Origin of the sequence: Olsenella sp. SW781 (genome assembly GCF_012027725.1) — a bacterium.
Lineage (GTDB): Bacteria > Actinomycetota > Coriobacteriia > Coriobacteriales > Atopobiaceae > Thermophilibacter.
The window spans coordinates 1-53,734 of record NZ_SJOU01000004.1; the positions used below are offsets into that span (position 1 = coordinate 1).

The following is a 53,734-nucleotide window of genomic DNA, read 5'->3' on the forward strand; positions in this document are numbered from 1 at the left end:
CCACCGCGACCCCGGACGCAGCAGAACCTCGGCCGCGACAGATGTCTATAAGAGCCCGCCCATGGACATGTCCCACGCCACGGCCGTGCGCGCGCCGATGGTCGGCGTCTTCTACGCGGCGCCCTCGCCTGGCGCCGAGCCCTTCGTGCACGTGGGCTCCAAGGTCAAGAAGGGCGAGACCCTCTGCGTCATCGAGGCCATGAAGGTCATGAACGAGGTCACCGCCGAGGCCGACGGCGAGATCGTCGACATCTGCGTGAAGGACGGCGACCTCGTCGAGTACGGCTGCTGCCTCATGAAGATCTACTAGGTGGAAAAGGGACAGTCACTTTTGCACGGTCACGTTTCCACGTTGGGAGCTGAGAAGATGAACAAGGAAGAGCTCAAGGACCTGCTGCCCCATCGCGAGCCGATGCTCCTGCTCGACGAGGCGGAGGTCGTCGACGGCGAGGCCCACGGCAAGATCACCATCACCGGTGACGAGTTCTTCGTCCAGGGCCACTTCCCGGGCAACCCCATCGTCCCGGGCGTGATCCAGTGCGAGATGCTCGCGCAGAACTGCTGCGTTCTTCTCGCCGACGACCTTGCCGCCAAGGGCGCCACGCCCATGTATACGAGCCTCGACAAGGTTCGCTTCAAGCATCCCGTGCGTCCTGGTGACACGGTGGAGCTCACGTGCCGCATCACCAGGAGCCGCGGGCCCTTCCGCTTTGCCACGGGCGAGGCCCGCGTGAACGGCGAGCTCTGCTGCCAGGCGGAGATGTCCTTCGCGCTGATGTGACGGAGGCTCTTCCGTGCAAAGGGGACAGTCACTTTTGCACGGTGCTGGGCATTCGAAGAGAGCGGCGTGCAAAAGTGACTGTCCCCTTTGCACGGTGCGCCAGGAGGCGACGATGTTCGACAAGATCCTCATTGCGAACCGCGGCGAGATCGCGGTCCGCGTGATTCGCGCCTGCAAGGAGATGGGCGTCAAGACCGTTGCCGTGTACTCCACGGCCGATGCCGAGGCGCTGCACGTCGCCCTTGCCGACGAGGCCTATTGCATCGGCGGGCCGCGCCCGGCGGACAGCTACCTCAACGAGGACGCCATCCTCACGGTCGCCCTGCAGTCGGGCGCCAAGGCCATCCACCCCGGCTACGGGTTCTTCTCGGAGAACTCGCACTTCGCGCGCGAGTGCCAGAAGTGCGGCCTCGTGTTCATCGGCCCCGACCCGGACGTCATCGACCGCATGGGCGACAAGGACAACGCGCGCCGCACCGCCCGCGAGGCGGACGTGCCCATCGTTCCGGGCTGCGACCTGCTCAAGGACGCGGACGAGGCGGTCCGCGAGGCGGAGCGCATCGGCTGCCCCGTGCTCATCAAGGCGCGCTCGGGCGGCGGCGGCCGCGGCATCCGCAAGGTCGAGGAGCCAGCCGACGCCGGCAAGGCCTTCACCGAGGCCCATGCCGAGGCCGAGGCGGCCTTCGGCGACGGCGAGTGCTACATGGAGAAGTTCGTCTCCCCGGCCCACCACGTCGAGGTCCAGGTCCTCGCCGACGCCCACGGCAACGTGGTCTCCCTCGGCGAGCGCGAGTGCTCCGTCCAGCGCCGCAACCAGAAGCTCGTGGAGGAGAGCCCGGCGCCGTGCCTGGACGCCCACCCGGGCGTCCGCGAGCGCATGCACAAGGCCGCCCGCGACCTCACGCGCGCCGTGGGCTACGTGGGCGTGGGCACGATCGAGTTCCTCTTCGCCGACGACGGCAACTTCTACTTCATGGAGATGAACACGCGCCTGCAGGTCGAGCACCCGGTCACGGAGTTCGTGAGCGGCGTCGACCTCGTCAAGTGGCAGCTGCGCGTGGCGGCGGGGGCCGAGCTGCCCTTCTCGCAGGACGACATCTCCATTCAGGGGCACGCCATCGAGTGCCGCATCAACGCCGAGACGCCGGAGTTCCTCCCGTCCTGCGGCGACGTCACGATGCTGCATGTCCCCGGCGGCCCGCAGGTCCGCTTCGACTCCGCGCTCTACGTGGGGGCCGTGGTCCCGCCGTACTACGACTCGCTCCTCGGCAAGCTCATCGTCTGCTCGTCAACCCGCGAGGAGGCCATCCGCAAGATGCGCTCCGCCCTCGGCGAGCTCGTGGTCGACGGCGTGGCCGAGAACAGCGAGCTGCACCTCGACATTCTCGCCAACCCCGAGTTCGTCTCGGGGAACTACCACACCAACCTGATGGAGCATCTCTATGAGTAAGCGAGAGAAGAGCATCAACGCCCTCGAGGGGCCGATGACCGAGGTGTCGGCGGAGTTCCCCGAGCGCCACATCCTCGTCAAGTGCCCGGGCTGCCGGCGCGTGATCGATCAGGACAAGCTCGCCCAGAACCTTGACGTGTGCCCGCGCTGCGGGCGCCACCTGCGCGTCTCCGGCCGCAAGCGGATGCGCATGACCGTGGACGCCGGGAGCTTCCAGGAATGGGACCGCGACCTCGCCGCCACGGACTTCCTCGAGTTCCCCGGCTATGCCGAGAAGCTCGCGGACGCGCGCGAGAAGTCCCACGAGGCCGACGCCGTCGTGTGCGGGCGCGCCGAGATCGGCGGCCACGAGTGCGCGGTCTTCTTCATGAACGCCGAGTTCATGATGGGCTCGATGGGCTCGGTGGTGGGCGAGAAGATCTGTCGCACCTTCGAGCGTGCCACCGAGCTTGGGCTGCCCGTCGTGGGCTTCACCGTCTCCGGCGGCGCCCGCATGCAGGAGGGCACGACCTCGCTCATGCAGATGGCCAAGGTCTCGGCGGCCGTGCGCCGTCACGGCGAGGCGGGTCTGCTCTACCTGACCGTGCTCACCGACCCGACCACCGGCGGCGTCACCGCGAGCTTTGCCATGGAGGGCGACGTCATCCTCGCCGAGCCGGGCGCGCTTGTGGCCTTTGCCGGCCCGCGCGTGATCGAGCAGACCACCCACAAGCGCCTGCCCGCGGGCTTCCAGCGCTCCGAGTTCCTGCTCGAGCACGGCTTCTGCGACCTCATCGTGGAGCGCAAGGACATGGTGGCCACCCTGACCGAGCTCCTTGCCCTGCACGAGGGCGAGGCCCCCGCGGCCGGGGCCCCGCACACGCTCTCCCGCGAGGAGCCCCGCGGCAAGCGCGGCGCGCGCCCCAAGCGCGTGGAGGAGCCGACCTGCGCCTACGACATCGTCAAGCTCACCCGCTCCGCCGACCGCGCGACGGCGCTCGAGCTCCTGGAGCGTGGCCTCGACGGCTTCGTCGAGCTTCATGGCGACCGCCTCTTCGCCGACGACGCCGCCATCGTGGCGGGCATCGGCTGGAAGGGAGGCCGCGTGATGACCGTCATCGCCATCGAGCGCGGCAACTCAACCAAGGAGCGCGTGCGCCGCAACTTCGGCATGGCGCACCCCGAGGGCTACCGCAAGGCGCTGCGCCTCATGCGCCAGGCAGAGAAGTTCGGCCGGCCCGTGGTCTGCCTCGTCGACACCTCCGGGGCCTACTGCGGCATCGGCGCCGAGGAGCGCGGCCAGGGCGAGGCCATCGCCACCAACCTCGTTGCCATGAGCGGCCTTCGCACGCCCGTGGTGAGCGTCGTGGTGGGCGAGGGAGGATCGGGTGGGGCGCTCGCGCTCGCCGTCGCCGATCGCGTGCTCATGCTGAGGAGCGCCGCGTACTCGGTCGTGAGCCCCGAGGGCTGCGCCTCGATTCTCTGGAAGGACCCGAAGCGCGCCGACGATGCCGCCGCGGCGCTGCACATCACCGCCGAGGACCTCACCGAGCTCGGCCTCGTGGACGGCGTGGTCAACGACATCGGGCTCACGCACACCGAGATCGCCCACGACCTCGTGCGCGAGGTGGAGCTTGCCCTTGACGAGCTGGGCCAGCTCGACGCCGACCAGCTCGTGGGCCTTCGCTACGACAAGTTCCGCGCGATGGGAGGGGATAGGATATGCTCGCGCTCGTAACCGACTCCACCTGCGGCCTGACGCGTGTTGAGGCCGATGAGCTGGGCGTCATCGTGCTCCCCATGACCTACTCGGTCGACGGCGTCCGCTACTCGGAGGCGCCCGTCGGGGAGAACGGCGACTACGGCTCGCTCATCTCGGCCGGCTCCCGCGTCGAGACCGAGGCCGTCCACCCGTCTGCCTTCGAGCGCGTCTTCCGCGAGCGCCTCGCCGCGGGCGACGACGTCCTCTGCGTCACCATCTCGTCCCGCCTTTCCGGCACGTTCCGCAGCGCCGAGGAGGCCGCCGCCGCGGTCGACCCGAGCGGCGAGCGCGTGGCCGTCCTCGACTCCTGGAACACCGCGGGCGCGCTCGAGTTCCTCGTCCGCCGCGCGCACGCGCTCGCGGCCGCCGGCAGCTCGCTTGCCGAGGTCGTGGCCGGCCTTGCCGAGGCCCGGCGCGGCACCCGCATCGTCTTCAGCGTGCCCGACATGGGGGCGCTCTTCAGAAGCGGCAGGCTCGGCGCCATCCGCCGCGCCGTGGCCACCAAGCTCAACCGCTATCCCGTCATGGCCCTCCAGGAGGGCGGAATCGAGAAGTACGGCGACGGGCGCGGCGCGCGCGGCATGGCGGCCGCGATGGTGCGCCGCGTGCCAGAGGGAAGCCGTGAGCTCGTGGTGTCGCACTTCGGGCCGCGTGGCGTCGAGGCGCGCGAGGTGTTTCTCGCCGCGCGCTCCCGCTTCCCCGAGGCGCACGTGCGCGTGAAGGACGGCGGCCCGGTGCTCGCCAAGCATCTCGGCGTCGGCGCCGTGGGGCTCTCCTGGGCGTAGGCGTCCTCAGGGCCGGCGGGCGCGCTTCTCAGCGCGGAGGGCGCGCCCGCACTCATGAGTGCGGGCATCAAGTGCAGGCAAAAGTGCCGAGAAGGACCATCGAGTGCGTGGTTCTTCTCGGCATTTGTCGTTGAGTGCGGGCATCGAGTGCGGCGGAGGCCCGCACTCGTGAGCGCACGCATCGAGTGCGGTGGCATCCGCCCCGCCCCTCGGCGCGTGCCGGCCCCTGCCGTTCTTCTCGCCTGCGCGTGAACGTACGGTGAAGAATGGATACGCCCGGGACCGTGGCGTTTTGACAACAGCTGGTCATGCGCGTAATGTTCATCGTCGCGTCAATCCGGGGCAGAGGTGCTGCTCGGCCCTTGAATACGAGAAAAACGGCACGTCGATAGTATAGAAGGAGAGAGCTTTGCCTACTATCAACCAGCTGGTCCGCAAGGGCCGCATGAGCGTCAAGGCCAAGTCCAAGAACGCCGCCCTGCAGCACAACCCCCAGAAGCGTGGCGTCTGCACCCGCGTCTTCACCACCACCCCCAAGAAGCCGAACTCCGCCCTTCGTAAGGTCGCCCGTGTGCGCCTCGTGAACGGCATCGAGGTCACCGCCTACATCCCCGGCGAGGGCCACAACCTCCAGGAGCACTCGATCGTCCTCATCCGCGGCGGCCGTGTGCGTGACCTCCCCGGTGTCCGCTACAAGATCATCCGTGGCGCCTACGACTGCGCCGCCGTGCAGAACCGCCAGAAGGCGCGCTCCCGCTACGGCACCAAGCGCCCGAAGTAGTGAACAGCCGCACAATCGTCATCAGAACCGAGGAGATATAACATGCCGCGTCGTGCATCCAAGAACCACCGTCGCGAGGTCCAGCCGGACGCCGTGTACAACAACCGTCTCGTGACCCAGCTCATCAACAAGGTCCTTCTCGACGGCAAGAAGGCCACCGCCGAGCGCATCGTCTACGGTGCCTTTGACATCGTCGCCGAGAAGTCCGGCGAGGACGCCCTCTCCGTCTTCAAGAAGGCCATGGACAACATCCGCCCGACCCTCGAGGTCAAGCCCAAGCGCGTCGGCGGCGCCACCTACCAGGTGCCCATGGAGGTCAACTCCCGCCGTGCCACTACCCTCGCCATCCGCTGGATGGTCAACTTCTCCCGCGCCCGCAAGGAGAAGACCATGGCCGAGCGTCTCGCCAACGAGATCCTCGACGCCTCCAACGGCGTCGGCGCCTCTGTCAAGAAGCGCGAGGACCTCTTCAAGATGGCCGAGGCCAACCGCGCGTTCTCTCACTACCGCTTCTAAGCCGATCCGAGGGAGCTACTTATGGCAAAGGTTAAGTACAAGCTCGAGGACCTCCGCAACATCGGCATCATGGCCCACATCGATGCCGGCAAGACCACCACGACGGAGCGCATCCTCTACTACACGGGCAAGACCCACAAGATCGGCGAGGTTCACGACGGCGCCGCCACCATGGACTGGATGGTCCAGGAGCAGGAGCGCGGCGTGACCATCACCTCCGCGGCCACCACGTGCTTCTGGAAGGACCACGTCATCCAGATCATCGACACCCCGGGCCACGTTGACTTCACGTCCGAGGTCGAGCGCTGCCTGCGCGTCCTCGACGGTGCCGTTGCGGTCTTCGACGCCGTCGCCGGCGTCCAGCCGCAGTCCGAGACCGTCTGGCGTCAGGCCACCACGTACGGCGTCCCCCGCATCGCGTTCATCAACAAGTATGACCGCATCGGCGCCGACTTCTTCCACGCCATCGACACCATGAAGGACCGCCTGCACGCCAACGCCGTGGCGGCCCAGATCCCGATGGGTGCCGAGAACAACTTCTGGGGTCTCGTCGACCTGGTCACCATGACCGCGTGGGACTTCAAGGAGGACGCCAAGGGCATGATCTACCCCGAGCCCATGGACGCCATCCCCGACGAGTTCATGGACCTCGCGCAGGAGAAGCGCGAGGAGCTGCTCGACGCCGCCTCCAACTTCTCCGACGAGATCATGGAGGCCGTGCTCGAGGAGCAGGAGATCCCCGTCGACGACCTCAAGGCGGCTCTCCGCAAGGGCGTCATCGCCGGCGAGCTCAACCTCGTCTTCGTGGGCTCTGCCTACAAGAACAAGGGCATCCAGGAGCTCCTCGACGCCGTCGTGGACTACCTCCCGAGCCCGCTTGACGTCGCCGAGATCGACGGCACCAACCTCAAGGGCGAGCCCGAGGTCCGTCACGCCGACCCGAAGGAGCCCTTCGCGGCCCTCGCCTTCAAGATCATGACCGACCCGTACGTCGGCAAGCTCACCTACATCCGCGTGTACTCTGGTCAGGCGGAGGCGGGCTCTTACGTCTACAACTCGGTCAAGGACAACCGCGAGCGCCTCGGCCGCATCCTCGAGATGAACGCCAACGAGCGCGTCGACCGTGACGAGTGCTCCGCCGGCGACATCGTCGCCTGCGTCGGCCTCAAGAACACCACCACGGGCGAGACCCTCTGCGACGAGAAGCACCCCGTCATCCTCGAGTCCATCGAGTTCGCGACGCCGGTCATCTCCGTCGCCGTGGAGCCCAAGACCAAGGCCGAGCAGGACAAGATGTCCGTTGGCCTGGCCAAGCTCGCCGAGGAGGACCCGACCTTCCAGGTCCACACCGACCACGAGACCGGTCAGACCATCATCTCCGGCATGGGCGAGCTGCACCTCGAGATCATCGTCGACCGCCTGCGCCGTGAGTTCAAGGTCGACTGCAACGTCGGCAAGCCGCAGGTCGCCTACCGCGAGACCGCCGGCAAGGCCGTCACGCACGTCGAGGGCAAGTTCGTCCGCCAGTCCGGCGGTCGCGGCCAGTACGGCCACGCCGTCATCGACATGGAGCCCAATGAGCCGGGCAAGGGCTACGAGTTCGAGAACGCCATCGTCGGCGGCGTCATCCCGAAGGAGTACATCCCCTCCGTCGACAAGGGCATCCAGGAGGCGCTCGAGAGCGGCGTCATCGCCGGCTACCCGGTCGTCGACATCAAGGTCAAGCTCGTCGACGGCTCCTACCACGAGGTCGACTCCTCCGAGGCGGCCTTCAAGATCGCCGGCTCCATGGCCATCAAGGAGGCCCTGAAGAAGTCCAACCCCGTCCTTCTCGAGCCCGTCGAGCAGGTCGAGGTCGAGACGCCCGAGCAGTACATGGGCGACGTCATGGGCAACCTCTCCTCCCGCCGCGGCAAGATCGAGGGCATGGAGGATCGTCGCGACACCAAGGTCATCCGCGCCAAGGTGCCCCTGGGCGAGATGTTCGGCTACGCCACGGACCTTCGCTCCCAGACGCAGGGTCGCGCGAGCTACACCATGCAGTTCGACTCGTACGAGCCCGTGCCGAAGGCCGTCCGTGACGAGATCGTCGCCAAGAATGGCGGCAACGCTTCCTAGTTAACGACCACCGAGCCCTAGCTCATTGGAGGTACCACAGTGTCAAGCCAGAAGATCAGGATTCGCCTCAAGGGCTACGACCACGAGGTCGTTGATCAGTCCGCGAAGCTCATCGTCGACACCGCCCAGAAGACCGGTGCCCGCGTGTCCGGCCCCATCCCCCTGCCCACCGAGCGCAACCTCTACACGGTCATCCGCTCGCCGCACAAGGACAAGGACTCCCGCGAGCAGTTCGAGATGCGCACCCACAAGCGCCTCATCGACATCCTCGACCCCTCGCCGTCCACGGTTGACTCGCTCATGCGTCTCGACCTCCCGGCCGGTGTGGACATCGAGATTAAGCTCTAAGCAGTAACGCACGTCGGGGGCGCCCCCGGTCTTCCTACGAGAAGTGCTCTTCGAGGAACTTCTCTTCGGAAGACCGGGGGCGCCCTGCGTTACGGACATACTGAGCCGGTGGCAGCGTAGTCCCATGCTGTTGCCAACCTGTAATGTGGGGAAGCTACTATGGCGAGAAGGACGGTTGCTCTGAGAGGGGACTCGCCATGAACATCGTTTGTCTCGACCTTGAGGGCGTGCTCGTACCGGAGATCTGGATCGCGTTTGCGGAGGAGTCGGGCATCCCAGAGCTGCGACGCACCACGCGCGACGAGCCCGACTACGACAGACTCATGGCCTTCCGCATCAAGACGCTGCACGAGCACGGGCTGGGGCTGCCGCAGATCCAGGACGTCATCTCGCGCATCGACCCTCTGCCCGGGGCGCGCGATTTTCTCGACGCCCTGCGCGAGCGTACGCAGGCCGTGATCCTCTCCGACACGTTCGAGGAGTTCGCTCGCCCGCTCATGGCCAAGCTCGGCTGGCCCACGCTGCTCTGCAACTCGCTCGAGGTCTCCCCGGAGGGAGAGATTCTCCGTCACCGCATGCGCTGCGAGAACTCCAAGCTCACGACCGTCCGCGCGCTTCAGTCCTGCGGATACGAGACCATTGCCGCAGGCGACTCCTTCAACGACCTCGCCATGATTCGTGCGAGCAAGGCAGGCTTCCTCTTCCGCAGCACCCCCGCCATCCAGGAGGCCAATCCCGACCTCCCCGCATATGAGACCTATGACGAGCTGCTCGCCGGGATAGCGGCGGCGCTCGAGCGGTGATTGACGGGGCGCGACGCGCCCCGAGGCCCCAGGCGACGATTGTCGGTGATTTTTGACGTGACCCTTCTGTAGCTCAGGTATGCTGACCGGAAAAGCGCAGGTAAAAGCACCGCCTTTATCATGTGTGCCAACCGGTCCCCGCAGAAATCACCGACAATCGAATCGTCATGCGAAAGAGGACGTGCACGTCGCTTTGCGGGGTATCATATGCCCGGCGAAAGGGGGCAGGATGCCGACGCTCTACATCCTCCGGCACGGCCAGACCGAATACAACCTGCAGCATCGGGTCCAGGGGCACTGCGACTCCCCGCTCACGCCGCTCGGCGTCGAGCAGGCGCATGCGGCGGCTCGCTGGATTGCGGGTCAGGGGGTGCGCTTCGACCGCATGTGCACGTCTCCGCTCGGGCGTGCCGTGTCCACGCTCGAGGTGGTCCGCGAGGAGCTCATGGCGCGAGGCGAGAAGGACCTTCCTCCCGTCGAGCCTCTGGACGCCCTGATGGAGCGGAGCTACGGCCCCTTCGAGGGCGGCCCCGCCTCCGACGTGCCCGCGGAGCTGTGGGATCCCGGCGAGGCGCTCGTGCCCTTCGGCGGGGAGGGGAGCGTCGCGCTGCGCCGTCGCATCGTTGCGGCGATGACCGAGGTCGTGAGCGCCCCGGGCGTCGAGACGGCGCTCGCGGTCTGCCACGGCTCGGCGACGCTCCAGTTCAAGAAGGCGTGGGAACACCTTGCTCGCTGCCCTCAGGACGTGGCGCTCGGGAACTGCTGCGTGCTCGTCTACGAGTTCGACCGTCCTTCCGGGCAGTTCTTCTGCGAGCGCATCAAGAATCAGTCTCTCTAGCCATACGAGGCGCGCGGCCGTGCAAAGCGTGCAAAGGGGACCGTGCAAAGGGGACAGGCACTTTCGCACGGGTTCACCGTGCGAAAGTGCCTGTCCCCTTTGCACGGTCCCCTTTGCACGGCCGCACGCCGTTCGTGGGTGGATACGCCCGGCAGCGCGGAAAATCAAGCCCCAGCTCAGAGCCCACAAAACTTTTGCGGAGACATTGTGAATTCGTGTATGCCCGTGTAGACTAGACAGGCTGCGCTAATGGGGAGAGGTGTGCCTCGAACCGGGGTGCGGCAGATACAGGACGTGGTCCGCTGGGGAGGGGCAAAGGGTGCCCCACAGGTCCCATGACCACCGAAGGTTAGGAAAGAGCATGGTCAGCACGATCCTTGGCCGCAAGCTTGGGATGACGCAGATCTGGGACGAGAACGACAACGTCGTGCCCGTCACCGTCATCCAGGCTGGCCCCTGCACTGTCTCGCAGGTCAAGACGAAGGCGACCGACGGCTACGACGCCGTCCAGATCGGCTTCGGAGACATCTCCGCCAAGCACGTCAACAAGCCCATGGCCGGCCACTTCAAGGCCGCCGGCGTCGAGCCGATGCGCTACCTGCGCGAGGTCCGCGTCGAGAACGGCGAGGAGCACAAGACCGGCGACGTCGTCACCGTCGCTGACTTCGCCGAGGTCAAGGCTGTCGACGTCATCGGCACCTCCAAGGGCAAGGGCTTCCAGGGCACCATCAAGCGCTGGAACTTCTCCCGCGGCCCCATGACCCACGGCTCCCGCAACCAGCGCCGCCCGGGCTCCATCGGCCAGTGCGCCTACCCCGCGCGCGTCCGCAAGGGCCTGCACATGTACGGCCACATGGGCGACGAGCGCGTGACGGTCAAGAACCTCAAGCTCGTCCGCGTTGACGCCGAGCAGAACCTCATGCTCGTCAAGGGCGCTGTCCCCGGCGGCAAGAACGCTCTCGTCCAGGTCCGCATGGCCTAAGTGCCAGGAAATCTCTTAGGCTAACAAGGAGGACAGAATGTCCAAGTACGCAATCAAGAACGCCGAGGGGGCCCAGGTCGCTGAGGCCGAGCTCGCCGACGGCGTCTTCGGCATCGAGCCGAACATCCCCGTCATCCACCAGGTCGTGGTGTGCCAGGACAGCTGCGCCCGCCAGGGCACCCACTCCGTGAAGAACCGTCACGAGGTCTCCGGCGGCGGCGCCAAGCCCTACCGCCAGAAGGGCACCGGCCGTGCCCGCCAGGGCTCCACGCGCGCCGCGCAGTGGACCGGCGGCGGCGTCGTCTTCGGCCCCACCCCGCGCACCCACAACAAGCGCATCAACAGCAAGATGGTCAAGCTCGCCATGCGCTCCGTGCTCTCCGGTAAGGTCGCCGACAGCGAGCTCGTCCTCGTCGACGCCCTCTCCTTCGAGAAGCCGTCCACGAAGCAGGCCAAGGCCCTTCTCGCCAGCCTCGGCATCGAGGGCAAGCGCGTGACCGTCGTCGTCTCCGACGATGACGTCAACACCTACCTCTCGTTCCGCAACCTCCAGCAGGTCAACGTCATCGGCATGTCCGAGGCCACGACCCGCAACCTCATCGACAACGGCGCCCTCGTCATGACCGCCGACATCGCGAAGCAGTTCGAGGAGGTGCTCGCATAATGAACTCCGCCTACGACGTGATCATCCGCCCGATCGTCTCCGAGCGTTCCTTTGACCTCATGGAGCAGGGCAAGTACACCTTCGAGGTGGTCAAGGCCGCTCCCAAGGAGGAGATTGCCGCCGCCATCGAGAAGCTCTTCGGCGTCCACGTGGTGAAGGTCAACACCATGAACGTCTCCGGCAAGAAGAAGCGCGTCCGCTATCAGACCCCCGGCACCACGCGCTCCTGGAAGAAGGCCGTCGTGACCCTCGCCGCCGGCGAGACGATCGAGATCTTCGGCAGCCAGCAGGCCGCCGAGTAGGTCAGCACCCCGCCCGAGCCCCCAAGGGGGCCGGGCTTTTGTGCCCCGCGCGATGGATACGCGCGGAACCGTGGTAATCCGGTGTCGGCCGCCAATCCCTGAGCGGTCGGCCAACGGAAGAAGAAGGGAAAGAGTCAATGGCAGTCAAGCACCTCAAGCCCACGAGCGCGGGCCGTCGCTTCCAGACGGTCTCGGACTTCGCCGAGATCACCCGCAGCACGCCCGAGAAGTCGCTTCTCGAGCCCCTGCCCAAGAAGGCGGGCCGCAACAACAACGGTCGCATCACCACCCGTCACCAGGGCGGCGGCCACAAGCGTCAGTACCGCAAGATCGACTTCAAGCGCGTCAAGGACGACGTGCCGGCCAAGGTCGCCACGATCGAGTACGACCCCAACCGCTCCGCCCGCATCGCGCTGCTCCACTACGCTGACGGCGCCAAGGCCTACATCCTGTGCCCCGAGGGCCTGCACGTGGGCGACACCGTCCTGTCCGGCACCAAGGACGTGGACATCAAGCCCGGCAACTGCATGCCGCTCTCCGAGATCCCCGTCGGCACCCTCGTGCACGCCGTGGAGTTCCAGCCTGGCAAGGGCGCCGCTATGGCCCGCGCCGCCGGCACCTCCGTCCAGCTCATGGGCAAGGACAACGGCTATGCCGTCCTGCGCATGCCCTCCTCCGAGCTTCGCCGCGTCCTTCTCACCTGCCGCGCCACGATCGGTGAGGTCGGCAACGCCGAGCACTCCAACATCGTCGTCGGCAAGGCCGGCCGCAGCCGCTGGGCCGGCGTCCGCCCGACCGTCCGTGGTACCGTCATGAACCCGGTCGACCACCCGCACGGCGGCGGCGAGGGCAAGAACCACACCTCCGGCCGTCCGTCCGTGACGCCCTGGGGCAAGCCGACGAAGGGTTACAAGACGCGCGACCCGAAGAAGGCCTCCAACCGCCTGATCATCCGTCGCCGCAAGTCCAAGTAGTCGCAACACGAGTAGTAGGAGATAGAAAGCATGAGCAGAAGTCTCAAGAAGGGCCCGTTCGTGGAGACTCGCCTCCTCGCGCGTGTCGCCGCTCAGAACGAGGCCGGCACCAAGGAGGTCATCAAGACCTGGTCGCGCTCCTCGACCATCTTCCCCGAGATGGTCGGTCACACGATCGCCGTTCACGACGGCCGCAAGCACGTGCCCGTGTACGTCACCGAGTCCATGGTCGGGCACAAGCTGGGCGAGTTCGCCCCCACCCGCACGTTCCGTGGCCACAAGGAAAAGTAGGGGGTAGGGAAACAACATGCCTCAGAACACCAACACCAACGAGGTTCGCGCGACGGCCAAGTACGTCCGCGTCGCCCCTCGCAAGGCCCGCGCCGTCGTCTCGCTGATTCGCGACCTCCCCGTCGAGAAGGCCCTCGAGGTCCTGCAGTTCTCGACCCGCGCCGCCTCCGTGGACGTGGCCAAGGTCCTGCGCTCCGCGATTGCCAACGCCGAGAACAACAACGGCCTGCGCGGCGACAACCTCTACGTGAAGCTCGCCTACGTTGACGAGGGCCCCACCCTCAAGCGCATCCGTCCGCGCGCCAAGGGCTCTGCCTCTCGCATCAACAAGCGCATGAGCCACATCACCGTCGTCGTCGCTCCTCGAAAGGAGGCGTAGGGAAAGCATGGGTCACAAGGTTCAGCCGACTGGCTTCCGTCTCGGCATCACCGAGGAGTGGCGTTCCCGCTGGTACGCCGATAAGAACTACGCCGAGAACCTCGGCAACGATCTCGCCATCCGCTCCTACCTCGAGAAGCGCCTCGCCAAGGCCGCCCTCTCCCGCGTCGACATCGAGCGCGCCGGCGACAAGGTCAAGGTCACGATCTACACCGGCCGTCCCGGCATCGTGATCGGCAAGAAGGGCGCCGACATCGACGTCCTGCGCTCCGACCTCGAGAAGGTCGCGGGCGTCGGCAAGGGCATGGTCGCCGTTGACGTCATCGAGGTCAAGCGCCCCGAGCTCGACGCCAACCTCGTCGCCCAGTCCATCGCCGAGCAGCTCGAGGGCCGCGTCGCCTTCCGTCGCGCCATGCGCAAGGCCGTCCAGTCCGCCCGCAAGGCCGGCGCCAAGGGCATTCGTATCCAGTGCTCCGGCCGCCTCAACGGCGCCGAGATGGGCCGTCGCGAGTGGTACCGCGAGGGTCGCGTGCCCCTGCACACCCTGCGTGCCGTGATCGACTACGGCCAGTCCACCGCTCGCACCACCATGGGCGCCTGCGGAATCAAGGTTTGGATCTACTTCGGCGAGAAGCTCCCCGGCCAGGCCACGCCTCGCCCGGCGCTCGAGGGCTCCAGCCGTCCTCGCCGCGGTCGCAATGAGAGGAGGGGCCGTTAATGCTCGCACCTAAGCGCGTTCTTCACCGCAAGGTCCAGCGTGGCTCCATGAAGGGTCACGCCAAGGGCAACACCCAGCTGCACTTTGGCTCCTATGGCATCCAGGCCCTCGAGGCCCACTGGATCACCAACCGTCAGATCGAGGCCTGCCGTGTCGCCATGACCCGCTACATGAAGCGTGGCGGCAAGGTCTGGATCACGATCTTCCCGGACAAGCCCATCACCAAGAAGCCCGCCGAGACCCGCATGGGCTCGGGCAAGGGCAACCCCGAGGAGTGGGTGGCCGTCGTCAAGCCGGGCCGCATCATGTTCGAGATTGATGGCGTGTCCGACGAGGTGGCTCGCGAGGCTCTCCGTCTGGCCCAGCACAAGCTGCCGATCAAGACCAAGATCGTCGCCCGCACCGACCAGGACGGGGAGGAATAGGCAATGAAGTACACCGACATCAAGGCCATGAGCGACGACGAGCTCGCCAAGAAGCTGGAGGAGGGCCGCGCCGAGCTGTTCAACCTCCGCTTCCAGATGGCCACGAGCCAGCTTGACAACACGGCCCGCGTCAAGACCGTGAAGAAGGACATCGCGCGCGTCCTCACCGAGCAGCGCGCCCGCCAGATCGCGGCTGAGAAGTCCGCCGCGCAGAACTAGATCGCAGGAGAATGACTATGGCTGAGACCGAGAAGAGGAACGCGCGCAAGGTCGTCACCGGGACGGTCGTCTCCATCTCTGGCGACAAGTCCATCACGGTGAAGATCGACTACCGCAAGCGTCACCCCAAGTACGGCAAGATGATGACCATCTCCAAGAAGCTCCACGCTCACGACGAGAAGAACGAGTGCGGCGTCGGCGACACCGTCACCGTCATGGAGACTCGTCCGCTTTCCAAGACCAAGCGTTGGCGTCTCGTGGAGATCGTCGAGCGCGCCAAGTAAGTATCAGTGACGAGCCCTGCCCACGTGCGTCGCACGTAAGGACGCACCTCTGGGCGGGCACACGTTCGGAGGAACACCAATGATTCAGATGGAGACCATGCTCAACGTCGCTGACAACAGCGGCGCTCGACGCGTGAAGTGCGTCAAGGTCCTCGGTGGCTCCAAGCGTCGCTACGCCGGCCTGGCCGACGTCATCATCGGCGCCGTGCAGGAGGCTACCCCGGGCGGTTCCGTGAAGAAGGGCGACATCGTCCGCTGCGTCATCGTGCGCACGGTCAAGGAGACCCGTCGCAAGGACGGCAGCTACATCCGCTTCGACCAGAACGCCTGCGTCCTGGTCAACAAGGATGGCGAGCCCAAGGGCACCCGTATCTTCGGGCCCGTCGCCCGCGAGCTGCGCGACCACAAGTACATGAAGATCGTCTCGCTCGCGCCTGAGACGCTCTAGGGAGTGAGGACGAATGGCTAAGATGCATGTGAAGAAGGGCGACAAGGTCGTCGTCCTCTCCGGTAAGGACAAGGGCAAGGAGGGCGAGATCCTCCGCGCCAAGCCCGCCGAGGGCAAGGTCATCGTTGAGGGCGTCGCCATGGTCAAGAAGGCCGTGCGCCCCAACGCCCAGAACCAGCAGGGCGGCATCATCGAGCAGGAGGCCGCGATCGACGCCTCCAACGTCATGCTCATCTGCCCGAGCTGCGGCAAGCCCACGCGCGTCGGTCACGACGTGAACGACGAGGGCAAGAAGGTCCGCGTGTGCAAGAAGTGCGGCGCCAAGTTCTAAGGGACTGACGACGCTCTGCCCGGGAGGCCCCGGTTTTCCTCCGAGAAGTGCGCTTTGCGGAACTTCTCTCCGGAAAACCGGGGCCTCCTTGCATGCAGTTTCAGGCTCAGGTCCTTAGAACTTGGCGTCGCCCTGGTCTGTGCTCCGTCTGGGGGCGTGTACTCAGATGTGGATTTGAGTACTGACAGATACTCAGATTCGCATCTGAGCGACTGCTCGGCGGAACGGTCCTGCGGAAACGTGTCATCGCGTGCGGCGGGCCGCGGCCGCTGATACTCAAATCCGGATTTGAGCGCAGCGGCATGCTCAGTTCCGGAAATGAGCAACGCCCCATGCTCAAATCCGTATCTGAGCGCCTGGCGGAGGAGCCATATAGCCTGGCGCGCAACGACAACCTGCGGGGTTGCGCAGCCTGCGCGCCCGTGGCGCCGGCACGCGGACCCTCAAGCCCCCGCCCGCGCACTCAAATCCGGATTTGCGTGCCAGCCCGTGCTCAGATGCGGAATTGAGTGAGGGGTGATGCTCAAATCCGGAACTGAGCGACTGCTCGGCGGAACGGTCCTGCGGAAACGTGTTATCGCGCGCGACGGGCCGTGGCAGCTGATACTCAAATCCGGATTTGAGTAGGGGGTGGCACTCAGATGCGGAACTGAGCGAGGCCGATGCTCGGAAGCGCATCTGAGTAGCGAGAAGGACGTTCGAGAAGAACGGGCGAGAAGGACGTGCCGCCGAGCGGGGTGGCCGAGAGTGAATGTGCATAAACGGTGCGTCGTTCTTCTCGGTTTTCCTTTTGTGGAGAAAGGGCGTATTATGTTTCCTTGCGTCTCTGGGTAGGGAGGATTCTGTCCAGTGCGCATGACAAGGCTCCCGGCCCCGCCAAGGCAGGGAGGTACGAGGTTGGAAACCCCGTGCTGAGAACCCCAAGAGTTGAAGGAGTGGACATGGCAGACAAGTACGTACCGCGTCTCAAGGAGCAGTACTTCGCCACCGTGCGTGACGAGCTCCAGAAGCAGTTCGGCTACAAGAACGTGCACCAGATTCCGAAGATCGAGAAGATCGTCGTGAACATGGGCGTCGGCGAGGCCGCCACGGACGCCAAGGCCATCGACGGTGCTGTCGCTGACCTGCGCGCCATCACGGGCCAGCAGCCCCTCGTGACCCACGCCCGCAAGTCCATCGCGACCTTCCACCTGCGCGCCGGCATGCCGATCGGCGCCAAGGTCACCCTGCGCGGCGACCGCATGTGGGAGTTCTTCGATCGTCTCATCTCCATCGCCATCCCGCGCATCCGCGACTTCCGCGGCATCTCCCCGAAGAGCTTCGACGGCCGTGGCAACTTCTCCATGGGCGTCACCGAGCAGCTCATCTTCCCGGAGATCGACTTCGACAAGATCGACCACACCCGCGGCATGGACATCACCATCGTGACCACCGCCCAGACCGACGAGGAGGGCAAGGCGCTGCTCAAGGCCTTCCACTTCCCGTTCAAGGCTGAGTAGGTCAAATACCGACAAAGGCGTCCCGGCGCGGCCGGGGCGCCCGGATTGCAATGAAGGAGGATTTGTGGCTAAGACATCGATGATCGTCAAGGCTCAGCGCGAGCCGAAGTTCTCGACGCGCAAGCAGAACCGCTGCCAGCGTTGTGGGCGTCCCCACTCCGTCTATCGCAAGTTCGGCCTCTGCCGCGTCTGCTTCCGCGAGCTTGCGAGCAAGGGCGAGCTTCCCGGCGTCCGCAAGGCGAGCTGGTAGGACCCCGGGGCTCTGGCGTCCAGGCGCTTGCGCCACGGGTGCGAGCGAACCGGACACGCAGGTTCATCATTACCGAAGGAGAATGATCCATGAAGATCACTGATCCCATTTCTGACATGCTGACGCGCATCCGCAACGCGAACGCCGCCAACAAGGCCGAGGTCTCCATGCCCTCGACCAAGGTGCTCGTCGAGATTGCCCGCGTCATCAGCGAGGAGGGATACATCGCCGGGTACGAGGTCGAGGACACGGCCCCGCAGAAGACCCTCCACATCACGCTCAAGTACGGCGCCCGTCACGCGAAGGTCATCCGTGGCATCCGCCGCATCTCCAAGCCCGGCCTGCGCATCTACTCCACCGCGGAGAAGCTCCCGCGCGTGCTCGGCGGCCTCGGCACCGCCGTCATCTCCACCTCCAAGGGCATGATGTGCGACCGCGACGCCCGCAAGCAGGGCATCGGCGGCGAGGTCATCGCCTACATCTGGTAACTCACGGCAGGAATGAAAGGAGACAACCGTGTCTCGTATTGGTAAGCAGCCTGTCCAGGTTCCCGCCGGAGTCACTGTGACAGTCAACGGCAGCACCGTCACCGTCAAGGGCGGCAAGGGCGAGCTCACCCGTACCTTCTCCGATCTCGTCGAGATCAAGGAGGAGGGCGAGGAGCTTCTCGTCGTCCGCGTGGACGAGTCCACCGCCTCCAACGCCCAGCAGGGCCTCACCCGCACCCTTCTCCACAACATGGTGATCGGCGTCTCCGAGGGCTTCGAGAAGAAGCTCGAGCTCACCGGCGTCGGCTACCGTGCCGCGCTCAAGGGCAAGGATCTTGACCTCTCGCTCGGCTACTCCCACCCGGTGGTCTACCCGGCCCCCGAGAACATCACCTTCGAGGTGCCCGACAACACCCACATCAACGTGAAGGGCATCTCCAAGGAGCAGGTCGGCCAGGTGGCCGCCGAGATCCGCATGAAGCGCCCGCCCGAGCCGTACAAGGGCAAGGGCATCCACTACGTGGGCGAGCACATCCGCAGGAAGCTCGGCAAGGCCGCCAAGTAGTCTTCGGCCAGGCAGCGAAAGACCATCACCCCGTCAGGTGATGGCACGTCTAAGGAGAAGGAATGAACAAGCAGCAGGCGAAGAAGGCCGGTCTCAAGCGCCGCGAGCGCCGCGTCCGCGCCAAGATCTTCGGCACCGCTGAGCGTCCGCGCCTCAGCGTGCACCGCACCAACGCAAACATCTACGCTCAGGTCATCGACGACGCCGACGGCAAGACCATCTGCTCTGCCTCGACCCTCGACCCCGAGTTCCGCGCCACGGGCAAGATCGGCTCCAACAAGGAGGCCGCTGAGTTCGTTGGTGAGCTCGTGGGCAAGCGTGCCGTCGAGAAGGGCGTCACCACGGTCACCTTCGACCGCGGTGGTCGCATCTATCACGGCCGTGTCAAGGCTCTGGCAGACGGTGCCCGCAACGCGGGCCTGAAGTTCTAGGAGGATTCAATGGCACGAGATCGTAAGCGCCAGCAGGACACGGATCTTCAGGAGCGCGTCGTCTACATCCACCGCGTCTCCAAGACCGTCAAGGGCGGCCGTCGCATGTCCCTCGTCGCCCTCGTGGCCGTCGGTGACGGCAAGGGCAACGTCGGCCTCGGCATGGGCAAGTCCGCCGAGGTGCCCCTGGCCATCCAGAAGGGCATCGAGGACGCCAAGAAGAACATGTTCCACGTGCCCGTAACCGAGCACGGCACCATCCCGCACACCGTCGAGGGCCACTACGGCGCCGGCCGCGTTCTCATCAAGCCGGCCATCGAGGGTACCGGCGTCATCGCCGGCGGCCCCGTCCGCCCGCTCTTCGAGCTCGCTGGCATCACCAACGTGCTCTCCAAGTCCCTCGGCACCAGCAACGCGATGAACATCATCAAGGCCGCCGCCGAGGGCCTCAAGGAGCTCTCCAGCCCCGAGCAGGCCGCCGAGCGCCGCGGCATGACCGTGGGCGAGATGTTTGTCGGGAAGGAGAACTAGCGATGGCTCAGTCCCTCAAGATCAAGCTCGTGCGCAGCGCCGTTGCCTCCGTCAAGAAGGACCAGACGGCCACCTGCCGCGCCCTCGGCCTCCGCAAGATCGGCGACGTCGTCGAGCAGCCGGACAACCCGAGCATTCGTGGAATGATCTTCAAGGTCAAGCACCTTGTCACCGTGGAAGAGAACTAGGAGTCACTCATGCAGCTCAACGATCTGCGTCCCGCGGAGGGCTCGCGCAAGAACCGCAAGCGCATCGGCCGCGGCAACTCGTCCGGTCACGGCACCACGGCCGGTCGCGGCACCAAGGGCCAGCTCTCCCGTTCCGGCGGCGGCAAGGGCAAGGGCTTCGAGGGCGGCCAGCAGCCGCTCGCGATGCGTCTCCCCAAGCTCCCCGGCTTCACCAACCACAACCGCGTCGAGTACGCCCCGGTGAACGTCGCCCGCCTCGAGGCGCTGTTCGCCGACGGTGAGACCGTCGACGCCGATTCCCTGGTTGCCAAGGGCGTCATCAAGCACAACTATATTCCCGTGAAGGTCCTCGGCGACGGCGAGCTGACCAAGAAGCTCACCGTCAAGGTGGACAAGGTCTCCGCCTCTGCCCAGGCTAAGATCGAGGCGGCCGGAGGAAAGGTCGAGCAGGCGTGCTAAAGGGAATCGCCAATGCGTTTCGCATTCCGGAACTGAGGCAGAAGCTCCTGCTGACGGCAGGCATCCTGCTGCTGTATCGCTTCGGCGCCTATCTGCCCGTTCCGGGCGCGCCGTTCCAGGAGATGCTCGGCGCCTATCAGGCCGGGCTCTCCTCGAGCGGTGCCATGGCCGTGCTCAACCTCTTCTCAGGTGGCGCGCTTTCCCGCATGTCCGTGTTCAGCCTCGGCATCATGCCCTATATCACCGCGCAGATTATTCTGCAGCTGCTGCAGGCCGTGATTCCGTCCCTCGGCGAGCTCGCAAAGGAGGGCGAGGCCGGCCAGCGTAAGATCACGCAGTATACGCGCTATCTCACGATCGGCCTCGCCCTGCTCAACGCCATCGGCTACCTATTCCTCTTCAGGAGCTACGGCGTGAGCTTCTCCAACATCGGGGTTCCCGAGCTTCTCCTTGACGTCATCGTCGTCTTCACCATGGTGGTCGGCGCGATGATCATCATGTGGCTCGGCGAGATCATCACCCAGCGCGGCGTGGGCAACGGCATGTCGCTCATCATCTTCGCGAACATCATGTCCGGCATCCCGACCGCCCTCATCACCTCCGTGACCGGCGTGGGCAACATCGTCCTCACCATCGTCACCCTCGTGGTGATCATCGCTGTCATCCCGCTCATCGTGTACGTGGAGCGCGGCCAGCGCCGCATTCCCATCCAGTATGCGAAGCGCGTCGTCGGGCGCAGGATGATGGGCGGGCAGTCCACCTATCTTCCGATCAAGGTGAACACCGCCGGCGTCGTGCCGATTATCTTCGCCTCGGCGATCCTGTATCTCCCGGCGCAGCTTGCGGTCTTTTTCCCCAACGTCGACTGGGTGCAGGCCTTCGCGAACGCGCTCTCTGCCGGCTGGATCAACTGGGTGCTTTCCGTCGTCCTGATCGTGGCCTTCGCCTACTTCTACTCCTCCATGGTGTTCAACCCCACGGAGACGGCTGATCAGCTGCGCAAGCAGGGCGGGTTCATCCCGGGCGTGCGTCCCGGCGCCGCGACGGCTGCCTACATCAAGAGCACGATCGACCACATCACGCTGCCTGGCGCCCTCTTCATGGCGGTCCTGGCCGTGGTGCCCACGATCATCTTCTCGTTCACCGGCAACTCGCTCATCCAGGCCTTCGGCGGGACCTCGGTCCTGATCATGGTCAGCGTTGCCATGGACACGCTCTCCTCCATCGAGAGCCAGCTCAAGATGCACAATTACGACGGCTTCTTCAAGTAGCGGTCGTGAAAGGGTAGAGCAAGGCAATCAGAAAGGCGGTCGGCATCATGAACATCGTTCTTCTCGGCGCTCCCGGCTCCGGCAAGGGCACCCAGGCGCAGAAGCTCGTGGCGGAGTACGGCTTTGCCCACATCTCCACCGGCGACCTTCTCAGGGCCGCCATCAAGGAGGGCTCCAAGCTTGGCAAGAAGGCGAAGGGCTACATGGATGCCGGCCAGCTCGTTCCCGATGCCCTGGTCGTCGACCTCGTCAAGGAGCGCCTCGAGGCCGATGACGCGCAGAAGGGCTTCATCCTCGACGGCTTCCCGCGCAACACCGCGCAGGCCGTGACGCTCGACTCCGAGCTCGCCGCGATGGGTCGCACGCTCGACGCCGCGCTGCTCATCTCGGTTGAGCCCGACGTCATCGTGGAGCGCCTGAGCTCGCGTCGCACCTGCCGCGCCTGCGGCTACACCGCCCCCGCCGGCGTTGACACCTGCCCGCGCTGCGGCGGCGAGATGTACCAGCGTGACGACGACAAGCCGGAGACGATTCAGCATCGCCTGGACGTCTACGAGTCCCAGACGTCTCCGCTGATTGAGTACTACAAGGGACACGCGATCCTCAAGGAGGTTGACGGAGATCGTCCCGTCGACGAGGTGTATGCCGACGTCAAGACGCTCCTCGCTCTATGATCAACATAAAGTCACCTGTTGAGATCGAGCAGATGAAGGCCGCCGGGGCTCTGTCCAAGGCGGCCCTTCGTCGTGCCGGGGCATGTGTGCGACCCGGCGTCACCACCAAGGAGCTCGATCAGGTCGTGGAGGGCTTCATCCGCCTTCACGGCGCCGTCCCCACCTTCAAGGGATATGGCGGATTTCCGGGCAGCATCTGCTCGTCCGTGAACGAGCAGATCGTCCACGGCATCCCGTCGCCCGCCGTCGTGCTCCAGGAGGGCGACATCATCTCCATCGACACCGGCGCCACCTACCAGGGCTGGGTCGGAGACAACGCGTGGACCTTCTACGTGGGCGAGCCCTCCGAGGAGTGGCGCGCCCTCTGCGAGTGCACGCGCGACTGCCTCAAGGCCGCGATCGAGCAGGCGGTCCCCGGCAACCACCTCGGCGACATCGGCGCCGCGGTCCAGGAGCTCGCCGAGTCGAACGGCTATGGCGTGGTCCGCGACTACGTGGGCCATGGTGTCGGGCGCGTCATGCACGAGGACCCCGAGGTCAGGAACTACGGCAGGCGCGGGCGTGGCGTGCGCCTGCAGGCCGGCATGGTCATCGCGATCGAGCCCATGATCACGCTCGGCACCTATCAGTGCGAGACGCTCGCCAACGGCTGGACCGTCGTCACCCGCGACGGCCTTCCTGCCGCGCACTACGAGAACACCGTCGCCGTCACCGAGGACGGGCCCGTCATCCTCACGCAGGACGAGAAGGGCCCGTGGTGTCCGATGGAGGGCGGCGCCGAGGAGTAGGCACCTCATCGTCCACGCTGCATTGACGCTGTTATGTGCGTCTGGTGCAGCGTGGACGAGCATGTGAATTTTAGGTATGATTGTTGGTCGCTGTAAGAGCGGGGAAGGGTGTGATTTTGAGCAAGCAGGACGCTATCGAGCTCGAGGGCAAGGTCGTCGAGCCACTGCCCAACGCGATGTTCAACGTTGAGCTTGAGAACGGCAAGACCATTCTCTGCACCATCTCGGGGAAGATCAGGATGAACTACATCCGCATCCTCCCCGGCGACCGGGTCGTTGTGGAGATTTCTCCCTACGACCTCACGAGGGGACGCATCACCTACCGCTACAAGTAGGGTCCCCACACACAGCCTGGGATATTCACGCCAGCGGCTGGGCGAGGAGATAGGTTCGTATCAGCACTAACCGGAAGGAAAGTCTCATGAAGGTACGTCCTTCGGTCAAGAAGATGTGCGACAAGTGCAAGATCATTCGTCGCCACGGCAAGGTCTACGTCATCTGCGAGAACCCGCGCCACAAGCAGCGTCAGGGCTAAGGAAGGAGCTCCAAGTTGGCCCGTATTAACGGCGTCGACCTGCCGCGCGACAAGCGCGTCGAGGTCGGACTCACCTACGTCTACGGCATCGGCCAGACCCGCGCCACCAAGATCTGCGCGGAGACCGGTGTGAACCCCGACACCCGCGTCAAGGACCTCACCGAGGACGAGGTCACGAAGATTCGTGACTTCATCGACGCGAACTACACCACCGAGGGCGACCTTCGCCGCGAGGTGCGTCAGAACACCGCCCGCCTGATGGAGATCGGCTGCTACCGCGGCCTCCGTCACCGCAAGGGCCTCCCTGTCCACGGCCAGCGCACCCACACCAACGCTCGCACCCGCAAGGGCAAGAAGCGTCAGATCGGTGCCAAGAAGAGGGGCTAGGGAGTAGACAATGCCGCAGAAGAAGAACCAGCGCACCACGCGCGTGCGCCGCTCCGAGCGCAAGAACATCGCCGTGGGCCAGGCCCACATCAAGAGCACGTTCAACAACACGATCGTCTCGATCACCGATCCCCAGGGCAACGTGATCTCCTGGCAGTCCGGCGGCACCGTCGGCTTCAAGGGCTCCCGTAAGTCCACGCCGTTCGCCGCGCAGCTCGCCGCCGAGGCCGCTGCCAAGGCGGCCATGGAGCACGGCCTGCACAAGGTCGCCGTCTTCGTGAAGGGTCCCGGCTCCGGCCGCGAGACCGCCATCCGTTCCCTCCAGGCCGCCGGCCTCGAGGTTTCGGGCATCCAGGACAAGACCCCCATCGCGCACAACGGCTGCCGTCTGAGCAAGCGTCGTCGCGTGTAGCTAGGAGGAGTATCAATGGCTATCGATAGGACCCCGGTCCTCAAGAGGTGCCGCCAGCTCGGCATCGACCCCGTTGTGATGGGTATCAACAAGACCTCCAACCGCGAGCCCAAGCGTCGTCGCCGCCAGGAGAGCGAGTACGGCATCCAGCTCCGCGAGAAGCAGAAGGCCAAGTTCATCTACGGCGTTCTCGAGAAGCAGTTCCACGGCTACTACGAGAAGGCCCTCAAGCTCGAGGGCATCACCGGCGACAACCTGATGGCCCTTCTCGAGCGCCGTCTTGACAACGTCGTCTTCCGCCTCGGCTTTGCCCGCACCCGCAAGGAGGCCCGTCAGACCGTCCGCCACGGCCACATCACCGTGAACGGCCGTCGCGTCGACATCCCCTCCTTCCAGGTGAAGGCCGGCGACGTCGTCGCCGTGGCCGACAAGGCCAAGGACCTGCTCCCCATCAAGGAGGCCCTCATCTCCTCCGAGCACATGGCCGTTCCCGCCTGGCTCGAGGTTGACATCGAGAAGCTCAAGGGCACCGTCCTCCAGCTCCCCACGCGCGATCAGATCGACCTTGACATCGACGCGCAGCTGATCGTCGAGCTCTACTCCAAGTAAGCCCGACCAGATTTGGAGGTAGCAATGTCCGAATTCATCCGACCGCAGGTGTCGGTAGAGGAGATCAGCGAGAACCTCGCCCGCGTGAGCGCCGAGCCGCTCGAGCGTGGCTATGGCGACACGCTTGGCAACTCCCTCCGTCGCGTCCTGCTCTCGTCGCTGTCTGGCGCGGCCGTCGAGGCCATCCAGATCGACGGCGTGCAGCATGAGTTCACGACCGTCGAGGGCGTCTACGAGGACGTCACCGACATCGTGCTCAACGTCAAGGGGCTGGTCTTCCGCTCCATGGGAACCGGCGACGAGGCCGAGGCGTCCCTGTCCGTCGACGGCCCGATGACCGTCACGGGCGGCGACTTTGACATCCCGGCCGAGTTCGAGCTCGTCAACCCGGATCACGTCATCTGCACGCTCGGCGCGGGCGCCCACCTCACCATGAAGATGCGCGTTGGCGTCGGCCGCGGCTACGTGTCCGGCGAGGACAACGAGCGCGAGAGCGACCCGATCGGCATCATTCACGTCGACTCGCTCTACTCGCCCGTCAAGCGCTGCGCCAAGGCCGTCGAGGCCTGCCGCGTCGGCCGTCACACCGACTACGACCGCCTCGTGCTCGAGGTGGAGACCAACGGCTCCATCTCCCCGCGTGACGCCGTCGTCGAGGCCGCCAACATCATCAACCAGCACATGACCGCGTTCATGAGCCTGACCGATGAGGACGAGCCGGTCGAGGATGCCTCCATCTTCGCCACGGGCACCGTCGAGGACAACGTCGAGCTCGACAAGCAGATCGAGGACCTGGACCTCTCCGTCCGCTCCTACAACTGCCTCAAGCGCGCCGGCATCCACTCCGTGCGCCAGCTCGTGGAGTTCTCCGAGAACGACCTTCTCAACATCAGAAACTTTGGCGTCAAGTCCATCGAGGAAGTCAAGGACAAGCTCGAGACCATGGGCCTGTCCCTCAAGGCCTAGGCGCGCCGGATTTAGGAGAAGCAAGAAATGCGACACAACAAGAAGAGGGGCATGAAGCTCGGCACCGACGCCAGCCACACCAAGGCCATGAAGAAGAGCCTCATCCGTGCCCTGTTTGAGAACGACCGCATCAAGACCCTCGACCAGCGCGCCAAGGCCGTCCGCGGCGACGTTGACAAGGTTATCACCTGGGCCAAGAAGGGCGACATCGCGAGCCGTCGCCTCGCCATCGCCAAGGTGGGCGACAAGGAGCTCGTCCGCGAGGTCTTCGAGAAGGCCGCGCAGGGCATGTGGGCCGACCGCAACGGCGGCTACACCCGCATCATGAAGCTCGGCCCCCGCAAGGGCGACGCCGCCGAGGTCGTGATTCTTGAGCTCGTGACCGAGCCCGTCACGCCCAAGGCCGCCCCCAAGGCCAAGGTCACCAAGGTCGAGGCCGCCCCGGTCGAGGAGGCCGCTCCCGCCGAGGAGAAGGACGCCGAGTAGCGTTCCTGGCAAAGACGGTAACTTCGAGCCCCGGCCCTGCCGGGGCTCTTTGCGTGCCGGGGCATGATGGGGCTGTCGAGAAGTACGAACGGGAGGTGAGCGCATGATCGAGCTAAGTGACGTGGGGTTCTCCTACGGCACCGCCGATGTTCTGCGCGGCGTCTCGCTCGTCGTGCGCCCCGGCGAGCGCGTCGTGCTGCTCGGGAGGAACGGGTCTGGCAAGTCGACCCTCTCCCGGCTCGTGAACGGCTCGCTGGCCGCCCGCTCCGGCGAGGTGGCCGTGGATGGCGTCGCATCGACCCCCGAGACGAGAAGGGCCATCGCCTCCGCGGTCGGCTACGTGCGCCAGGACCCCAGGAACCAGATCGTGAGCCCACTCGTGCTCGATGAGGTCGAGTTTGGCCCTCGCAACCTCGGCCTGCCCCGGGAGGAGGTGCGGAGGCGCGCTGAGAGAGCCCTGGAGGCGTGCGGGATCGACCGGCTGCGCACCCGCATGACCGACGAGCTCTCGGGGGGTCAGCAGCAGCTCCTCTCCCTCGCGGGCGTCCTTGCGATGGAGCCGCGCTACCTCGTTCTGGATGAGGCTGGATCCCATCTGGACGAGGCCTCGCGCGCCGTCATCGCCGACCTTGTGCGCCGTCTCGTGCGTGGGGGGACGGGCGTTCTCGAGGTGGCGCACGGTCCCGAGGCGCTCTTCGGCGCCTCGCGCGTCGTCGTGCTGGAGGGGGGCCGCATCGCCTGGGAGGGGCTCCCCGACGACTTCCTGCGCTCCGAGGGTGCGCTCAAGGCGAGCGGCCTTGCCGACGACCCGCTTGTGGCCCCCCTGGCCGAGCTCGTGAGGGGCGGCGGCATGCTGGGGGAGCGGCCCGATCCCGCCGCCCTTGCCGCCGTGCTCACGGGGTCGGACGTCCCCGGAGGGGAGGTCGGGCGCTCGGGACGGCATAGGCTCGAGCTCCGGAACGCGAGCGTCAGCTATGACGGGCTCGTCGCGCTGGACGACGTCACGCTCGCCTGCTCGGGCGTCACGCTCCTGCTCGGCGCCTCGGGGTCGGGCAAGACCACGGCGGCGCGCACGCTCGCCGGGGTGCTCGCCCCTGACGCCGGAGGCGCGCTGCTTGATGGGGCGCCCGTGAGCGCGGGGGAGGTCGGCCTCTCCTTCCAGCGCCCCGAGGACCAGCTCTTTGCTGACACGGTCCTCGAGGACCTCTCCTTCGCCCCGCGCATGCTCGGCCTGAGCCCCGAGGAGGCGGATGTGCGCGCGCACGAGGCGGCGGAGCGCCTGGGGGTGGCGGGGGACCTGCTCGATCGATCTCCCTTCGAGCTCTCGGGCGGTCAGATGCGCCGCGTGGCGCTTGCCGGCGTCCTGGCGGCGCATCCGCGCGCCTGCGTCTTCGACGAGCCCTCCGCCGGCCTGGACGCCCCGGCGCGCAGGGCGCTGCGCGAGCTCGTCTCGTCGCTCGCGCGAGAGGGGGTGGCGGCGCTCGTGGTGACCCACGATGCCGCTGAGTGGCTCGACGTCGCAGATGACGTGGTCCTTCTCGCCAGAGGGCGCGTCGTTGCGCGGGTCGAGGCGAAGGAGGCCGCGCGCTCGCCCGAGCTCTTCCGCGCGGCGGGCATGGAGCCGCCGCTTCTGGTCCGCGCGCGGGCGATGGCGCAGGGGGATTCCCATGCGTAGGATGCTTGCCCCGGGGGCATATAGACCAGGCGAGACGCTCGTGCACGGGATAGACGCGCGCGTGAAGATCGTGGCGCTGCTCGTGGCGTCGGCGACGGCCTTTGCCGCCCCCGCGCCGCGGGGGGTCGTCGTCGTGGCGGCGGGGCTTCTCGTGGCGCTCGCCGCGAGCGGGACCTCACCGCGCCGCGTGCTCATGGCGCTTCGACCGGCGCTCGTCATCCTGGGCATTTCCCTTCTGGCGAACGGCGTCGTGCTCGTGGGGCAGCCGGGGGTCTCGGTAGAGGGCCTCGCGCGCTCGGCCACGGCCATTGTGAGAATCGTTATCGTGGTGGGCCTTGCGCTCGTGTTCTCGTCCACCACGATGCCGCCCGCCATTGCCGACGGCATCGCCGCGCTCATGGCGCCCCTCGCCCGCCTGGGCGTGCCCGTGGGCGGGCTGTCGACGGCCGTGTCGGTTGCCCTGCGCTTCATCCCGCTCGCCTCCGAGGAGGTCGAGCGCATCAGGTGCGCGCAGCGGGCGCGTGGCGCGAGGCTTGACGAGGGGGGCGTTATCAGGCGCCTATCGGGCTGGGGGCAGGTGCTCGTGCCGCTTGTCGTGAGCCTCTTCCGCCGCGCCGACGAGCTGGCCGCCGCGATGGAGGACCGCTGCTTCACGGGCGAGCAGACCTCGATGCGGGGTCGCCTCGCCCGCGGCGACGTCGCGGTCCTTCTCGGCGTGGCGGCATGGGCGGCGTGCGCGCTGCTCGCCTAGGGCGAGGCGGCGCCCCGGTCGGGGCGCCGCCTCGCGGCGGCCGTGCTACCCTTGCATGAGGGAAGGAAGGAGACCCATGTCAGACGGCGGGACCCTCGTCATACGGCTCGGCTACCGCGGCGCGGGGTTTGCCGGCTTCGCGGAGCAGCCCGGCGGCGTGCGCACCGTCGCGGGGGAGCTGCGGCGCGCGCTCGAGACCGCGCTCCGGCGCCCCTGCGAGCTCGTCTGCGCCGGCAGGACCGACGCGGGCGTCCACGCGCTCTCGCAGTACGTGAGCGTGCCCGTCTCGGGCGAGGAGCTCGCGCTCCCGGGCGCAAGGCTCGTCCGCTCGCTCGTGGCGCTCACCCCGGATGACATCTCCATCCGGGGCATCTACCGGGCCCCCGAGGGCTTCTCGGCCCGCTTTGACGCCGTGAGCCGCAGCTATCGGTATCGAATCGCCACGACGGAGGCGCGCCCCGTGCTGGCGTGGGACCACGCATGGTGGTACCGGGGGCGGCTCGACGTCGAGGCCATGGCGATCGCGGCGAGGCCCCTGCTCGGCGAGCATGACTTCAGGAGCTTCTGCAAGGCCTCCTCGGCCGTGGACAAGCCGACCTGCCGCTACGTGTCCGCGCTCGACGTGTCGCGGGTCGAGGAGGCGGGCGAGGAGCTCGTAGCGATCGACGTGACCGGCAACGCGTTCCTGCACAACATGGTGCGCACCATCGCCGGGACGCTCGTGGAGGTGGGGCGAGGGCACCGCGACCCGTCCTGGGTCGAGGGGGTGCTCGCGGTGCGCGAGCGCACGGCGGCCGGCCCCTGCGCGCCCGCGAAAGGACTGACCTTCGTCGGGGTAGAATACCCCGAGCTAACTCTGGCGCCCTGGGAGTAGCCTCCTTCGGGCGCATGCCTGTTTGGAGGATGCCGTGGAGCTCATCGTTCACGTGCTCGAGCACAGCCTCTGGGACACGCTCGAGCTGGTTCCCTTCCTGCTCGTCACCTACCTCGCGATGGAGGCGATAGAGCACTCGGCGAGCGCGCACGTGCAGGCCGCCGTCGAGCGGTCCGGCAAGGCGGGCCCCGTCGTGGGGGCGGTCCTGGGGGCGCTCCCGCAGTGCGGGTTCTCCGCGATGGCGGCGACGCTCTATGCGGGGCGCGTGGTCACGGCGGGAACGCTCGTCGCGGTGATCCTCTCGACCTCGGACGAGATGGTGCCCGTGTTCCTGGCGCATCAGGAGCCCCTGGCGCGCATGCTCGCCATCGTGGGCGCCAAGGTCGCCGCGGGCGTTGCGGTGGGGCTGCTCGTCGACGTGGCGCTGCGCCTCTGGCATCGCGCGGGGGACGGTCACCTGCACATCCACGAGCTCTGCGAGCGCGAGCACTGCCGCTGCGACGACGGGGGCCACGAGCACGGCCATGGGCACGGCCATGGGCACGGCCATGGCAGGTGGGCGATCCTGCGCTCCGCGCTCGTCCACACGGTTCAGGTGACCTTCTTCATCTACGTGGTGACCTTCGCCTTTGGCCTGCTGATCGAGCTGGTGGGGCAAGACGCCCTCGGCGCGCTTCTCGCCAACCACCCCGTGCGCGCGACCTTCCTCGCGGCGCTCGTGGGACTCATTCCCAACTGCGGGGCGAGCGTGGCGATCACGGAGCTCTACCTCGACGGCGTGCTCGGCGCGGGCCCCATGCTCGCGGGGCTTCTTGCGTCGGGCGGCGTCGGCCTGCTCGTGCTCTGGCGCACCAATGCCGACGTGCGTCAGAACGCGGCGATCACGGTCTTCGTGTACGTGGTCGCGGTGGTGATTGGCCTTGTGGCGGGGGCCTCGGGTATCCTGTTGTAGATTTGGGTCGCGCGAGAAGGGGAGGCGAGGGCCATGCCGATGCGAAAGAGGGAGCGCTTCGAGAGGACCGACGTTCCTGAGGGAGGCCCGTACCGGAACGTGATCGGCGCCGTCGTGTGCGTGGTCGTGCTTGCCGCCGCCGCCCTGATAGTCCACTTCGTCTGGGAGCGCGTGACCCTCGAGAGCCGCCTTGGCGACGTCGGGCTCTCGGACTCCCTCTCCGCCCAGCCCGCCTCGACCGTCACCGAGGGGACCTCCTACGTCGCCTCGACGGACGACCACGAGACCGTCCTTCTCCTCACGACGGACGACCTCGAGTCCGGCGCGCTCTCGGCCGTCAGGATCCTCGACGTCAACCGCACCCAGGGCACGGCCGTGCTCGCCAACGTGCCGGTGACGGCGCGGGTGACCTCGGGCGAGACGGCCTCCTCCGTGGCGGACCTCTTCGCGGCGTCCGGGGGCTCCGCGTGCGTGGCGCCGCTGTCCCAGGCGACGGGCGCCTCCTTCGACCACGTGGTCGTGGCGACGGGGGACGTCGTGGAAGAGGCGGCCTCGCTTGCGGGGACGGGCGCTTCCGAGCTCGTGCGCTCGGCCTCGGGCCTGCTCGCCAAGATGAGGACGGACATGGACGCGGCGGATCTTCTCGCCCTCGCCGAGTCGCTCTCCTCCGTTGGGACGGCCAACATCGCCGTGGCGGAGGCGCCGGTCGCCCCGGAGACCGTCACGGACGAGGCGGGCAACGTCGTCGAGACGGGGCTGCAGCTCGTCGACCGCGTGCAGCTCTGCGCCACGCTCGGGCTCATCGTCCCGGCGGCATAGGGCCGGGCCGTCTGCGCGGGGCGTCCGACGTACACGTGACGTCCATCACTGTGCTCATTTTGCCAAGGCTTTCCGCGTGCGTTCAGCTGCGCGTCTGTGCCTGATACCCTAGGTTTCGTGGTCTGGCACGTTGCCCCGCGACGGGGCAGAAGGACGCGGGCATGACGCATTACACGCCGACATCGCCGAAGGTCTCGGTGCTCATGGTGTCCCATGACGCCGAGAAGACCGTGCGACGCGCCGTGGAGAGCCTCCAGAACCAGACCTTTGGGAACTTCGAGCTCATCGTCGTGGATGCCGGCTCGACCGACGAGACGACGCGCCTGCTCTCGGCGCTCGCGGACCGGGACATGCGCGTCTCGGTGGCGCAGGCGGGGGAGTGCGGGCGCCAGGACGCCCTCAATCTTGCGCTCGACCGCGCCCGCGGCGACTACCTGCTCGTCTTCGACGCGGACGGCTGGGCTGACCCGACGATGCTCGAGGAGCTCGCGGAGCGGGCGGAGTCGGGCGCGCTCGAGCTCGTCATCGGCGGATTCTCGCTCTCCCTCTCCGTGGGCGGCGGCCGCTCGGCGCGCGCCGAGGTCGCGTCGGAGGCGCGCGTCTTTCCGACGCAGCACGACTTTCGCTCCTATGCCTGGCAGCTCCTCGCGGAGGGGCAGCTCCTCCCCGCGAGCGGCAAGCTCTTCTCGCGTGCGCTCGTCGAGCGATGCGGCGCCCGCTTCTCCCAGGGGAGCGGGTCCGACCACTCCTTCGTGACGCGCTGCCTCGCCGACGTCGAGCGGGTGGCCGTGGTCGCGGGCGCCCGCTACCACGTCTCCCGGGGCATCCCGCGCGGGCCTCGCGACGTGGCGGACGGCTATCGGCGGCTCGAGGAGGAGCACGCCGCCCTTCTCGCCCTCTACGAGAGCTGGGGGCTCGACGGGGACGCCGCGAGCGTCGAGGCGATTCAGGACCGCTACATCGAGCAGCTCATGGACTGCGTCGAGCGCGTCTGCGGGCGGGGGAGCCGCATGGGCTCCGCCGACCAGCGCCGCCTGGTGGCGCAGATGATCGACACCGACCGCGCCCAGGTGGCGGCGAGCGTCGCGCGCCCGCGGGGCAGCGCGGTTCGGGCCATGCTCGCCCCCATACGGGCGCGGAACGTCCCCCTCGTGTGCGCGCAGACGCGCCTGATCTCCCTCATTCGTCCGGGTATTGCGGACGTCACCCCTGACCTCTTTGTATAGAATGATTCTAGGTTACGTACGAAACCCGGAGGAATCATGCTCACACCTCGCACGCAGCGCATAAAGGATGCCCTCTTCGCCCGCCCGCGCCGGATCTCGCTCGAGCGGGCGCTCCTCTATCGGGAGAGCTACCTCGAGACCGAGGGCGAGCCGGTGGCCATGCGCCGGGCGATGGCGTTCAGGCGCGTGCTCGAGCGTCACCAGATCGTCGTCGACGGGGACGACCTGCTCGTGGGCAACCGCACGGAGGAGCCGCGCGCTGGCGTGGTCTCGCCCGAGATGTCCCCGTACTGGATCCTTGACGAGCTCGACGAGTTTCCCGTGCGCCCCCAGGACACCTTCGACGTGTCCGAGGAGGACAAGCGGACCTACCGGGAGGTGCTCTACCCCTTCTGGGCGGGCCGCTCGCTCAACGACTGGTACGTGGCCCATCGGCCGGGCGAGGTGGCGGCCGCCGAGAAGGACCGCGTCTTCGCCGTGGCGCAGACGGACAAGGGGCAGGGGCACATCATCGCGGACATCGGCAAGGTGCTCGACCGCGGGCTCGGGTCCCTTCTCGCCGAGGTCGAGGAGCGTCGCGACGCCGCGCCCGATAACGACTTCCTCCGGGCGGGGGCCCTGTGCGTGCGCGCCGTCACCGACTACGTCCGCCGCTACGAGCGCATCGTGCGCGACGCGGCCGAGGGGCGCCCGGTCGCGGACCCGAACGCCTCTGTCGCGCCCGCCTCGACGCCGGGGCGCGCCCGCGAGCTCTCCCGGATGGCGGACGTGCTCGCCCACGTGGCGACGGAGCCCTGCCGGGACCTCTATGACGCGCTCCAGCTCACCTGGCTTCTCTGCGTGGCGCTGCAGCACGAGTCAAACGCGAGCTCCATCTCCCTGGGGCGCATGGATCAGTACCTTCTGCCGTACTACCGCGCGAGCGTGGCGGCCGGCGCCTCGGAGGCGCAGGTCCGCGAGCTTCTGCAGTGCTTCTACCTCAAGACCAACACGGTCGTCTTCGTGCGCTCCACGGACAGCGCCCGCTTCTTCGCGGGCTTCCCCACGGGCTACAACCTCGTCGTGGGCGGCGTGGACGCCGAGGGGCGCGACGCCTCGAACGAGCTCTCGCTCCTGCTGCTCGACCTCCAGCGGGACACGCGCCTGCCGCAGCCCAACCTGAGCGTGCGCCTGCATGCGGGCGCGCCCGACGCGCTGCTCCGCAAGGCGGCCGAGGTCATCCGCCTGGGCGACGGCCTGCCGCAGTGCTTCAACGACGAGGTGAACGTCGAGTCCTTCGCCCGTCGTGGCGTGACGCTCGCCGACGCGCGCGACTACGCCGTCGTGGGCTGCGTGGAGCTCTCCATCCCCGGGCGCATGTACGGCCTGCACGACATCTGCATGTTCAACATGGTGCGCTGCATGGAGCTGGCCATGCGCTCCCATCCCGAGGGCTTCGACGACTTCGAGGCGCTCGTGCGCGAGGTCGAGGCCACCATCGACCACTACGTGTCCCTCATGGCGCGCGGCTGCAACGTCTGCGACGAGGCGCACCGCGCGACCTCGCCCACGCCGCTGCTCTCCGTGCTCGTGCACGACTCGCTCGAGCGCGGCGCCGACATCACGTCCGGCGGCGCCCGCTACAACCCCTCGGGCGTGCAGGGCGTGGGCACCGCAAACCTGGCCGACTCGCTCTACGTGGTCAAGCGGGCCGTCTTCGAGGAGGGGGCGCTCACCTGGGCGCAGCTGCTCGGGATGCTCGAGCGCGACTGGCGGGGCGCGGGCGACGAGGTGTGGCGCCAGCGCTTCATCAACCGATACGAGAAGTACGGGAACGACGTCGACGAGGTCGACCAGATCGGGCGGCGCGTTCTCTCGCACTATGGCGAGGAGGTCGCCCGGTACGAGAACGCGCGCGGCGGGCGCTTCCAGCCGGGCAGCTACACGGTCTCCGCCCACATACCGCTCGGCGCGGCCGTGGGGGCCACTCCCGACGGGCGCCGTGCCGGCGAGCAGCTCGCCGACGGCGGCCTCTCGCCCATGGTGGGGCGCGACAAGAGCGGCCCAACGGCGAGCCTGCTGTCCGTCTCCAAGCTCGAGAACGTGCTCGACACCAACGGCTCGCTCCTCAACGTCAAGTTCTCGCCGTCCACGCTCGAGGGCGAGGCGGGCCTCGCGCGGCTCGTGGCATACCTGCGCGCCTTCTGCCGGCTCAAGATCCAGCACATCCAGTTCAACGTCGTCGACCGGACGACGCTCCTCGACGCCCAGGCCCACCCCGAGGACCACCGCGACCTGGTGGTGCGCGTCGCGGGCTACTCCGCGATGTTCGTCGAGCTTGCCAAGGCGATCCAGGATGACATCATCAACCGCACCGAGCACGAGCTCTCCTGACATGCCCGCGCCACTGACGTCAGGTTTATTTGGCACGGAATCGGCCGCCATCACCAACGTCCAGCGCTTCTCGCTCCATGACGGCGGGGGCATCCGGACGGTGGTCTTCCTCAAGGGATGCCCCTTCCGGTGCCCGTGGTGCTGCAACCCGGAGAACCTCTCGAGCGAGCCGGAGGTCTCGTTCAAGGAGCGGCTCTGCATCCGCTGCTCTCCGCGCCCCGACGGCGGCCCCTGCCAGACGCGGCCCGAGGACTGCCCCACGGGGGCCAAGGAGCTTCTCGGCCGGACGCGCGATGTGGGAGACCTGCTTGCGGAGGTCGTGCGCGACCGCTCCTTCTACGAGGAGAGCGGTGGCGGCGTGACGGTCTCGGGCGGGGAGTGCCTGCTCCGCCAGGACTTCCTCTGCGCCTTTCTGGAGGCGTGCCATGGGGCGGGCATATCGACGGCCATCGAGTCGACGCTCGCCCTGCCGCTGGCCGACGTGAGGCGGCTCGTGGCGGCCTGCGACGCCTTTCTCGTGGACTTCAAGATCGCCGACCGGGCGCGCAGCCTCGAGGTGACAGGCATCGACCCCGACGTGCGCGACGCCAACGTGCGCTCCGTCCTCAGCGCCGGCGGTCGCGTGATTGCCCGGATGCCCATCATCCCCGGGTTCACTGACGACGCCGCCTGCGTGGACGCCAACGTGGCTCGCATCGGAGAGCTCGGCGTCACGCGCGTGGACGTGCTGCCGTTCCACCAGCTGGGCCAGGGCAAATACGACTCCCTTGGGCGAGCTTACGACCTGCGCGGCGTGCCGCAGCTTGCCGAGCGGGACGTCGCGGGCGTGGTCGATCGCTGCGAGGCGGCCGGCCTCAGGGCGGTGGTGCACGGGGAGTAGGGCGCGCGAGGTCGCATAAGGCGACATTTCCGCGCGAAATCGCCCCAATTTGTCGGGTTGTGCGACCGGGGCCGAGTCGGCCTGCCCGACGTGGCTACATGCGGCCGCCCTCGCGGCGCCGGCGCAGCGTCTCGAGCACGAACGCGGGCCCGTTTGCGCGCAGGCGGTAGGCTGCCTCGCCGGCGAGGTGGGCATAGTAGGGGACGTTCGCGGCGCGGGGCGCCTCAAGACCTCGCACGCGCGCGAAGAGGCGCTTGCCGGCGGGGCTGATGCGGGGGCTGCGAAAGACCAGGCCGTCGTCGAGCCGCGCCATCGAGCTGGCGAGAAGGGCGTTGACCTCTTCGTCCCCCTCGCCGACTGCGCCGACGGTGATGAGCGCGTAGTTGACGCCGCGGACGGCGAGCGCGTCGAGGACGCGCGGGTCGCTGACGTTGGCGAGCGCCGCCGCGTCCATCATGTCGTTCCAGCGCGTGAGCGGGACGAGCGGGGAGCGCGCGGCGAAGGCCTCCGCCTCGTTGAGGTCGCGCTCCCGGTAGCGATAGCCCGGACGGTCCGTGTAGACGATGCGGTCCGTGCGGCAGAGGGTCTCAACGAGGAAGGGATTGTCCGCCCAGCCCGCGCCGGGGACCTCGAGAAAGCGGATGCCCCGCTCGACGAGATAGCCGCGCCGGTAGAGGGCGGCCCAGATGGCGGGGTGGTGGAGCAGGAGCTCGATGCCGTCCCCCACGGGGAAGGGCTGCGTCCTGGGCCGCACCCGACCCGCGTAGGGGCAGGTCACGCGCGTGGGCTCGCCGCCGTCGCGCGCGGGGAGCTCCCGCCAGTACGGCGCCTTCACCACGTCGACGCCGCCGGCCCCGCCGTACGCCTCGGCGCAGGCGAGGAGGTCCGAGAACCACGTGGGCTCGAGGGCGTCGTCGGGCTCCACGATGGCGACCCAGGTCCCGCGGGCGATGGCGATGCCGCGGTTGCAGGAGGCGCCGTAGCCCTCGTTGCGCTTGTCCACGACCACGATGCGGGAGTCGCGCGCGGCGTGCTCGTGCACGATGGCCGCAGAGCCGTCCGCGGGGCCGTCGTTCACGCAGATGATCTCAAGCTCGCGATGCGTCTGCGCCTCGACGCTCGAGAGGCACTCGTCGAGCGTTCCCTCCACGTTGTAGATGGGGATGACCACCGAGACGAGGCTGCCCCCGCCGCGCGTCTGGAAATCGCTCATGTGCCTCCCTGTCATCCGCCGAGTAGACGTACCCTATACTATACGGACTAAGCCTGCCGGGCGACCGCCCGCGACGGAGTGAGAGGTGGGGGATGAGGCGTCCCGCAATCGTCATCGTGACCTTCAAGCGCCAGGGGCTCCTTGCGGGGCTCCTCGAGTCCATCCTGGGGCTCACCGTGGCGCCGTGGCGCGTGGTGGTGGTGGACAACGAGAACTCCCCCGAGACGGCCCGGATCGTGGGCGAGTTCTCCGGCCGCGCCCGCGCGCTCTGGGGCGACACGACCGACGACCTCGACGCCGAGGGCGGCGCGGGGCGCGTGGTCTACGATCCCATGGAGGAGAACACCGGCGGCTCCGGCGGCTTCTCCGAGGGCGTGCGCCGCGCCCACGAGCTCGGCGCCGAGTGGTTCTGGGTCATGGACGACGACGTCGCGGTTGAGCCGGACGGCCTTGAGACGCTCGCCCGCTGGAGCGAGGAGGCCCAGGCCGTCATGGGCCTGCGCCGGGACTTCGACGACGGGCACTTCTTCTGGCAGCACCGCTTCTGGCCCCGGCTGGCGATCTACAACCCGCTCTCGCGCGACGGCTGGCGCCCGGGGGAGCGCTACAAGCTGTGCAACGCCCTCTGCTTCGAGGGCGGGTTCTTCTCGCGTGGGGTGGTCGACCAGATCGGCTTTCCCGACGCCCGCTTCTTCATCTACCTCGACGACGCGCTCTACGGCTACCTGGCCAGCAAGGTGACGCCCGTCTACTACGTGCCGGACTACGTGCTCTCGCGCCGGCGCGAGGTGGCCAACCAGGCCGTGGGGTCCGTGCGCCAGCTCAACTCCACCTCTGATATGACGCGCTATTACATCACGCGCAACCGCGGGTACCTGGCGCGCTACTTCATGCTCCACGGGGACTACAGCGCGCCCGGCTTTGCCCTGGGGACGCTGCTCACCTTCGCGAAGGAGCTCTGTCGCATCCTGATCGTCGACCGCTCGCACCTGGTCTCGGGGATGCGCCGGCTCGTCGCGGGCCACCGCGAGGCGCGGCGGATCCTCCACGACCCCACCTGGGAGCCGATGCCGCCGCTTCGGTAGGGAGTGGGCGGCCGCGGGGTCGGCATGGCGTACAATCATGTGTTGCCCCTATGCGGCTGACCCAAGTGGAGAGGACTCACGTGGCCGAGAAGCGCGACTTCCTGGACGAGCTCATTGACCTGCAGAGCGACTGGCGCGCCCTGTCCGACCTGCCCAGCTCGATGGTGAGCTCGATCACGGGCGAGACCGAGCGCAAGGTCTTCAACCCTGCCGACTACAAGGAGAAGCCCTTCGCCAACTCCAACCGATGCCTCAGGGTGGCGTCGGGGCGCGAGGACGTGTGCTCCCGCTGCCTGGAGGCGTGCCCGGTCCACGCGATCACGATTCACAACCAGTCCGTCCTCATCGGCGACGACTGCCGCAAGTGCGGCCTGTGCGCCGCGGTGTGCCCCACGGAGACGTTCTCCACGCGCCGCCACGCCCCGCGCCAGGTCTACGACAAGATCGCCCGCGCGGCTTCGGCCTACGAGCAGTGCTACGTCACGTGCACGCGCGCGCTCAAGCGCGTTCCCAAGGAGAACGAGATCGTGCTCGCGTGCGTGGGATCCATCCCGCGCGAGCTGTGGTTCTCCCTGCTCGCCGACTACGACAACATCAACGTCTACCTGCCGGTGGGCATCTGCGACCGGTGCCGCACCACCACGGGCGAGGAGGTCTACACCGACGCCATCGGCACCGCCGAGGAGTGGGCGGACGCCGCGCTCGGCCTGGAGGTCGAGGATGCGGCGCTCACGCACGAGCTCACGCGCGCCTACAAGCGGAGCCAGTTCGTGAGCGGGGCCATCCACTCCGCCGAGCGCCTCGTCACGCGGACGAACCCGGCGCTTGCCGGCGCCAAGGCGGTGGCCCAGAAGATCTCCGACCACACCAAGCGGCTCGACCGCCTGCAGCGCGAGCTCGAGGCCGCCGTGGGCGCCAAGACGTCCACTAACCGGCAGCGTGTCCTCACCCAGAGCCGCAAGCTCATGATGGGCGCGCTCCAGCATGACGAGGGCCTCGCCGACCTGGTGAGGCTCGAGGTCCCGGTGTGCGACTCGTCGCTCTGCACCATGTGCGGAGACTGTGCCAAGGCATGCACCACCCGCGCGATCGACCTCGACAAGAAGGGCCACATCACGGTGCGCAGCCCCTACTGCGTGAGCTGCGGGGCGTGCGTGACCGTTTGCGAGGACGGCGCGCTCTCCATGGAGCCGATGGACGTGCACGAGCTCGTGGTGCCGGACAAGGTGGCCGAGGAGGTCGCGCGCAAGAAGGCCCAGGCCAAGGAGCAGGCGACAAAGTACCTAGACGAGGGCAAGAAGCAGCTCAACCGCGTGGCGGACGCGCTGGAGAAGCTCGACGACTCCGATGCCCCCTCCAGCCCCGCCGCCGAGAAGAGCAAGAAGTAAGGAGAAGAACGTGTCGCTTTCCATCGGTATCGTGGGCCTGCCCAACGTGGGCAAGTCGACGCTGTTCACCGCGCTCACCAAGAAGGGTGGCCTCGCGGCCAACTACCCCTTCGCCACGATCGACCCCAACGTGGGCATCGTGGACGTGCCCGACGAGCGCCTGGGCAAGCTGGCGGACATCGTGCACCCCGGGCGCATCGTGCCGGCCACGGTCGAGTTCGTCGACATCGCCGGACTCGTGAAGGGCGCCAACGAGGGCGAGGGCCTGGGCAACCAGTTCCTTGCCAACATCCGCGAGACCGACGCCATCTGCGAGGTCGTGCGCTACTTCTCCGACCCCAACGTCATGCGCGAGGTGGGTCGCGTGGGCGACTTCGTCGACCCTGCGGGCGACGCGGACACCATCATGACCGAGCTCATCCTCGCGGACATCCAGAGCCTGGAGAAGCAGCTCCCGCGCCTTGAGAAGGAGGCCAAGCGCGACAAGGAGCTCGCGCTGAAGGCCAGCGTCGCGGCCCGCCTGCTCGCCTGGCTGAACGAGGGCAACCGCGCCGCCACGATGGAGATGACCGACGAGGAGCGCGCCGAGACCAAGGGCCTCTTCCTTCTTACGATGAAGCCAATCCTCTACGTGGCCAACGTGGACGAGGACCAGCTCGGCGAGGAGCTCGCCCCCATCGACGGCGTGACGCCGATCCCCATCTGCGCCAAGGTCGAGGCCGAGCTCTCCGAGCTCGAGCCCGATGAGGCCGCGGAGTATCTGGCGGACCTGGGCCTGGAGAAGAGCGGCCTCGAGACGCTCGCCCAGGCGGCGTACCGCCTGCTGGGCCTGCAGAGCTACTTCACCGCGGGCGAGATGGAGGTCAAGGCCTGGACCGTGCGCGTGGGCGCCAAGGCCCCCGAGGCCGCCGGCGTCATCCACTCGGACTTCGAGCGCGGCTTCATCAAGGCCGAGGTCGCCAGCTACGAGGACTACGTCGCGCTCGGAGGTGAGGCCGGCTGCAAGAACGCCGGCAAGCTCCGCATCGAGGGCAAGGACTACGTCGTCCAGGACGGCGACGTGATGCACTTCCGCTTCAACGTGTAGCGGCCGCATGCAACGTCGAGGGTAGGCCCCGAGGGCCCCCTCCCAAAGGTGCTTCGCGCTTATGCGCTCAGGAACCTTTGGGAGGGGGCCTTCGGGGCCTCGTCGTTGGTGCGGTCTTACCGGCTGGGAAAAACGAGGGCGCCCCGCACGTCGTTTGGCGTGCGGGGCGCGAGTCGCCGTTCTTCTCGGCAGGTTCTTCTCGCCTGCGCTACCCGAGGTCGGACCCCAGGATGACGACCACGTCATACTCCGTGGAGTGGGTCCCGTCGTTCTTGTGGACCTGCGAGGAGCTCACCCCGAGCGTCTCGGCCACGCCTACCGCGGCGCTCTCGGAGCTGCCGTTGTAGTAGATCGCGGTGGTGGTGACGCCTCCCTCGGAGGCGTTGCCGGAGACTGCGTCGAAGCCCGCCACGGCGAGGTCCGTCGCGGCGTTGCCCGCGAGCCCGGCGATGCCGGTGCCGTTGAGGACGATGACGTCGCCGGAGTAGGTGGGCTCGACGGAGGGGGCGTCGTCGGCATCGGAGCTCGGGCTCGTGCCATCGCCGTTCGAGATGTTGGTGCCGCTGCCGATGGAGCCCGCGACGCCGGCGGTGAAGTCCTGGCTGGCGTCGGAGTAGGGCGACTCGCCCGCCTTGACGCGCTCCATCATCTCGTCCCAGGCGTCCTCGTCCACGATCTCGTACCAGAGGTTGTTGATGTACTCGGAGATGGTGGGGACCTGGCCGGAGTACATGTTGTTGTCCGTGTCGAAGCTGCGGAACTGGCCCACGAGGCCCACGATGTCGGTCACGCTGAAGTCGGTGGTCACGCTGTTGGCGAGCTCCGAGACCGTGGCCGCCATGGTGGTGAGGTCGCCGAGCTGCAGGACCTTCTTCACGATGGCGCCGATGACCATGCGCTGGTTGGCGGCGCGGTAGAAGTCGCCGCCGCCGTAGTCGTCGTACGCGTGGCGGGCGCGGCAGAGGCCGAGCGCCTGCTCGCCGTTGATGGTCTGGGTGCCGGCGGGCAGGTCGATGACGGCGAAGTCGTCGTGGATGGCGATGGGGAGCGTGACCTCGATGCCGCCGATGGTGTCGACGATGGAGATGAGCTGCTCGAAGTCAATCTCCGCGTAGTGGGAGATGTCGACGCCCGCGAAGTCCGACACCACGTCGACCATGTACGCGGCGCCGCCGAAGGAGTAGGCGGCGTTGATCTTCTGCTCGCCGTTGGAGCCCATGTCGACCATCGTGTCGCGCGGGATGGAGACGAGCGTCACCTTCTGCGCGGGCGGGTCCACGCGCGCGAGGATGATGGTGTCGGCGCGGAAGTTGGAGGCGTCCTCGCCCCACTCCTCAGAGCGGCCCTCGCTCTTGTCGACGCCGAGGAGCAGCATGTAGAAGGGCTCCTGGGGCTCCACGGCCACGAGCTGCTGGCGGAGCTCCGAGGAGACCCCCTCGTTGAAGCGGCTGTTGATGTCCGCGAGGTAGAGCCCGAGCGCGGTGCCCGCCCCGGCGAGAAGGACGAGGACGGTGATGAGGAAGACCTTGAGGACCCTGCCGCGGCCCTTGCGGCGCTGGCGGCGCTTGTAGGCGTCGACGCCGTCGGCGCGCGACGGCGCGCTTCTCGTCGCGCTGCCGGCGGGGGTGGAGCGGCGGCTTGTGCCGCGGGTCTGCACGACGGGCTCGAACTGCGACGCGCCACCGTAGAGGTTGTCCGAGAGACGCGCCTGCTCCGCGCGGGTCATGCGCTTGTGCTTTTTCCTGTCGGGCACGAGGGACCCTTCTGTCGTTGGGGGCACACGGCCCCGCGAGCGGCTTAGATACAATCTAAGGATGATACGGGAGCCAAGTGTAAGGCGCATGAAGGCCCATAAAAACGTGCGGATTCTTACGAAAATGCAATAATGGATAGGATTTGTGCACATCGCGCCGAGAAGGCGCGTGGCGAGAAGACCGGAGGATGTATGAGCGAGGCTACCCCCAAGCAGTTTGTGGCGGTTCTGGACTTTGGCGCCCAGTACGGGCAGCTGATTGCGCGTCGCGTGCGCGACCTGCACGTGTACTCGGAGATCGTGCCCTGCGACATCCCCGCAGACGAGCTTGCGGCCATGAAGCCCTCCGCGCTCATCCTCTCGGGCGGTCCGGCGAGCGTGTATGCCGAGGACGCGCCGAGCGTGGACCCGGCGATCTTCTCGCTTGGCCTTCCCGTGCTGGGATTTTGCTACGGTCACCAGATCATGGCCGTGACGCTGGGCGGCGAGGTCGCGCACTCCGAGGTGGGCGAGTACGGGCCGGCCACGATCGCGCGCAGCGGCGAGTCCGAGCTGTTTGCCGGCACGCCCGAGGAGCAGACCGTGTGGATGAGCCACCGCGACGCTGTGAGCCGCGTGCCCGAGGGCTTTGTCGTCACGTCGTCCACGGACGTGTGCCCGGTGGCCTCCATGGAGTGCGCTTCTCGCAAGCTCTACTCCACGCAGTTCCACCCGGAGGTGCGCCACACCGAGCACGGCCGCGCGCTGCTGGAGAACTTCCTCTTTGGCGTCTGCGGCCTGGCGGCCACGTGGACCATGGACAACATCATTGACGAGAAGGTCGCGGAGATCCGCGCGCAGGTGGGTGACCGCAAGGTCATCCTGGGCCTTTCAGGCGGCGTTGACTCCTCCGTGGTGGCCGCGCTCGTGCACCGCGCGATTGGCGACCAGCTGACCTGCGTCTTCGTGAACCACGGGATGCTGCGCAAGGGCGAGCCGGAGATGGTCGAGGAGGTCTTCCGCGACCAGTTCCAGGTGCCGCTCGTGCACGTGCACGCCGAGCGTCGCTACGAGCGGCTGCTTGCCGGCGTGACCGAGCCGGAGGAGAAGCGCCGCCGCATTGGCTCCGAGTTCTGGAAGGTCTTCTTCGACGAGGCCCAGCGCATCGGCGGGGTGGAGATGCTCGCGCAGGGCACCATCTACCCGGACATCATCGAGTCCGGCGCGCGCAAGACGGGCGGCAAGGCCTCCACGATCAAGAGCCACCACAACCTGATCCCGTTCCCCGAGGGCGTGCACTTTGACCTCATCGAGCCGCTCGACCACTTCTTCAAGGACGAGGTGCGCGAGCTGGGCGTGGCGCTGGGGCTGCCGGACCGCATGGTGTACCGTCAGCCGTTCCCGGGCCCGGGCCTGGCCATCCGCATCATCGGCGAGGTGACCCCCGAGAAGCTGGAGATCCTCAAGAACGCCGACGCCATCGTGCGCGAGGAGCTGGACGCCTACAACGAGCGACTCTTCGAGGAAACCGGGGAGCGCAACTCCGAGCACAGCTGCTGGCAGTACTTCGCCGTCCTGCCCGACATCCGCTCCGTGGGCGTCATGGGCGACGAGCGCACGTACGCGCGTCCGGTGATCGTGCGCGCGGTGGAGAGCTCCGACGCGATGACCGCGGACTGGGCGAAGCTGCCGTACGACGTGCTGGGCCGCATCTCCTCGCGGATCGTGGCGGAGGTTCCGGGCGTGAACCGCGTGGTGTACGACGTCACGCCGAAGCCCCCCGCCACGATAGAGTGGGAGTGATTTTCGGGGTCTGACGCTTTCCAACACCATCTTCCAAAAACTGACATTTCCGCAGGTCAAGAAAGGGTTTCGTTCGATTCGGACGGAACCCTTTCTCACAGAGGAAAACGCTTAGAACAGGATTATTTGTGGCAACTTTTGTGGCACCCTGGCGGGTCAAGAGATTCCAAGAGAGCGCTTAGAGGAGGCTCAAGATGGACGAGAATTGGAAGAATCTGGAAGACGCGGAAGACTTCGCTTACTTCAGAGCAGAGCTCGTAGAGATGTCCCCGGAGAGCTATTCCCTGGAGGAAAAGAAGCAGATCCTCGAAGACATGTGGAAGACGTCCTCCGACATCGAGAACAGGATGCGCGAGGACTTCGCGAAGCTCGACGAGGTGTCCCAGACGAAGCTCCTCGACAGCCTTGGAGCGTCGGGATACCGTGACCGGGATTGGTGGTACCGCATGCTCATGGACGGTCCAAAGCACCGCGACAAGCCGACCATCTAGACGCCAGCGCCCCCGCATCCGTCCAACGATGCGGGGGCGCTCTTGTGAACACCTTTGAGAGGGCACAGAACGTTACGAATCGATCCTGCCGACGAGCCAGACAACGGGCACGAGAGGAAGGGCGGCGAACAGAAGAAGCACCGTCAGTGCCACGCCCAGACCCCAGCCGACGTCCTCCCGCGTCACGACAGCATCTCGTTCACACGGGCCTGCACGGCGTCGTAGTGCGACCCCAGACGGCGCTTGCGCTCGGCGCCGTTGCCGTAGTCGCCGCGGATCACCGCACGCGCCAGGGCGTCGACGTCGGCACCGCCAGACGAGCCTCCCGAAGAGCCCCCGGCACCCAGCATCTTGTTCACGCGCGCCTGGACCTCCGCGTAGCGGTCGCCCAACGCGGCCTTGCGGGCCGCCCCGTTTCCGAACTCGCCCGCGATCACGCGGCGCGCGAGGTCGTCCACGTCGTCGGCGGCAGGCGCCTGGGCGGCGGGCGCGCCCGAACCTCCCGCCAGGATGCGGTTCACCTCCGCTTGGACCTCGGAGTAGCGGCTCCCCAGGGCCGCGCGCCGCGCGTCCCCGTTTCCGAACTCGCCGGCGATGACGCGCCGCGCGAGCTCCGCGACCGCGCCCTCCGGGGCGGCCGGGGTCGTGCCGCCAGAAACAACGCCGCTCGTGATGCGCGCCTTCAGCGCCGCCCACTTGGACGAGGCCACGTAGGGCGCAGGGCACAGCTTGCCCGTCACGTCGTAGTGGCGGATGACGCCGGAGGAGCCGATGCCGTACTTGGCCATGAGCTTCTGCACCAGCCAGGCAAGCTTGGTGATCTCCGTCCCGCTGTAGTCCTCGCCGGCGGAGACCACCTCGATGCCGATCGCCCGGCAGTTCATGTCCCAGTTGCCCGCGTGCCAGGCGGTGTCGCCCTCGGCGACGCTCTGGTAGATCTCGGGCGTGATGTCGTCGACGAAGTAGTGCGCCGACGCGCCCTGACCCTCGTTCCGCGCGAAGTACGTCGCGTTGTTGCGCGCGCTCGCCGTGGTGCCCGTGTAGTGGACCACGATGCGGTCGATTGCGCGGGAGCGCCCGCGCGTCATATGGTCGGACCCACATTGCTTGAAGAGGATGCTATACGCCATCGGATACCTCCTCGAAGCCGTCGTCCTCGCCCTCATCGGGCTCCCAGCCGTCGGGCGCGGCTGCCTCGACGCCTTCGCCGTGCAGCTCCTCCCAGCGCTTCCGCTCGTCATCGGACGCGTTCGCGCCCGTCACGTCGGCGAACTCCGCCGTCGCGAAATCACTCATCGGAGAGCTCCTTCTTCTCAACGCTTGCCGCGCCCAGCTCCGCCATGACGGGCGACAGCACTGCCATCACAAGCGCCACCACCACGGCGCGCCACGTGGGCTCCAGCACCGCGCAGCCGACGAGCATGTCGATGTTCGCGACGATCACGCCCAAGACGCCCTGCACGACCGTGCGCAAGAGCCTCCACTGCCATTCGTTCGAAGTGAGAAACGTATCCATGGCTATCCCTTCCTCAAGTTGTCAATCTCCGCCTTCACCACCGCGACGTCCTGCTCCAACGCGTAGGTGCGCTCAATCAGGCAGTTGTGCTTCTCGACCTGCCTCGTTAGGTTGTCGATCTTCACCTCCATGACCGCACGGCTGCGCGAGTTGGACACGAGCACGCCGATCAAGGTGAGGACGCCCGTCACCAGCGCAGCGATTACCGACTCCACACGCACCTCCTTTCCAGACAGGCTCGCCCCGTCTGGAAAGGAGTGTCCGCTACGGTCACAAATGGGCCATTCAACTGGGGAAATGGACGAACCGTCGCGTTTCGTCACTTCACACAACGGTTCACAAAGGAAGACGCGCCCTATCAGAAGCGCAAAATGAAAGGGCGGCGAATTCGCCGCCCAATAACAAGATACGTTTTCGTTCGATTATCCCGTCTAGTCAGAGACGGTGGCATAGCCCTTTTCGGCGAGCCATTCGATCATTGCCTCGTAAACGTCGCGTTCGGTTTGCCACTCGAAAATGTCGGCATCGTCGGTGTAATCAAGCTGCGCGGAGTTCGGAAAGTAAGACTTGAGGATCCTGGTCGTTTTGACGTTCAGGTCTTCAACCAAAGACCTCTGCTTTTCTCCGGGGAGCTTCCTGAACTCCTCCTCATCCACGCCGTGCATGAGAAGCGTGTTGAAGAAATGCCTGCGAGATCCAATCCGCTCCCGCTCGTGCATGCGATAAGGGAAATAGGCGGGATTCAGGTAGTGCTCGAGCCAGTGATCGCGAACCTCCGGGTGCTCCATGATGTCGACCTTGAGCGTCCACAGGTACTTGCCGCGAAGGAAGTCGGGATGAACGTCGATCGCCCTGGCAATCTCGTCGAGAAGCTGGGGCGTGATCTCGTTGTCTTTGATAGCTCGCTGAACCGTGCGGATATCGTAGGGGATGGAGCCCTCTCGCTCGGGGTTTGTCAGCTTCCTCACGGAGAGGCCGCGCCGATGGATGACGTCCTTAAGCCATTTGCCGTCGATGGGTTGCTTCGATTTCTTTTTCGTCAAAAGCACTCCTAAAGGTATACGACATTTATGTCGTAAGTACCATCTTACACTTTCTGACACTCCGAAATAGACTTGGTTTATCAGGTGTTATAACAGCTGCCGTAAAAGACCACTTCGACGAACCCGTCTCGCATGCAACGGGGGGCGCGAAAGCACACCCAAGGAGACCACAATGTGGAGCATCAAGGAAGAGGAAGTACCGCAAATCAGCGAGAAGGAGCCCTGTACCCTGGCAAGCATGTCGCAGACAACCATGCTGGGCATCATAAGCGCGGAAGCATGCGCTTCCAAGCGCGCGATGGAGATCCTGAGCCTTCAGGCGGACGAGACGGAAGCCCGTCTCGCGAATGAGAACCTCACGCCCGAGCAGTTCGATACCCTCATCAAATGCTCATGTACGGTAAAGAAGCAAGCAACCGAAAACAATAGATAGACCGCCAGCACTACACTATTCCGAACCAAAGACCAAAAGATAAGCATTTTGAGAAAATCTAAACTTTTGGATTTTCCTACAATGCCGACTACGGCGGAATCCCTCCCACTCCTTATATATTTCTTTCTGTATACATTGAATTTGTATTTAGTAAAATGCAGACAACACCACGGATCGGCTTTTGGCTGGACAATTCCAACCAAACACCGCAGCAGACAGTAGAAACCATTCTGAACGTTAGGAAGCCGGTATGATTGTTACATATAAGGGGAAGAAAAATTTCTTTTAGATACTTGTTTTCCTAAAACTGATGTGATATAATAATTCAAGTCCAGAAAAGGAGTAAAAAATATGCGGCAAGGTATTCTTAAATAAAACTATAATCAAATAGTGGGAACAAAGGATTATGATAGTCCCTTTTGTAGGGGCTTAGTTTTTTGTACCCAATTTAAGAATACTTTTGCCTTATCAATTTTGACATATCCCCAAAAACAGCACTCACAAACAGGTGTATGCTGTATATGGTATGTCCGCAAATTATCATCCCCAGCGGTAAAAGTATTTTACTGCTGGGGATTTTTATGCCCTTCGGGGCAGTAAAGGGAGGACAATCACATGAAAATAATCAATATTGGAATTCTTGCCCATGTAGACGCTGGAAAGACGACCTTGACGGAGAGCCTGCTATATGCCAGCGGAGCCATTTCAGAACCGGGGAGCGTCGAAAAAGGGACAACGAGGACGGACACCATGTTTTTGGAGCGGCAGCGTGGGATTACCATTCAAGCGGCAGTCACTTCCTTCCAGTGGCACAGATGTAAAGTCAACATTGTGGATACGCCCGGCCACATGGATTTTTTGGCGGAGGTGTACCGCTCTTTGGCTGTTTTAGATGGGGCCATCTTGGTGATCTCCGCTAAAGATGGCGTGCAGGCCCAGACCCGTATTCTGTTCCATGCCCTGCGGAAAATGAACATTCCCACCGTTATCTTTATCAACAAGATCGACCAGGCTGGCGTTGATTTGCAGAGCGTGGTTCAGTCTGTTCGGGATAAGCTCTCCGCCGATATTATCATCAAGCAGACGGTGTCGCTGTCCCCGGAAATAGTCCTGGAGGAAAATACCGACATAGAAGCATGGGATGCGGTCATCGAAAATAACGATAAATTATTGGAAAAGTATATCGCAGGAGAACCAATCAGCCGGGAAAAACTTGTGCGGGAGGAACAGCGGCGGGTTCAAGACGCCTCCCTGTTCCCGGTCTATTATGGCAGCGCCAAAAAGGGCCTTGGCATTCAACCGTTGATGGATGCGGTGACAGGGCTGTTCCAACCGATTGGGGAACAGGGGAGCGCCGCCCTATGCGGCAGCGTTTTCAAGGTGGAGTATACAGATTGCGGCCAGCGGCGTGTCTATCTACGGCTATACAGCGGAACGCTGCGCCTGCGGGATACGGTGGCCCTGGCCGGGAGAGAAAAGCTGAAAATCACAGAGATGCGTATTCCATCCAAAGGGGAAATTGTTCGGACAGACACCGCTTATCCGGGTGAAATTGTTATCCTTCCCAGCGACAGCGTGAGGTTAAACGATGTATTAGGGGACCCAACCCGGCTCCCTCGTAAAAGGTGGCGTGAGGACCCCCTCCCCATGCTGCGGACGTCGATTGCGCCGAAAACGGCAGCGCAAAGAGAACGGCTGCTGGACGCTCTTACGCAACTTGCGGATACTGACCCGCTTTTGCGCTGCGAGGTGGATTCCATCACCCATGAGATCATTCTTTCTTTTTTGGGCCGGGTGCAGTTGGAGGTTGTTTCCGCTTTGCTGTCGGAAAAATACAAGCTTGAAACAGTGGTAAAGGAACCCACCGTCATTTATATGGAGCGGCCGCTCAAAGCAGCCAGCCACACCATCCATATCGAGGTGCCGCCCAACCCGTTTTGGGCATCCATCGGACTGTCTGTTACACCACTCCCGCTTGGCTCCGGTGTACAATACGAGAGCCGGGTTTCGCTGGGATACTTGAACCAGAGTTTTCAAAACGCTGTCAGGGATGGTATCCGTTACGGGCTGGAGCAGGGCTTGTTCGGCTGGAACGTAACGGACTGTAAGATTTGCTTTGAATACGGGCTTTATTACAGTCCGGTCAGCACGCCGGCGGACTTCCGCTCATTGGCCCCGATTGTATTGGAACAGGCATTGAAGGAATCAGGGACGCAACTGCTGGAACCTTATCTCTCCTTCACCCTCTATGCGCCCCGGGAATATCTTTCCAGGGCTTATCATGATGCACCGAAATACTGTGCCACCATCGAAACGGTCCAGGTAAAAAAGGATGAAGTTGTCTTTACTGGCGAGATTCCCGCCCGCTGTATACAGGCATACCGTACTGATCTGGCCTTTTACACCAACGGGCAGAGCGTATGCCTTACAGAACTGAAAGGGTATCAGGCCGCTGTCGGCAAGCCAGTCATCCAGCCCCGCCGTCCAAACAGCCGCCTGGACAAGGTGCGCTATATGTTTCAGAAGATAATGTAACGTCTTGCGCAATGCAGGCGTTCATTGCTGGCTATTGCGAAATATCATTGTTATATCTGCGGCAGCTACAAGAAGCGTACCCGTGACTGTACGGCACACTTTATCCGCACCGACCTTTTGACGGCGGGCGTGCTTTCCAATCTCCGGCAAGTGACGGAATACGCCGCCAGGCATGAGAGCCGCTTTGTAAAGCTGCTCATCCAGCAGAACGAAATCGGCGGCAAGAGAAAGACCGCCGCAGCCACGAAGCAGCTTGAACAGGCCCAGACACGCATTGCCGAAGTGAACCGCATTATCAAGCGGCTGTATGAGGACAATGTAAGCGGCAAAATCAGCGACGAGCGTTTCATGGAGCTGTCGGCGGACTATGAGCAGGAGCAGCGGGAACTGAAAGACCGGGCTGCCGCTTTGCAGGAGGAACTTTCCAAGTCGCAGGCCGCCACCGTCAACGCCGAGAAATTCATGGGGATTGTGAGAAAGCACCTTGCTTTTGAAGAATTAACCCCCACCCTCTTGCGGGAAATGATTGAGAAAATCGTCGTGCATGAGTGCAGCTATGACGAGAACGGCACCCGCAGGCAGGACATTGAGATTTATTACAGCTTTGTCGGCAAGATAGACTTGCCGGAAGCCTAACGCCTGACCTATCCGACACAGCCCTAAGTGCCGGATAGGAACGGCAAAATTTTTTACACTTCTATTACTTCTTTATCGCACATTAGCAAAGAGCGCAGGGAGATAAGGCAGACCACGTGCGACCAGGCGAACCGGTCTATGTTCAAAAGCTGGCAGTTCTGGCTCTGCGCTGTCGCGATTCTCACGACGGGGGTCGCTGTAGGAAAAAGGTCGTAGGCAAGAAAACGCCCCGCCCCTCGCGCCGCCCGCATGGCGGGTTCGTCCCGAGCCCCCTGAGGCGGCGCGTCCACCCCTCCGGCACATGCGGCGCAAGCGCCGCACGCGCCGGAGAGGTGCTTGTTAAGAGCCCTTCGCCGTGAGGTACCCCGCTCCGCCCACGCCGTCGATGCGCATGTACGTCGCCGAGATCCGCGAGCTCGAGTACGTCGTCCCCGCGCCGCCCACGAGCGACGTGCAGTTGTAGAACGCGCCCGACCCCGTGCACCCGGCGGGAAGCGCCCAGTCGGCGTCCGCCCAGATCGTCGTGAGCGAGCCGCATCCGGAGAAGCAGTAGAACACGTCCTCCAGCTCGCCGGTCGGGAAGCCCGACAGGTCGATCTCCACGAGCGAGTCGCAGCTGCAGAACGCGTAGCGCATCTCGCGAACCGCCGGCAGGTTCGAGAGCCCGACGACCTCCGAGAGCTCGCCGTCCCCGTAGAACCAGTAGCTCAGGTTCACGAAGTCGAGCGAGGAGAGGTCGGCGGAGAACGTCGCCTTGAGCACGTCCACCTCGGCGCCCTCCCAGGCGCGCGCGTCGATCGCCTGGTAGCGCGCCGTGGCGCACATCCTCCCGCTCATGCAGAGGCTGCGTCCCGCCTCGGGCTCGTCGTCCAGGGTGAACACGATCTCGCCGTCCGCGTACAGGTGGCAGGAGAGCCACTCGCGGGCGTCGGAGGCGGGGTCTGTGAGGACGCCCTCCTCGCCGTAGGCGAGATGGTCGGCGCCGTCGGAGTAGCCGGGCACGAAGCCCTCTCCGCCCACGAGGCGGCTGCACCCGTAGAAGCAGAGGCTCCCCGTCATCCCCTCGGCGGCGACGAAGCCGCTCGCGTAGATCGTCTCAAGGGCATCGCAGCTCGAGAAAGCCTGGTTGAACGATGCCACGCCCGAGAGCTCCTCGAATCCCGAGATCTCGACGAGGTTACTGAACCCGTTGAAGAAGTAGCTCGCGTTGGCGAGCCCGCCCTCGGAGAAGTCGCCGTCGAACACGACGCGCGTCACGGAGAGTTTGACGTCGTCCCACGGCCGCGCGCTCGCCGAGCTGTAGCCCGCGGGGTCCACCTCCCACGCGTCCAGGATCACCGCGCCGGGCACGTCGGAGGAGCGCCCGTCGCGGTAGTTGAACTCGAGCGTGCCGTCCGCGAGCAGGATCGCGCGCATCTTCACGCCCACGTCCCAAACGAGCGCGAGTATCGCCGGCGCCATCTCGGAGGGCTTGTAGGTCTCCGAGAGCCCGTTCTGCGCGCGGATGGCGTCCGCGATGCCGTCGAAGACGGCATCCGAGATCACGCCCGTGCCGGACCCCGCAACTGCCTGGAATGGCGTCCCCGCCTTCGTGCCGTCGAGCGCGAGCACCGCCGCCGCCATCTCGGAGGGAAGGTAGGTGCCCGCGCCGCCGTTCTGCGCGCGGATGGCGTTCGCGATGTCGGTGAGAACCGACCTCTGTATCGTCCCCACGGCCATCAGAACTCCACCTCGCTCAGGTCGTCCAGGGCTGCAATCGCCTGGTCGACGTACTGCTTCGTCGCGTAGGCCGAGAGGTCGGGCGTCGCGCCCGGCGCCCCGTCCTCGCCGTCCTGGCCGGGCGCGCCCTGCGGCCCCTGCTCGCCGGCCTCGCCCTTGAGGCCGGAGAAGGCGAACGCGAACGTGCGAGCCCCCGGCGTGCCGCCGAGCGTCACGGTCACGGACGGCGTTCCCGTGGAGGCGTCCACCGTCGCGGTCGCGCCCGTGATCTCGGCGTCCGCGCCGTCCTGCCCGTCCGCGCCCGGTGCCCCGTCCTGCCCATCGATGCCGTCCTCGCCGTCGGCGCCGGGCGGCCCCTGGATGCCCTGGGGGCCGCGCAGCGCCTCCAGCTGCTCAGCGGAGAAGTCGGCGTAGGTGAACGGGTCGCCCTTCTCGCCCTGCTCTCCCTTGAGGTCGGCGGAGCTCGTGCCGCTCGCGCTCGTCACCGTGAGCACCGTGCCCGCCCACGAATGCGTGCAGCTCACGCCGTCCTGACCATCCTGCCCGTCGGCACCGGGAGCCCCGTCCTGGCCGTCGACCCCGTCGGAGCCGTCTTCGCCGGGGTCGCCCTTCTGGCCCTTGAGAGCCGCAAGCTGCTCGGCGGTGAAGTCGGCGTAGGTGAACGGGTCGCCCTTGTCGCCCTTCTCGCCGTCGTCTCCCTTGTCACCCTTGGGACCGTGCGTGAGGGTTGCCGTGGTGGTGCCCGTGGCGTCGGTCACGGTGACGAGCGCACCCGCCTCGGTCTGT

The 53,734-nt window shown here is 66.0% G+C and carries 66 protein-coding genes (1 of these 66 cut by a window edge); 57 read left to right on the forward strand and 9 right to left on the reverse strand.

What is annotated here, in order from left to right; translation table 11 throughout:
- The 49 genes from accB to E0L17_RS03185 all read left to right on the forward strand — a co-directional run.
- The coding region (accB, locus tag E0L17_RS02945) for an acetyl-CoA carboxylase biotin carboxyl carrier protein (protein ID WP_167929790.1) at nt 1-310 on the forward strand (310 nt) is incomplete at its 5' end.
- A gap of 57 nt (nt 311-367) precedes the next feature.
- Entirely contained in the window at nt 368-781 is a 414-nt protein-coding gene (gene fabZ / locus E0L17_RS02950) for a 3-hydroxyacyl-ACP dehydratase FabZ (protein WP_075279243.1), read from the forward strand.
- Between the two features lie 112 nt (nt 782-893).
- A complete protein-coding gene (gene accC / locus E0L17_RS02955) occupies nt 894-2,231 on the forward strand; it encodes an acetyl-CoA carboxylase biotin carboxylase subunit (protein WP_167929791.1) in 1,338 nt (445 codons plus the stop codon).
- Nucleotides 2,224-3,948, forward strand: coding sequence for an acetyl-CoA carboxylase, carboxyltransferase subunit beta (gene accD / locus E0L17_RS02960; RefSeq protein ID WP_167929792.1), 1,725 nt, complete (start codon nt 2,224-2,226; stop codon nt 3,946-3,948). The genes accC and accD overlap by 8 nt, the downstream gene beginning before the upstream one ends.
- Complete coding sequence (locus E0L17_RS02965; protein WP_167929793.1) at nt 3,933-4,757, forward strand: DegV family protein; 825 nt, start codon at nt 3,933-3,935, stop codon at nt 4,755-4,757. The genes accD and E0L17_RS02965 overlap by 16 nt, the downstream gene beginning before the upstream one ends.
- A gap of 409 nt (nt 4,758-5,166) precedes the next feature.
- On the forward strand, nt 5,167-5,538 hold the full coding sequence (gene rpsL, locus E0L17_RS02970) for a 30S ribosomal protein S12 (protein ID WP_075279247.1): 372 nt from the start codon (nt 5,167-5,169) through the stop codon (nt 5,536-5,538).
- A 42-nt stretch (nt 5,539-5,580) separates the two neighbouring features.
- Nucleotides 5,581-6,054: a 30S ribosomal protein S7 gene (gene rpsG, locus E0L17_RS02975; RefSeq protein WP_075279248.1), complete on the forward strand. Its 474-nt coding sequence runs from the start codon at nt 5,581-5,583 to the stop codon at nt 6,052-6,054.
- Between the two features lie 21 nt (nt 6,055-6,075).
- The gene (gene fusA / locus E0L17_RS02980; protein WP_075279249.1) at nt 6,076-8,172 is read left to right on the forward strand and encodes an elongation factor G; all 2,097 of its coding nucleotides are present in this window, start codon (nt 6,076-6,078) and stop codon (nt 8,170-8,172) included.
- A gap of 39 nt (nt 8,173-8,211) precedes the next feature.
- Complete coding sequence (gene rpsJ, locus E0L17_RS02985) at nt 8,212-8,520, forward strand: 30S ribosomal protein S10 (RefSeq protein WP_072374151.1); 309 nt, start codon at nt 8,212-8,214, stop codon at nt 8,518-8,520.
- A gap of 197 nt (nt 8,521-8,717) precedes the next feature.
- Nucleotides 8,718-9,323 carry a bifunctional phosphoserine phosphatase/homoserine phosphotransferase ThrH gene (gene thrH / locus E0L17_RS02990; protein ID WP_167929794.1) on the forward strand — a complete coding sequence of 202 codons (606 nt, stop codon included), beginning with the start codon at nt 8,718-8,720 and terminating at the stop codon, nt 9,321-9,323.
- Nucleotides 9,324-9,552: 229 nt separating this feature from the next.
- A complete protein-coding gene (locus E0L17_RS02995) occupies nt 9,553-10,161 on the forward strand; it encodes a histidine phosphatase family protein (protein ID WP_167929795.1) in 609 nt (202 codons plus the stop codon).
- 361 nt (nt 10,162-10,522) lie between these two features.
- A complete protein-coding gene (rplC, locus tag E0L17_RS03000; protein WP_167929796.1) occupies nt 10,523-11,143 on the forward strand; it encodes a 50S ribosomal protein L3 in 621 nt (206 codons plus the stop codon).
- A 37-nt stretch (nt 11,144-11,180) separates the two neighbouring features.
- On the forward strand, nt 11,181-11,807 hold the full coding sequence (rplD, locus tag E0L17_RS03005) for a 50S ribosomal protein L4 (RefSeq protein WP_167929797.1): 627 nt from the start codon (nt 11,181-11,183) through the stop codon (nt 11,805-11,807).
- Entirely contained in the window at nt 11,807-12,109 is a 303-nt protein-coding gene (gene rplW, locus E0L17_RS03010; protein ID WP_167929798.1) for a 50S ribosomal protein L23, read from the forward strand. The genes rplD and rplW overlap by 1 nt, the downstream gene beginning before the upstream one ends.
- A gap of 137 nt (nt 12,110-12,246) precedes the next feature.
- Nucleotides 12,247-13,083, forward strand: coding sequence for a 50S ribosomal protein L2 (rplB, locus tag E0L17_RS03015; protein ID WP_167929799.1), 837 nt, complete (start codon nt 12,247-12,249; stop codon nt 13,081-13,083).
- Between the two features lie 30 nt (nt 13,084-13,113).
- A complete protein-coding gene (gene rpsS, locus E0L17_RS03020) occupies nt 13,114-13,374 on the forward strand; it encodes a 30S ribosomal protein S19 (RefSeq protein ID WP_072374173.1) in 261 nt (86 codons plus the stop codon).
- Between the two features lie 16 nt (nt 13,375-13,390).
- Nucleotides 13,391-13,753: a 50S ribosomal protein L22 gene (rplV, locus tag E0L17_RS03025; protein WP_167929800.1), complete on the forward strand. Its 363-nt coding sequence runs from the start codon at nt 13,391-13,393 to the stop codon at nt 13,751-13,753.
- Between the two features lie 7 nt (nt 13,754-13,760).
- Complete coding sequence (gene rpsC, locus E0L17_RS03030; RefSeq protein WP_075279257.1) at nt 13,761-14,471, forward strand: 30S ribosomal protein S3; 711 nt, start codon at nt 13,761-13,763, stop codon at nt 14,469-14,471.
- Nucleotides 14,471-14,896, forward strand: a complete 426-nt coding sequence (gene rplP / locus E0L17_RS03035) for a 50S ribosomal protein L16 (RefSeq protein ID WP_075279258.1) — start codon at nt 14,471-14,473, stop codon at nt 14,894-14,896. The genes rpsC and rplP overlap by 1 nt, the downstream gene beginning before the upstream one ends.
- Before the next feature lie 3 nt (nt 14,897-14,899).
- Nucleotides 14,900-15,115: a 50S ribosomal protein L29 gene (gene rpmC / locus E0L17_RS03040; RefSeq protein ID WP_075279259.1), complete on the forward strand. Its 216-nt coding sequence runs from the start codon at nt 14,900-14,902 to the stop codon at nt 15,113-15,115.
- A gap of 17 nt (nt 15,116-15,132) precedes the next feature.
- Entirely contained in the window at nt 15,133-15,399 is a 267-nt protein-coding gene (rpsQ, locus tag E0L17_RS03045; RefSeq protein ID WP_075279260.1) for a 30S ribosomal protein S17, read from the forward strand.
- 79 nt (nt 15,400-15,478) lie between these two features.
- Nucleotides 15,479-15,847 (forward strand): 50S ribosomal protein L14, encoded by a 369-nt coding sequence (gene rplN, locus E0L17_RS03050; RefSeq protein ID WP_075279261.1) that lies wholly within the window; start codon nt 15,479-15,481, stop codon nt 15,845-15,847.
- 13 nt (nt 15,848-15,860) lie between these two features.
- The gene (gene rplX, locus E0L17_RS03055; RefSeq protein ID WP_286163253.1) at nt 15,861-16,178 is read left to right on the forward strand and encodes a 50S ribosomal protein L24; all 318 of its coding nucleotides are present in this window, start codon (nt 15,861-15,863) and stop codon (nt 16,176-16,178) included.
- A 941-nt stretch (nt 16,179-17,119) separates the two neighbouring features.
- Nucleotides 17,120-17,677: a 50S ribosomal protein L5 gene (rplE, locus tag E0L17_RS03060; protein ID WP_075279263.1), complete on the forward strand. Its 558-nt coding sequence runs from the start codon at nt 17,120-17,122 to the stop codon at nt 17,675-17,677.
- Between the two features lie 64 nt (nt 17,678-17,741).
- Nucleotides 17,742-17,927: a type Z 30S ribosomal protein S14 gene (locus E0L17_RS03065; protein ID WP_075279264.1), complete on the forward strand. Its 186-nt coding sequence runs from the start codon at nt 17,742-17,744 to the stop codon at nt 17,925-17,927.
- A gap of 89 nt (nt 17,928-18,016) precedes the next feature.
- Entirely contained in the window at nt 18,017-18,415 is a 399-nt protein-coding gene (rpsH, locus tag E0L17_RS03070) for a 30S ribosomal protein S8 (protein WP_167929801.1), read from the forward strand.
- A gap of 28 nt (nt 18,416-18,443) precedes the next feature.
- Complete coding sequence (rplF, locus tag E0L17_RS03075) at nt 18,444-18,980, forward strand: 50S ribosomal protein L6 (protein WP_167929802.1); 537 nt, start codon at nt 18,444-18,446, stop codon at nt 18,978-18,980.
- Between the two features lie 62 nt (nt 18,981-19,042).
- Complete coding sequence (gene rplR, locus E0L17_RS03080; protein WP_075279267.1) at nt 19,043-19,411, forward strand: 50S ribosomal protein L18; 369 nt, start codon at nt 19,043-19,045, stop codon at nt 19,409-19,411.
- Between the two features lie 9 nt (nt 19,412-19,420).
- On the forward strand, nt 19,421-19,942 hold the full coding sequence (gene rpsE, locus E0L17_RS03085; protein ID WP_075279268.1) for a 30S ribosomal protein S5: 522 nt from the start codon (nt 19,421-19,423) through the stop codon (nt 19,940-19,942).
- Between the two features lie 2 nt (nt 19,943-19,944).
- Complete coding sequence (gene rpmD / locus E0L17_RS03090; RefSeq protein WP_075279269.1) at nt 19,945-20,130, forward strand: 50S ribosomal protein L30; 186 nt, start codon at nt 19,945-19,947, stop codon at nt 20,128-20,130.
- Nucleotides 20,131-20,139: 9 nt separating this feature from the next.
- On the forward strand, nt 20,140-20,589 hold the full coding sequence (gene rplO, locus E0L17_RS03095; protein WP_075279270.1) for a 50S ribosomal protein L15: 450 nt from the start codon (nt 20,140-20,142) through the stop codon (nt 20,587-20,589).
- Nucleotides 20,583-21,860, forward strand: coding sequence for a preprotein translocase subunit SecY (secY, locus tag E0L17_RS03100; RefSeq protein WP_167929803.1), 1,278 nt, complete (start codon nt 20,583-20,585; stop codon nt 21,858-21,860). The genes rplO and secY overlap by 7 nt, the downstream gene beginning before the upstream one ends.
- A gap of 47 nt (nt 21,861-21,907) precedes the next feature.
- Complete coding sequence (locus tag E0L17_RS03105; protein ID WP_167929804.1) at nt 21,908-22,534, forward strand: adenylate kinase; 627 nt, start codon at nt 21,908-21,910, stop codon at nt 22,532-22,534.
- Nucleotides 22,531-23,322, forward strand: a complete 792-nt coding sequence (map, locus tag E0L17_RS03110) for a type I methionyl aminopeptidase (RefSeq protein WP_167929805.1) — start codon at nt 22,531-22,533, stop codon at nt 23,320-23,322. The genes E0L17_RS03105 and map overlap by 4 nt, the downstream gene beginning before the upstream one ends.
- 116 nt (nt 23,323-23,438) lie before the next feature.
- Nucleotides 23,439-23,657, forward strand: a complete 219-nt coding sequence (infA, locus tag E0L17_RS03115; protein ID WP_072374229.1) for a translation initiation factor IF-1 — start codon at nt 23,439-23,441, stop codon at nt 23,655-23,657.
- Nucleotides 23,658-23,743: 86 nt separating this feature from the next.
- Nucleotides 23,744-23,857, forward strand: a complete 114-nt coding sequence (rpmJ, locus tag E0L17_RS03120; RefSeq protein ID WP_013252436.1) for a 50S ribosomal protein L36 — start codon at nt 23,744-23,746, stop codon at nt 23,855-23,857.
- 15 nt (nt 23,858-23,872) lie between these two features.
- Nucleotides 23,873-24,244 (forward strand): 30S ribosomal protein S13, encoded by a 372-nt coding sequence (rpsM, locus tag E0L17_RS03125; RefSeq protein WP_075279273.1) that lies wholly within the window; start codon nt 23,873-23,875, stop codon nt 24,242-24,244.
- Between the two features lie 10 nt (nt 24,245-24,254).
- A complete protein-coding gene (gene rpsK, locus E0L17_RS03130; protein WP_075279274.1) occupies nt 24,255-24,656 on the forward strand; it encodes a 30S ribosomal protein S11 in 402 nt (133 codons plus the stop codon).
- Between the two features lie 15 nt (nt 24,657-24,671).
- Nucleotides 24,672-25,265, forward strand: coding sequence for a 30S ribosomal protein S4 (gene rpsD, locus E0L17_RS03135; RefSeq protein WP_167929806.1), 594 nt, complete (start codon nt 24,672-24,674; stop codon nt 25,263-25,265).
- 24 nt (nt 25,266-25,289) lie between these two features.
- Nucleotides 25,290-26,231, forward strand: a complete 942-nt coding sequence (locus E0L17_RS03140) for a DNA-directed RNA polymerase subunit alpha (RefSeq protein WP_167929807.1) — start codon at nt 25,290-25,292, stop codon at nt 26,229-26,231.
- A gap of 27 nt (nt 26,232-26,258) precedes the next feature.
- A complete protein-coding gene (gene rplQ / locus E0L17_RS03145; protein ID WP_167929808.1) occupies nt 26,259-26,717 on the forward strand; it encodes a 50S ribosomal protein L17 in 459 nt (152 codons plus the stop codon).
- 103 nt (nt 26,718-26,820) lie between these two features.
- Nucleotides 26,821-28,392 carry an ABC transporter ATP-binding protein gene (locus E0L17_RS03150; RefSeq protein ID WP_167929809.1) on the forward strand — a complete coding sequence of 524 codons (1,572 nt, stop codon included), beginning with the start codon at nt 26,821-26,823 and terminating at the stop codon, nt 28,390-28,392.
- Entirely contained in the window at nt 28,385-29,143 is a 759-nt protein-coding gene (locus tag E0L17_RS03155; protein WP_167929810.1) for an energy-coupling factor transporter transmembrane component T family protein, read from the forward strand. Before E0L17_RS03150 ends, E0L17_RS03155 begins: the two co-directional genes overlap by 8 nt.
- 76 nt (nt 29,144-29,219) lie before the next feature.
- Nucleotides 29,220-30,017, forward strand: a complete 798-nt coding sequence (gene truA / locus E0L17_RS03160) for a tRNA pseudouridine(38-40) synthase TruA (protein ID WP_286163258.1) — start codon at nt 29,220-29,222, stop codon at nt 30,015-30,017.
- A gap of 34 nt (nt 30,018-30,051) precedes the next feature.
- Entirely contained in the window at nt 30,052-30,969 is a 918-nt protein-coding gene (locus E0L17_RS03165) for a putative manganese transporter (RefSeq protein ID WP_353652940.1), read from the forward strand.
- Nucleotides 30,970-31,002: 33 nt separating this feature from the next.
- Entirely contained in the window at nt 31,003-31,788 is a 786-nt protein-coding gene (locus E0L17_RS03170; protein ID WP_167929813.1) for a hypothetical protein, read from the forward strand.
- 161 nt (nt 31,789-31,949) lie between these two features.
- A complete protein-coding gene (locus E0L17_RS03175; RefSeq protein WP_167929814.1) occupies nt 31,950-33,014 on the forward strand; it encodes a glycosyltransferase family 2 protein in 1,065 nt (354 codons plus the stop codon).
- A gap of 36 nt (nt 33,015-33,050) precedes the next feature.
- The gene (locus E0L17_RS03180) at nt 33,051-35,387 is read left to right on the forward strand and encodes a formate C-acetyltransferase/glycerol dehydratase family glycyl radical enzyme (protein ID WP_167929815.1); all 2,337 of its coding nucleotides are present in this window, start codon (nt 33,051-33,053) and stop codon (nt 35,385-35,387) included.
- On the forward strand, nt 35,350-36,267 hold the full coding sequence (locus E0L17_RS03185) for a radical SAM protein (RefSeq protein ID WP_167929816.1): 918 nt from the start codon (nt 35,350-35,352) through the stop codon (nt 36,265-36,267). Before E0L17_RS03180 ends, E0L17_RS03185 begins: the two co-directional genes overlap by 38 nt.
- A 94-nt stretch (nt 36,268-36,361) precedes the next feature.
- Here E0L17_RS03185 and E0L17_RS03190 read toward each other — a convergent pair whose 3' ends face one another.
- On the reverse strand, nt 36,362-37,480 hold the full coding sequence (locus tag E0L17_RS03190) for a glycosyltransferase family 2 protein (RefSeq protein ID WP_167929817.1): 1,119 nt from the start codon (nt 37,478-37,480) through the stop codon (nt 36,362-36,364).
- 92 nt (nt 37,481-37,572) lie between these two features.
- Here E0L17_RS03190 and E0L17_RS03195 point away from each other — a divergent pair, with 92 nt between their 5' ends.
- From E0L17_RS03195 to ychF, 3 genes are all read left to right on the forward strand, one after another.
- Nucleotides 37,573-38,565: a glycosyltransferase gene (locus E0L17_RS03195; RefSeq protein WP_167929818.1), complete on the forward strand. Its 993-nt coding sequence runs from the start codon at nt 37,573-37,575 to the stop codon at nt 38,563-38,565.
- Between the two features lie 80 nt (nt 38,566-38,645).
- Nucleotides 38,646-39,953, forward strand: a complete 1,308-nt coding sequence (locus tag E0L17_RS03200; protein WP_167929819.1) for a 4Fe-4S dicluster domain-containing protein — start codon at nt 38,646-38,648, stop codon at nt 39,951-39,953.
- Between the two features lie 10 nt (nt 39,954-39,963).
- Nucleotides 39,964-41,040, forward strand: coding sequence for a redox-regulated ATPase YchF (ychF, locus tag E0L17_RS03205; RefSeq protein ID WP_167929820.1), 1,077 nt, complete (start codon nt 39,964-39,966; stop codon nt 41,038-41,040).
- 208 nt (nt 41,041-41,248) lie between these two features.
- On the opposite strand, the gene E0L17_RS03210 is transcribed toward ychF, so the two are convergent.
- Nucleotides 41,249-42,793 (reverse strand): LCP family protein, encoded by a 1,545-nt coding sequence (locus E0L17_RS03210; RefSeq protein ID WP_167929821.1) that lies wholly within the window; start codon nt 42,791-42,793, stop codon nt 41,249-41,251.
- Between the two features lie 192 nt (nt 42,794-42,985).
- Here E0L17_RS03210 and guaA point away from each other — a divergent pair, with 192 nt between their 5' ends.
- Nucleotides 42,986-44,575, forward strand: a complete 1,590-nt coding sequence (guaA, locus tag E0L17_RS03215; RefSeq protein ID WP_167929822.1) for a glutamine-hydrolyzing GMP synthase — start codon at nt 42,986-42,988, stop codon at nt 44,573-44,575.
- 194 nt (nt 44,576-44,769) lie between these two features.
- Nucleotides 44,770-45,066 (forward strand): hypothetical protein, encoded by a 297-nt coding sequence (locus E0L17_RS03220; protein WP_167929823.1) that lies wholly within the window; start codon nt 44,770-44,772, stop codon nt 45,064-45,066.
- A gap of 182 nt (nt 45,067-45,248) precedes the next feature.
- On the opposite strand, the gene E0L17_RS03225 is transcribed toward E0L17_RS03220, so the two are convergent.
- The 5 genes from E0L17_RS03225 to E0L17_RS03245 all read right to left on the reverse strand — a co-directional run bounded on the left by E0L17_RS03225 (nt 45,249) and on the right by E0L17_RS03245 (nt 47,625).
- Complete coding sequence (locus E0L17_RS03225) at nt 45,249-46,196, reverse strand: N-acetylmuramoyl-L-alanine amidase (RefSeq protein WP_206108987.1); 948 nt, start codon at nt 46,194-46,196, stop codon at nt 45,249-45,251.
- Nucleotides 46,186-46,362, reverse strand: a complete 177-nt coding sequence (locus tag E0L17_RS03230) for a hypothetical protein (RefSeq protein WP_167929824.1) — start codon at nt 46,360-46,362, stop codon at nt 46,186-46,188. The genes E0L17_RS03225 and E0L17_RS03230 overlap by 11 nt, the downstream gene beginning before the upstream one ends.
- Nucleotides 46,355-46,582, reverse strand: coding sequence for an alanine racemase (locus E0L17_RS03235; protein WP_167929825.1), 228 nt, complete (start codon nt 46,580-46,582; stop codon nt 46,355-46,357). Before E0L17_RS03235 ends, E0L17_RS03230 begins: the two co-directional genes overlap by 8 nt.
- Before the next feature lie 2 nt (nt 46,583-46,584).
- A complete protein-coding gene (locus tag E0L17_RS03240) occupies nt 46,585-46,797 on the reverse strand; it encodes a hypothetical protein (protein ID WP_167929826.1) in 213 nt (70 codons plus the stop codon).
- Nucleotides 46,798-47,013: 216 nt separating this feature from the next.
- Entirely contained in the window at nt 47,014-47,625 is a 612-nt protein-coding gene (locus E0L17_RS03245) for a hypothetical protein (RefSeq protein WP_167929827.1), read from the reverse strand.
- A gap of 172 nt (nt 47,626-47,797) precedes the next feature.
- Here E0L17_RS03245 and E0L17_RS03250 point away from each other — a divergent pair, with 172 nt between their 5' ends.
- From E0L17_RS03250 to E0L17_RS03265, 3 genes are all read left to right on the forward strand, one after another.
- On the forward strand, nt 47,798-48,058 hold the full coding sequence (locus tag E0L17_RS03250) for a hypothetical protein (RefSeq protein ID WP_167929828.1): 261 nt from the start codon (nt 47,798-47,800) through the stop codon (nt 48,056-48,058).
- A 615-nt stretch (nt 48,059-48,673) separates the two neighbouring features.
- Complete coding sequence (gene tet(W), locus E0L17_RS03260) at nt 48,674-50,593, forward strand: tetracycline resistance ribosomal protection protein Tet(W) (RefSeq protein ID WP_000691721.1); 1,920 nt, start codon at nt 48,674-48,676, stop codon at nt 50,591-50,593.
- A gap of 24 nt (nt 50,594-50,617) precedes the next feature.
- Nucleotides 50,618-51,229: a DUF4368 domain-containing protein gene (locus E0L17_RS03265; RefSeq protein ID WP_167929829.1), complete on the forward strand. Its 612-nt coding sequence runs from the start codon at nt 50,618-50,620 to the stop codon at nt 51,227-51,229.
- A gap of 339 nt (nt 51,230-51,568) precedes the next feature.
- Here the strand turns inward: E0L17_RS03265 and E0L17_RS03270 are convergent, their stop codons facing one another.
- Both E0L17_RS03270 and E0L17_RS03275 read right to left on the reverse strand, forming a co-directional pair.
- Nucleotides 51,569-52,948 (reverse strand): leucine-rich repeat domain-containing protein, encoded by a 1,380-nt coding sequence (locus E0L17_RS03270; RefSeq protein WP_167929830.1) that lies wholly within the window; start codon nt 52,946-52,948, stop codon nt 51,569-51,571.
- Nucleotides 52,948-53,734 carry the 3' portion of a collagen-like domain-containing protein gene (locus E0L17_RS03275; RefSeq protein ID WP_167929831.1) on the reverse strand. It continues 713 nt past the right edge of the window, so 787 of the gene's 1,500 nt are visible here — the last part of the coding sequence; its start codon lies off the right edge, out of view; the stop codon is at nt 52,948-52,950. The genes E0L17_RS03270 and E0L17_RS03275 overlap by 1 nt, the downstream gene beginning before the upstream one ends.

Bases quoted from the DNA above. Each gene is read 5' to 3' on its own strand.
- rpsG (WP_075279248.1), top strand. From the start codon at position 5,581: ATGCCGCGTCGTGCATCCAAGAACCACCGTCGCGAGGTCCAGCCGGAC.
- rplV (WP_167929800.1), top strand. From the start codon at position 13,391: ATGCCTCAGAACACCAACACCAACGAGGTTCGCGCGACGGCCAAGTAC.
- rpsE (WP_075279268.1), top strand. From the start codon at position 19,421: ATGGCACGAGATCGTAAGCGCCAGCAGGACACGGATCTTCAGGAGCGC.
- rplP (WP_075279258.1), top strand. From the start codon at position 14,471: ATGCTCGCACCTAAGCGCGTTCTTCACCGCAAGGTCCAGCGTGGCTCC.
- thrH (WP_167929794.1), top strand. From the start codon at position 8,718: ATGAACATCGTTTGTCTCGACCTTGAGGGCGTGCTCGTACCGGAGATC.
- accD (WP_167929792.1), top strand. From the start codon at position 2,224: ATGAGTAAGCGAGAGAAGAGCATCAACGCCCTCGAGGGGCCGATGACC.
- E0L17_RS03195 (WP_167929818.1), top strand. From the start codon at position 37,573: ATGAGGCGTCCCGCAATCGTCATCGTGACCTTCAAGCGCCAGGGGCTC.
- guaA (WP_167929822.1), top strand. From the start codon at position 42,986: ATGAGCGAGGCTACCCCCAAGCAGTTTGTGGCGGTTCTGGACTTTGGC.
- E0L17_RS03140 (WP_167929807.1), top strand. From the start codon at position 25,290: ATGTCCGAATTCATCCGACCGCAGGTGTCGGTAGAGGAGATCAGCGAG.
- rplO (WP_075279270.1), top strand. From the start codon at position 20,140: ATGCAGCTCAACGATCTGCGTCCCGCGGAGGGCTCGCGCAAGAACCGC.
- E0L17_RS03270 (WP_167929830.1), bottom strand. From the start codon at position 52,948: ATGGCCGTGGGGACGATACAGAGGTCGGTTCTCACCGACATCGCGAAC.
- rplR (WP_075279267.1), top strand. From the start codon at position 19,043: ATGAACAAGCAGCAGGCGAAGAAGGCCGGTCTCAAGCGCCGCGAGCGC.
- rpsH (WP_167929801.1), top strand. From the start codon at position 18,017: ATGAAGATCACTGATCCCATTTCTGACATGCTGACGCGCATCCGCAAC.
- rplN (WP_075279261.1), top strand. From the start codon at position 15,479: ATGATTCAGATGGAGACCATGCTCAACGTCGCTGACAACAGCGGCGCT.
- E0L17_RS03235 (WP_167929825.1), bottom strand. From the start codon at position 46,582: ATGGATACGTTTCTCACTTCGAACGAATGGCAGTGGAGGCTCTTGCGC.
- E0L17_RS03220 (WP_167929823.1), top strand. From the start codon at position 44,770: ATGGACGAGAATTGGAAGAATCTGGAAGACGCGGAAGACTTCGCTTAC.
- E0L17_RS03230 (WP_167929824.1), bottom strand. From the start codon at position 46,362: ATGAGTGATTTCGCGACGGCGGAGTTCGCCGACGTGACGGGCGCGAAC.
- E0L17_RS03225 (WP_206108987.1), bottom strand. From the start codon at position 46,196: ATGGCGTATAGCATCCTCTTCAAGCAATGTGGGTCCGACCATATGACG.
- E0L17_RS03190 (WP_167929817.1), bottom strand. From the start codon at position 37,480: ATGAGCGATTTCCAGACGCGCGGCGGGGGCAGCCTCGTCTCGGTGGTC.
- rplD (WP_167929797.1), top strand. From the start codon at position 11,181: ATGTCCAAGTACGCAATCAAGAACGCCGAGGGGGCCCAGGTCGCTGAG.
- rpsQ (WP_075279260.1), top strand. From the start codon at position 15,133: ATGGCTGAGACCGAGAAGAGGAACGCGCGCAAGGTCGTCACCGGGACG.
- E0L17_RS02965 (WP_167929793.1), top strand. From the start codon at position 3,933: ATGCTCGCGCTCGTAACCGACTCCACCTGCGGCCTGACGCGTGTTGAG.
- E0L17_RS03175 (WP_167929814.1), top strand. From the start codon at position 31,950: ATGACGCATTACACGCCGACATCGCCGAAGGTCTCGGTGCTCATGGTG.
- rplX (WP_286163253.1), top strand. From the start codon at position 15,861: ATGGCTAAGATGCATGTGAAGAAGGGCGACAAGGTCGTCGTCCTCTCC.
- E0L17_RS03155 (WP_167929810.1), top strand. From the start codon at position 28,385: ATGCGTAGGATGCTTGCCCCGGGGGCATATAGACCAGGCGAGACGCTC.
- rpmD (WP_075279269.1), top strand. From the start codon at position 19,945: ATGGCTCAGTCCCTCAAGATCAAGCTCGTGCGCAGCGCCGTTGCCTCC.
- E0L17_RS03180 (WP_167929815.1), top strand. From the start codon at position 33,051: ATGCTCACACCTCGCACGCAGCGCATAAAGGATGCCCTCTTCGCCCGC.
- rplC (WP_167929796.1), top strand. From the start codon at position 10,523: ATGGTCAGCACGATCCTTGGCCGCAAGCTTGGGATGACGCAGATCTGG.
- E0L17_RS03170 (WP_167929813.1), top strand. From the start codon at position 31,003: ATGCCGATGCGAAAGAGGGAGCGCTTCGAGAGGACCGACGTTCCTGAG.
- rpsD (WP_167929806.1), top strand. From the start codon at position 24,672: ATGGCTATCGATAGGACCCCGGTCCTCAAGAGGTGCCGCCAGCTCGGC.
- fabZ (WP_075279243.1), top strand. From the start codon at position 368: ATGAACAAGGAAGAGCTCAAGGACCTGCTGCCCCATCGCGAGCCGATG.
- rplQ (WP_167929808.1), top strand. From the start codon at position 26,259: ATGCGACACAACAAGAAGAGGGGCATGAAGCTCGGCACCGACGCCAGC.
- accC (WP_167929791.1), top strand. From the start codon at position 894: ATGTTCGACAAGATCCTCATTGCGAACCGCGGCGAGATCGCGGTCCGC.
- rpsC (WP_075279257.1), top strand. From the start codon at position 13,761: ATGGGTCACAAGGTTCAGCCGACTGGCTTCCGTCTCGGCATCACCGAG.
- rplE (WP_075279263.1), top strand. From the start codon at position 17,120: ATGGCAGACAAGTACGTACCGCGTCTCAAGGAGCAGTACTTCGCCACC.
- map (WP_167929805.1), top strand. From the start codon at position 22,531: ATGATCAACATAAAGTCACCTGTTGAGATCGAGCAGATGAAGGCCGCC.
- E0L17_RS03105 (WP_167929804.1), top strand. From the start codon at position 21,908: ATGAACATCGTTCTTCTCGGCGCTCCCGGCTCCGGCAAGGGCACCCAG.
- E0L17_RS03150 (WP_167929809.1), top strand. From the start codon at position 26,821: ATGATCGAGCTAAGTGACGTGGGGTTCTCCTACGGCACCGCCGATGTT.
- E0L17_RS02995 (WP_167929795.1), top strand. From the start codon at position 9,553: ATGCCGACGCTCTACATCCTCCGGCACGGCCAGACCGAATACAACCTG.
- rpsS (WP_072374173.1), top strand. From the start codon at position 13,114: ATGAGCAGAAGTCTCAAGAAGGGCCCGTTCGTGGAGACTCGCCTCCTC.
- fusA (WP_075279249.1), top strand. From the start codon at position 6,076: ATGGCAAAGGTTAAGTACAAGCTCGAGGACCTCCGCAACATCGGCATC.
- rplW (WP_167929798.1), top strand. From the start codon at position 11,807: ATGAACTCCGCCTACGACGTGATCATCCGCCCGATCGTCTCCGAGCGT.
- E0L17_RS03185 (WP_167929816.1), top strand. From the start codon at position 35,350: ATGACATCATCAACCGCACCGAGCACGAGCTCTCCTGACATGCCCGCG.
- rplB (WP_167929799.1), top strand. From the start codon at position 12,247: ATGGCAGTCAAGCACCTCAAGCCCACGAGCGCGGGCCGTCGCTTCCAG.
- E0L17_RS03250 (WP_167929828.1), top strand. From the start codon at position 47,798: ATGTGGAGCATCAAGGAAGAGGAAGTACCGCAAATCAGCGAGAAGGAG.
- rpsK (WP_075279274.1), top strand. From the start codon at position 24,255: ATGCCGCAGAAGAAGAACCAGCGCACCACGCGCGTGCGCCGCTCCGAG.
- rpmJ (WP_013252436.1), top strand. From the start codon at position 23,744: ATGAAGGTACGTCCTTCGGTCAAGAAGATGTGCGACAAGTGCAAGATC.
- rpmC (WP_075279259.1), top strand. From the start codon at position 14,900: ATGAAGTACACCGACATCAAGGCCATGAGCGACGACGAGCTCGCCAAG.
- truA (WP_286163258.1), top strand. From the start codon at position 29,220: ATGTCAGACGGCGGGACCCTCGTCATACGGCTCGGCTACCGCGGCGCG.